Raw genomic sequence first — 57,671 nt, 5'->3', positions numbered from 1 at the left:
GCGTGGTCGGCGGCGGTCACCCACACCTTGTGGCCGTCGAGGCGCAGGGTGTCGCCCGTCATGGTGACGGTGGTGGTCATCGCCGACAGATCACTGCCCGCCTGCGGTTCGCTGAAGGCCACCGCGGCCGTGTCCGTGGCGGCCAGGCGGGGCAGCAGCGACCTGGCCTGGGCCCGGTCGGCCAACCGTTCGATGGTCCAGGCCGCCATTGCCTGGGAGGTCATGACGCTGCGCAGGGAGCTGCACAGGCTGCCCACCTGGGCGGTGAACTCGCCGCTGTCCAGGCTGCTCCATCCCGCTCCGCCGTACCCGGTCGGGATCTGGGGGGCGAGCAGGCCTGCGGTGTTGAGTGCGCGCACCACGTCCACGGGTAGCCGGCCCGCCCGGTCCCAGTCGCCCGCCCGGTCGCCGACCAGGCGGGCGGCGAGCGTGGCGGCCTGGGCGGGCGTGACGGTGGGCGCGGTGGCGGCGACGGTCTCAGGCACCGTGGTCGCCGGGTTCGCTGTTGCGGAGCCGGTCGACCAGGGCCACCATCCGGCGCACCGTGCGGAAGTTGTCCAACCGCAGGTCGGTGCCGCGCACGGAGACCCCGTACGTCTGCTCCAGGTGCACCACCAACTCCATCGCGAACAGGGACGACAGCCCACCGGTGGCGAAGAGGTCCGTGTCCGGCGGCCAGGTCCGCCCGGTACGCGCCGTCAGGAAGCGCACCAGTTCCGGCGCGGCGGTGTCGACCCGGTCACCGGTGTCCGACACCTCCTGGTCGGATGGCACAGTCATCACAGGTCTCCCTCGTAGTGGTAGAAACCCCGACCGCTCTTGCGGCCGAGGTGGCCGGCCCGGACCTTGGTCAGCAGCAGCTCACAGGGGCGGCAGCTCTCGTCGCCGGTGCGTTCGTGCAGCACCCACAGGGAGTCGACCAGGTTGTCCAGGCCGATCAGGTCGGCGGTGCGCAGCGGACCGGTCGGATGTCCCAGACATCCCTGCAGGAGTTTGTCGACGGACTCGACGCTTGCCGTACCGGCGGCCACCACCCGGACCGCGCTGTTGATCATCGGGTGCAGGATCCGGCTGGTGACGAAGCCCGGGGCGTCCTCGACCACCACCGATTCCCGGCCCAGGGTGGTGAGTAGCCCGCGTACCGCGTCCAGGGTGCGCGGACCGGTACGTGGGCCGCGGATCACCTCGACGGTCCGGATCAGGTAGGGCGGGTTCATGAAGTGGCTGCCGATCAGGTCTTCCGGTCGTGCCACCGACCGGGCCAGTTCGCCGATGGGGATCGAGGAGGTGTTGGACACCACCGGGGTGCCTGGTGCCACCAGGGCGGAGACGTCCGCCAGCACCTTCGCCTTGGCGTCGGGGTCCTCGGTGACCGCCTCGACCACCGCGGTGAGGGTGCCGGTCCGCCCTGTCGAGACGTCCGCGAGGGACACTCCGACGTCGAGCAGGCCGGGTCGGGTGCCCTCCGGTAGGGCACCCATCAGCCGGGCCGTCCGGACCTGCCGGTCGACCCGGTCGGTGGCCTCGGCCAGGCGACGGCGGTCCACATCGATCATGGACACGGCGATCCCGTGCCCGATCGCCAGTGCGGCGATGCCCGTCCCCATCACTCCCGCGCCCAGCACCGCCAGTCGTTGCGCGGCACCCGGCGTGGTGTTCTGCCCCGTCAAGAGGGTCTCCCTTCGTTGCCGAGACGGCACCGACACGGTTCGCAGGCCACGGCGGCCACGGTCACACCTCGGAACGGCCGGCCTTCCGTTCGTCGACGGACGATCCGTTGGCGACCGGCCAACCGTTGACAACTGACGATCCGTTGACAGCCGGCACACCGTTGGCGGCCGGCGAACCGTTGGTGATGGACGTCCCGGTGGCGGCGGCGTCGGTGGGACCGCCGGACGGGGTGGGGTCGGTGTAGAACTGCCGCGCCCACTGCCGGTACCGACCGATCGGGCCGTCTCCCCGGGCGAGCTTCGGCTGTTCGACGTGCTCCTGGTGGTGCCACATCAGCAGATCCGCGCCGGTGTCGACCGAGGCCACCCGTTGGGCGATCGCGCCGAGCAACCGGGCGACGGGCAACGCCGTCGCCCGGGCGACCCGCTCGGGCAGGAACGGCAGGCCGGCCAGCTCCAACTTGGTGCCGAACCGCAGTTGGATCCGGCCCGCAGTGGTCGGGGTCGCGTGCAGCATGACGTAGAGGTCGCCCGCGCCGTTGGGCAACCGGGTGCGGGCCGCGATGGTGGCCAGTCCGATCACGGTGAGGGTGTAGGACTGGCGGCTCTGGCGCATGACGGTGCCCCGGGCGGTCGCGGTGACCGTGCTGATCGGCTCCCCCATCACCGGTGCCCCCTCGATGACCAGGTCCCGCAGCCCGTGCAGGGCCGGGAGGTGCCCCCAGTCGAAGGCGTTCTCGATGACGTCCTGCGGGTGACCGGCGATGTCGAAGGTGTTGTGGCTGAAGGGCTGCCGCTCGTCCATGCCGAAGATCGGCACCTGCCACTGCGGTGCGAGGCCGAGCGCGTGCCGCCACACGTAGATCGACCCGTTGGCCTCGCAGACCGGGAACTGGGTCAGGGTCGCCTTGGGCGGCGGCAGGTCGTACCCGGTCCGTACGCAGGCCCCGGAGGGGTCGAAGGCGAACCGGTGGAAGGGACAGACGATCTCCTCACCGTCGAGTGTTCCACCGACGCCCAGGTGCGCCCCGAGGTGGGGGCAGCGTGGGCGGACCGCCCGCAGCAACCCGCGGGGAGTCCGGTAGACGACCACCTCGCCACCCAGGAACGGGCGGGTGGTGATGGCCCCGGGGCGGACCTCGTCGGAGAAGGCCACGCAGAACCACCCGTTCGGGTCGGGACGCGTGGGCGGGTGGAGCCGGTCGGCCGGTGCGGCGGTGTGCCGCCGGATCTCACGGTTACGGAGCAGCTGTTTGACCAGCGACCTCATGGTTGTTCTCCTAGTGGGCGACCGGGCAGGCGTCAGGGCCCGGTCCGGGGGTCGACGGCACGGGTAGGGGCTGCGACGTGGCGACCGGCGGCGCGTCGGTCCCGGAGGTCTCCGTCCGACGCCGCAGCCGCAGGCGCAGCCCGCGGGAGCTGAGGCTGGTTTCCACCTTGGGTCGGAAGGGTTCCTCGCCGACCGGGGACAACTCCCAGCGGGCCGCCACCGCGGTCAGGGCCAGGATCGCCTCGGTGAGCGCGAACTGGTCCCCGATGCACTTGCGTGCGCCGGCGCCGAACGGGACGTAGCCCGTCCGGTCGGGTGAGGTGCCGCGCCAGCGGTCCGGGTCGAAGCGGTCCGGGTCGGCGTACAGGTCGGGCCGCCGGTGGATCAGGTACGGGCTGAGCACGAGGGTGTCGCCGCGCCGTAGCCGTACCCCGTCGAGTTCGGCTTCCTGGGCGACGGTGCGGGTCATCATCCAGGCCGGCGGGTAGAGCCGGAGGGTCTCGGTGACCACCCGGGTCGCCAGGTCGAGTCGGGGCAGGTGTTCGGGGCCGGGGAGCGCGCCTGCCAGGACGGTGTCGGTTTCGGCCTGCAGTGCATGTTGGATCTCCGGGTGGGTGGCCATCAGGTGCAGTGCCCAGGCCAGGGTGATGGCGGTGGTTTCCATGCCGCCGAGGAAGAAGGTGAGGGCCTGGTCGGCCAGTTCGGCGTCGCTGAGCCGCTGCTCGTGGTCACGGCTTTCCACGTCGACGGCCGCGACCAGTGCGGAGAGCAGGTCGGCGTGGTCGGTGGGGTCGGCCCGGCGGGCGGCGACGATCTCGGTGATGGTGGCGAAGAGCCGGGCCCGGGCCTGGTCGTAGCGTCGCTTGGCGGGGGTAGGTAGCCGGCGCAGCAGGGCCGGGGTCATCATCCGGCGGAAGAAGGCGCTCACCACGGTGTTGGTGTCGGCCAGGGCCCGGCGGAGGGTGTCCGCGGGGAGGGACCCGCTGAACATCGTCTCCATGGTGGCCTGGGTGGTCAGCGTCATCATCTCCCGGGTGACGTCGAGCACCTGACCGTCGTGCCAGGAGCCGGCGGTGGCGTGGGAGGCCCGGCCGAACACCGCCGCGTACCCGTGTAGGCGCTGTGGGTGGAACGACGGTTGGCACAGTCGTCGTTGTCGCCGGTGCAGCGGGTACGGGCAGGTGGACAGCCCGTCGCCGATGACCTCCCGGATCCGGTCGTAGATCGGACCGCCCTTGTCGAAGGTCCGGTCGTTGACGAAGATGTGCCGGGTCAGGGTCGGGTCGCAGATCAGCACTGCGGAGGTCGGGCCCAACCGGACCCGCACCATCCTGGGGTAGCCGGCCAGGGAGCGGATGAAGGCCAGCGGATCCCGCAACAGGGGCAACGCGTGTCCGAGCAGCGGTAGTGCACCCGGTGCCAGGGGAATCGACGCGGTGGTCGTCGTGGTCGTCTCGGTCATGGGTTACCTCGTTCTCCGGTCTGCCGTCGTCGCACCGGGCGGTGGGCGGGTGATCTCGAGCAGGGCGGTGGTCCAGCGGAAGCCGAGGCCGAAGCTCACGACGAGGACGTGGTCCCCGACCCGCAGTGCGCCGGTGCGGAACATCCGGTCCAGGGCGAGCAGCACGTCGCAGGGGCCGGCGTGGCCGAGGTGGCGGCCGAAGGTCCAACTGCTGTCGGTGGCGCGGCGGTGCAGCGGGGGTCCGGAGAGCACCAGGTCGAGCACGGCCGACCCGATCGCGATGGCCACCACGTGCGAGACGTCCGCCGCTGCCAGGCCGGTCTCGCCGAGGACGGTGTCGACACAGTGCCGGGTGCGGCGTTGAAGTGCCCCGATGTGCGGCAGGAGTCCGGTCTGTTCGGCGAGGAACCGTCGGCCGCCGCCGGCGGCGGCGCCCCGCTCACCGGCGCGGGTCAGCACCTCCAGCTCCGGTTCGGTGGCCTGGGCGGTAGCCAGCAGCCGGGCGAAGCCGGTGCCCCGGGTGAGCACCGCGGCGGCGCCGGCGTCACCGGCGACGTAGCCGATGTCGCGGACGTGGCCCCACCGCTGGTGGGGGAAGCGGGCTCCGGCGGTGACCAGGGCCGCCGGGGCGGTGGGTTGGGCGGTGAGGTGTTCGGCCGCGGTGACCAGGGCGGCCGCGCCGCCGTCACTGGCCGCGCCGACCTCGATCCCGGTGGTACGGGTGGCTCCGAGGACCCGCAGCAGGTACGGCGCGGGCGTGTAGTGGTCCTCGTCCTGGAAGGTGGCGTGGGCCAACAGGCTCACGTCGGCGCTGGGGACCTCGGCGTGGCGCAGTGCCAGCAGGGCGGCCCGGGCCGCCATCTGGGTGGCGGTCTCCCCGGTCGAGACTGCCGCCGAGGTGAACCCGTTGGCCGCGGCCATGGATGATGCGCCGGCCCGGGTTGCGTCCCACGGGTCCTGTTCGGGTCGGATCGGGGGTATCCAGGAACCGGTTCCGGCGATCGTGATGTCGTGCCACAACACCGCTGTCTCCTCGGCTGTCAGGGAAGGGCCGGTTGGGGGGTGTCGGCGTGCGGCCGGATCAACCTCCCGCTGTGGTCGGTGGCGTGGGCGCTGACCCCGGTCATGCGGGCCAGGACGTGGCCGTGGGGGGTCGAGGCGGTCAGTGCGCCGTCGGCGAAGCGGCAGTGCAGCCGGATCGTCGGGTGCGCGGCGCTGAGCTGGCAGTCGTTGCCCGGCCCGCCGAGGTCCACCGCCTCGATGCCGGCCATCGGGCCGACCAGGGGTGGCCGGTCGCCGGGTGGCGGCAGGAGCAGCAGGTGCACCATCGCGTCCAGCAGGATCGCCGGTACGGTCATCCCGGCCAGGGCCGGCTTCCACGCCTCGTGGTCCAGGCGGAACGTGGCGCTCGTGCCGTCCGGTCCCCGGGCGTACCCGCCGGTTCCGGCGAACGGACCGCTGAGGGTGATCGGCAGGTCGGCGGAGTAGACCGGCATGGTGAAGTCCGGTTCGGGGCGGTGTGTCATCTGGTCGGTCGGCGCGGGCAGTGCGGGGTGCCGGTCGGCCAGCACGACTGTCGTCTCGCAGAGCAGGTCGTTGAAGCGCAGGACCTTGCCGTTGCGGCCGACCCGGTTGGTGGTGATCCGGACCGCCACCACGGCCCGGTCCGGGGACCGGTCGGTGAGTTGGGCCTCCACGGTGATGGTGCGGGGTGGTCCGGCGGACCTGACCGTCACCGACGTCCGGCAGACCAGGTCACGGAATCCGGTGACGACGAGGTCGGGGCAGAGGTGTCCGGCTGCGCCGGCGGCGGCCTCGAGGGCGAAGGTGCCGGGGAGGACGTACTCCCCGTTGACCCGGTGGTGGCGCATCCACCGGCCGTCCTGCTCCGCGAGGGTGTGTGGCTCCCAGGTCTTGGTGAACACCGCCCAGCTGCGGCCGCGCAGCAGCACGCCGTCGAGCAGCGGCGTGGCCAGGGACGGGTCCGGTGGGGTGGGTGGTGGTGCGTCGGGTACGGGCAGTGGCAGCCGGCCGCTGGTGGTGTCGGTGCTGATCCCCCGCTGCCCCAGCAGTACGCGTTCCTCCGCCCGGATGTAGAAGACCGCCGCCCCGCTGCCGGGCCGGGTCACCGCGTCGAGGAACTGGACGGCACCCTGCCTGCTGCTGATGTAGGCGTCCATCCGGTTGCGGCGCAGGGTTTCCTGCATGGCGGCGCTGCTGGCGACGCCGACTTCCCGCCAGCCGCTCCAGAGGATGGCGAGTTCGCGGTGTCCCTCGGGTGCGTGCCGGTCAGCCCAGGTGCTCGCGTACGCCAGGTATTCGTTGACGGCGCAGTAGTCGACGTCTCCGGGGGCGGGGGCGAGGGTGGCCAGGGTGCTGAAGTTGCACCAGGTCCGGGGCGGCCGGCCGGCCAGGGCGCGTTTGAGGTTGCGGTAGCCGGTGGCTTTGGTGGCCCGTACCGCCCGGAAGTCGACCAGGGTCTTCGCGTGCAGTGCCCGGGAGCGCAGGTCGAGGACGGTGTTGATGAGCAGGTCGATGCGCCCGTGCCGGTCCATGACCTCGTCGAGGACCGCCCTGGTGCGGTCCGCGTCCAGCACGTCGCACACCCGGTGGTGGACCCGGTCCGGCCCGCACAGTTCGGCGAGCCGGTGCACGGTCCGGCGTACCTCCAGGCGGGCCTGGGCACGTTCGTAGGCGGTCTTGAGTTCCCGCACCGACGCGTCGGGGTGTTCCCGGCGTCCGGCGGCGATGAACTCGGCCTGGGGTGGCAGTTCGTCGTCGGTCTCCGGTAGCGGGGTACGGCCGACGACGTACAGGTGGGGTCGGTCGGTGGTGCGGGCCACGGCGTCGAGGAGTTCGGGGGTGATGCCCCGGGCGCCGCCGAAGGCGACCACCACCGCGTCCGGTGGCAGGGTGGGCTCCCCCGCCGGGTGCGGTCCGGTCTCGTCGTCGGCGACGGCCAGCTCGGACCAGGTCTGCCCGCGGCAGGCCAGGGTGTGCGTCGGCACTCGGGTGGTCGCCGCCCGGGCCAACTGCGCCAGCGCGGTCGGGGCGTCCGACGCGTCGGTGACCAGGGCGTTCCCGCTGCACTGCGGCACCTCGGCCCGCACCGAGCGGACGAGACCGGTGAACAGACCGGCGAGCGGGTGCGTCGTTCCCTGCGGTAGCGCGGCGAGCAGCAGCGCGGCGAGCGACCCGCCGGCCCGCAGCGCGGGCAGCGCGGCCTGGATGGTGGTGAACGCCAGGTCCTGGAGGTCCTCCAACCGGGCGGCCTCGGTGTCGTCGGCACCGCCGTCGGGGGTTTCCAGCCGGGTGAGGACCCGGATGTGGCGTGGAACGAACGGCAGGTCGGCCAGCGCGTCGGCGGCGGCGTCGGGCGGTACGTGGGTGGCGGCGTCGACTCCTGGCTGCGGTGACCAGACGGCGATGTCCGGTCCGGTGACCGCAGCGGCGAGGTCCGCGGCGTCGGTGAGCACGATGCTCCCGGCCGGGATCGCCGGCCCGTCCGGATCCGGTGGGGTCAGCGGACGCGGCTGGAGGGTCTGCCGGCGGCCGATCGGCTGTTCGGCCGGTTCCGGGACGACCCCTCCCGGGTCGGGGTCGGGACCGGTCGGCCTGGTGAACCGGATCGACGGTGATCCGGGGGCGGCCGGTGACACGACGGTGTCGGTGCCGGTGACGACGGCCCGGAGCACCGCCAGCAGGGCGTCCAGGGCCAGGTAGGTGCGGTCGGTGCCGGCCGGTGCCGGCAGGGTGTGTGCCGGGTCGTCGGCGGTGCCCTCGGGTGCGGTGCCGAGGGTGCCCAGGATGGGCAGGCCGTACTCCCGGGCGGTGGAGCGGCGGGCGACGGCGACGACGGCGGCGCCCTCGGCGACCGACCGACCCGCCGGTACGAGGGTGTCCAGGTGACGGTCCCATCCGCTGATCGGTCGCAGGCTCACCGCGCCGACGAGGGCCAGGTCGCAGGCCCGGTGGCGGAGTTGGCGCAGGGCCAGATCGAGGGCGCTGTGGGTGGAGTCGCGGTGGGCGTAAACGCTGGTGCCGAAGCCCCGCAGGTCGTAGTAGTTGGCGGCCCGGCCGGACAGGATGCAGGAGACGGCACCGGTGAAGTCGTCCTCGTTGAGCTCGTCGGGTATGACGTCGCCGGCGTCGGCGAGCGCTTTGGCGAGGTACTCCCGCAGTGTCTGGGCCTGCCCGGGGTCGGGTAGCAGGTCGAACGTCGAGGCGCACTCCTGCGCGTGCACCCGTAGGGCGGCGCGGGCGTTGTGCGTGGTCGGCAGGCTCGCCCCCACCAGGATCGCGGTGGTGGGTCGCAGCGCGGTTCCCGGCTCGCCGAGGTCGGCCAGGAGCGGCCCGAGGGCTTGGAGCATCATCAGGTGGGCGGGGTCCATGTGCCGCATCGTCCGGGGCGGGATCCGCACGTCGAGGGGGGACGGCAGCGGGTACGGGCTGCCGAAGCTCAGCTGCGGGGCCGGGCCGTCGCCGACGAGCCAGCCGGGCACCCGGTCACGGTCCAGGCCGGGCAGGTGGGTGCTCCAGCCCACCACGACCAGGTCCTCGGTGTCCGGGGTGCGGTCGGGCACCGACGGTCGGGGCGCGGGTCGGGTCGACGGCACCCGGTCGGCGAGCACCACGTGGGCGTCGGCTCCCCCGAGGCCGAACGAGGACACCCCGACCATCCGGGGGCGGGCCTCGTCGACCGGCCAGGGCGCATCGGTGACCGGCACCGTCAGTCGGGTGCCGTCGCCCAGCAGCGGGTGGGGATCGGTGACCACGGTGTGGCCGGGAATCGTGCGGTGGGCGAGGGCGACCAGTGCGTGCGCCACCGACACCAGCCCGGCCAGGACACCGGTGTGGCCGAAGACCTGTTTGTTCGACGTCAGCAGGCACGGCCGGTCCCGCTCGCCCAGTCGTGACAGCAGGGAACGTAGTTCCACCTCGTCACCGACGGGGGTGCCGGTGCCGTGGGCCACCACCCAGTCCACGTCGGAGGCGTCGACGCCGGCGTCGGCCCAGGCCCGGCCGATCGCCAGTTCCTGTCCCCGGGTGGCCGGGGCGTGGATGCCCTTGCCGCGGCCGTCGGCGGCCAGTCCGGTGCCGAGGACGACGCCGTGGATGTGGTCCCCGTCGGCCACCGCGCGGGCGTACGGTTTCAGCGCGAGCATGACGGCGCCCTCACCGATCAGTGTCCCGTCGGCCGCCTGGTCGAAGGGGCGGATCCGGCCGCTGACGGTGATTCCCTGGGCCCGGCAGAACAGCGTGAAGCCGATCGGTTCGATCACCGACGTGCCGCCGACCAGTGCCACGTCGCAGCTTCCCTCGCGGAGGGCCTTGACGGCGGCGTCGAGACAGAACAGACCGGTGGCGCAGGCCGCGTCGAGGGTCAGGTGTTGGGCGTCGCCCGGGATCAGCCCGCGTAGCGCGTTGCGGGAGACCGAGGCGGGCAGGTAGGCCAGCGGGTTGCCGCCGTCGCCGCCGTAGTGGGCGCTGATGGCGTGGTCGGCGAGTTCGGCCAGCCAGTCGTCGCCGCCGCTGCGCTGGATGGCGTCGCGGATCAGGCGTTGGTACTCGTCGCCGAGGACGACGCCCTGGGTGCCGAGCCCGGTCTGGTCGTGGATGCCGGTGGTCGCCGCCAGCCACCGGTCGCCGGGCCGGCGGTGTACTCCGGCCAGGGCCTGGACGGTGCAGTGCCGCAGCCACCGGGTGGTGCGTGGCCAGCCGGGGTGTCCCAGGAACCCGTCGGGTTCGGTGATCGAGGCGGGGTCGGGGACGAACCCCTGCACGTAGCCGGCTTCCCGGATGTAGAAGCTGTCGGTCTCCGCCGCGCTGGCCGACCAGAAGTGCCGCAGGTCGAACGCGGACGGCTCGCTGGCCAGCAGGACGCCCTCCCGGAGCCGGTCGTAGAGTTCGGCGGGGTTGTTGGTGCCGGGCAGGACCACCCCGAGGCCGACCACCGCGATGGCATCCGGGTCGTGCTCGGCGGGGCCGGTCTCCGGTCGGCGCGGCAGCGGGTCGCGCACCGGGCGTGGTGTCGCGGCGGCGGGGGCCGGTTCGGGTACGGCGACGACCTCGGGTACGGCGACGACCTCGGGTACGGCGACGACCTCGGTGGTCGAGGGGTGCACCTCGGGTGTCCTGGCTGCTGCGGTGGGGCGGACCGGTGGGGTTCGGGTGGGCACACCGACCTGCGCGGCGAGTTTGCTGTGCAGTCGCAGACTCTGCATTCCGCCGATGCTGATGCCGCCGTCGGCGACGAGGGTCTGCCCGGTGATGAATCCGGTGTCCGGGTGCAGGAGGTGGACGAGCAGCCGGGCCGCTTCGGGGGTGGAGATGGTGCGGCGCATCAGGTCGCTGGTGCGCGGCGAGTCTCCGAGCGCGGCGGCCGGGTCGTCGAGGTTGACGACGATTTCGCTGGCCACGGAGCCCAGCAGCACGGTGTTGACCCGGATGTCCTGGTCGGCCAGCTCCAGCGCCAGGTACCGGACCAGGGACTCCAGGGCGGCCTTGGTGACGCCGCCGGGGCCGTACCCGGGGACCGGCTGGTGGGCGCCGACGCTGGACAGACAGAGGATGCCTGCGCCCGGGCGGCCCACCATCAGCTCGGCCGCCCGGCGGGAGCAGTGGTACGCCCCCATGACGTTGGTGGACCAGGCCCGCTGCCAGTACGTGTCGTCGACGTCGAACAGGGGCAGGAACGCGCCGCCGGCCGCGTTGTTGACGAGGAAGTCGAGGCCGCCGTGCCGCTGCCGGACCAGGTCGAACATCCGGTCGATCTCGGTGCGTTTGGCCACCGAGGCCCGGATGAACTCCGCGCTGAGGCCGGCCTCCGCCAGCTCGGTGCGCAGCAGTTCGGCCTGCTCGACGGAGTGGAAGTAGTTGACGACGACGTGTGCGCCGCAGGTGGCCAGTCGACGGACGATGTCCGCGCCGAGGCTCTTGGCCGCGCCGGTCACCAACGCGATCCGACCGTGCAGGCGTGGCGTGTCGGTCATCGGGCGGTCGCCTCCCCCCGGGCCTGGACGACGGCTTGCGCGATCCGCCCCAGGGTGCCGACGGTCAGTAGGGAGGTGTTGGCCCGCAGGTCCGGCAGGCCGTACCGGTCGGCGACCCGGCCGAGGAGGGCGACCTGCTTGAGTGACTCCACGCCCAGGTCGGATTCCAGGCCGTCGTCGTCGCCGAGCAGCTCCGGCGGATAGCCCAGGTAGTCGCCGTACAGGGCCCGGATCTCGGTCAGCACCACCGCGTACTGCCCGTCCGCGTCCGATGCGGACGACACGTGGTCCACGGTGGCCGGGGAGGCCGGTGTCACCGGTGCCTGCGGGGTCGGCGGCGCCAGGACGGACGGGACAGGCGGCGTCGGGGCGATGGGGGCCGGCGGGGCGGGCGGGACCGCCGGGGCGATTGGGGCAGCCGGGACCGCCGCCGCCGGGACGGTGGGGACCGCCGGGACAGTGGGGACCGCCGGGGCGGGTATGGTCGCCACGGGTGGCGGCAGCACGAGGGTGGGAGCCGGTCGAGCCGGGACAGGTGGCGCAGCCGCGACGGGTGGCGGGGTCGCCGGGAAAGGTGGCGACGCCGGCGTCCGTACCTGCGGTGACACCGTTTCGGTGCGGCCGGCGACCAGCGCCCGGACCGCCGCGACCGGGTCGTGTTCGCTCAGCGGTACGACCGACTGGATGCCCGGGACCGACGCCTCGACGAACCGGGTGACGACCGGCCACTCCCCGCATTCGATGAACGTGTCCGCGCCGGCGGCGTGCAGGGCGCGCACCGTGTGCAGCATCCGGACCTGGGCGGTGAGCGCGCCGGCCACCAGCTCGACCGGGTCCTCGTCGCCGATGTCCCGGCCCAGCCACGGTGAGGACACCCGCCACCGTCCGCCGCCGTAGGACACCCGGGGGGCGGTGGCCAGCAGGTCCCGGGCGGCCTGCGCGACCGCCGGGGTGTGGGTGGGGTGCGGAACGTCGAGGCGGACACTCGGCCAGCCGAGCGCCTCGGCCACCCGCTCCGCCTCGTCGATCTGCCGTCGTGGACCACTGAGGACACTCTGCCGGGGTGTGTTCTCGCAGGCCAGCACCAGGTGCGGGTGGCCGATCAGCCCGGCGAGTGACTCCGCGCGGCGGCCGTCCACCCCGACGGCGAGCATCGTGCCCGGCCACGCCTGCCGGGTCAGTGCACGGGACCGGGCCACCGCCAGGCGCGCGGCGTCGCCCACCGACACGTGCCCGGCGGCGGCCAGGGCCCAGAGTTCCCCGATGCTCTGTCCCACGATCGCCACCGGTTCGACGCCCTCGGCGACGAGCAGGTGGTACGTCGAGAGGCTGACCGCGAAGATCTCCAGGTACTGCACCTCGGGGCTGTAGGGGCGCTCGCCGGCCACATCCTCGATCAGACGGGTGCTGATGTCGGGCAACCCCAACTCCCGGGCCGCCTTGTCGATGCGGGTCAGTGCCTCACGTACCGTCTCGTAGCGGCTGTGCAGGTCACGCAGGATGCCCGTACGGGGAGCAGCCACTGTGCCGGGCATGACGAAGACAGAATCCACCATGTGCGTCACCCTCGTTTCCGTCCCGGTGAACGGGCTCTGGCGCGCCGTGCCGGCGCAGGGACAATCGACGACGTGCGGCCTGCGGGTCCGGATGGACCCTGCGGTCACCCCGGCCCGGACCGCCCGGCCGGGGCAGGTTCCCGGCCGGCTATTCCGCGATCCGCGACCGGTACGCCCAGCGGAAGACGAGCGGCTCACCGTCGCCGTCGTCGGGGCGTTCGAAGTGCTCGTAGCCACCGTGGTGCGGGACCTTCACCTTCGGTGCGTCCGGCGAGATCCGTTGACTGCGAAGCTCGGGCGGAAGGCTCGCCGGGCCGCCTTCGAGTGCGATCAGAACGGTGGTGTGGGGGGTCGTGGTGTCGTCCGGCTGGGGGGACACGGTCATGCGGATAGCCTCCCCGGGGAGGACGAACGAGACATGCGTCAGCTGACCCACAAAACCGACCCGGGGTCGCCGAGTCATCCGTCATCGGGAACCCGCGTTGCGGAGCGCCTCCCGGGCGATCTGGTTACGGCTGCGCAGCCCGAGCTTGTGCAGGGCGCGGGAGATGTGCGTCTGGACCGTCCGGCGGGTCAGGAGCATCGCGGCGGCGATCTCGGGCGTCGAACGGCCCTCGGCGACGAGGACGGCGACGCGCCGTTCTGTGGCGGTGAGCGCCGCCCAGCCAGACACCGGCCGGGCTGCGCGGGGGCCGCTGACCCCTCGGCGTACGCCCCTGCCCCGCAGCCGCGCCTCGGTGCGACGGACGTCCCAGGTCGCGCCCACCCGGGTATACAGGTCGATCGCCTCGGTGGCGGCCGCTCGGCATTCGTCGGTCGCACCGCGGCCGGCCAGCACCACCGCGAGGTCCTCAAGGGTCGCTGCCAGCTCGGTCCTGGGGCCGGCCGACCGGTAGTGCTGCGCGGCCGTGCGCAGCGGTTCGGGGTCCTCGGTGGCGAGGCCCACGCAGCGCTGACGCATGGTCGCGGCCCGCCCCGGTGTTTCCTCGGCCTCGGCCCAGACGCGCGTCAGTTCGAGGGCAGCCGTCACGGTCGAGGAGTCCGTGCCGGCCGACGCCATCCGGATGAGGTCGGCGAGCCACGGGTGGTGGGGCCCTGCGCCGGAGTCGGGGCGGTGCTGCAGCATCGTGGCGAGCAGGGCGGCGCCCCGTTCCGGTTCGCCCTGCTGTTCGGCGTGCACGGCCCGGGCGGCGAGGAGGAAACCCTCGCTGTCCTCGTCGGTGCTGCGGTCGGCAGGCACGTCCGGATCGGAGCGCAGGTGCGCCTCGGCGAGCGCGCGGTCGTCGCGCCGGACGGCGATCAGCGCGGTGACGCCCCGCCGCAGCAGCGCGGGTCCACCCCGGTGCAGACCCGGATAGCACGGGCCACAGGGGTCGTCCGCGACCGGGCTCAGTGCCGTCAACGCCTCATCCCAGCGGCCGAGCCAGTAGTACAGCATCGCCTCGGTGACGCCGATGGACCCGGCGGCGACGTCGTGTGCCCGGCGACGGATCTCCCGGGACAGCCGCAGCACCCTGTCGGCTTCCCTCCACCGGGCCATGTTCTGCAGGCTCACGACGCGGCAGTGCAGGGCGAACATCTCCAGTTCCGGGTGGTCGGGGTGACCGACGAGGGCGGTGAGCGCCTGTTCGGCGTACCGGAGCGCGGCCGGGTGGTCACGCCGGTCCGAGCGGGTCAGGGACAGCACGACGCTGGCGCCCGCGATCGCGCAGTCGTCGCCCGAGCGGCGGCCGGCGTCGAGGGCCTCGCCGGCCAGGATCTCCGCTTCGTTCGACCCGCCGGCGCCGGCCCGGCTGATCAGGGCCAGGGTGCCCAGGAGGCGTCCGCGCCACGGTTCGGGTATCGCCTGCCGGGTGAGCACCTGCCGCAGGATCAGTTCGGCCTCGTCGGTCTTCCCGCTGTTGTTGAGCGCACGGATCAGCAGCCAGTGCAGCTCGCCGTACGCGTCCAGCCCGGTCGACGACGCGAGGGCCTCGCGGGCCCGGTCGGCAGCCTCCTCCCACCGGCCCAGCAGCTGTAGTGAGCGGGCCAGCGCGACGCTCAGCGAGGCCTGGTGCGGGTCCTGTGCCGGAAGCTGTCCGAGCTGTGCGCGCAGCAGCCGGACCGTGAGTCCCGGGTCGGCGTCTGCCAACGCGTGGGCGGACCTCTGGAGCCAGTCGGGCACCCACCGGTTCTCGACGCCGCCCGCCGCCACCAGTTGGTGTGCCACGGTGAGCGGTTCGGCGGCGGCGGCGGCCAACTCCCGGGCCAGGTCGAGATGCAGCGCCCGGCGCAACGGCAGCGCGACGGCGTCGTACAGGGCTTGGCGGATCAGCGGATGGCAGAAGGTCATGCGCTCACCGGAGCCGGCGAGGATCCGGGCCGTGACGGCCCGCTGCACCACGTCGGCGAGGACCCGCACCGGCCGCCCCAGCACGACACTCAGGTCGGTGACGGTGAACTCGGTGCCGAGCAGTGCGGCGGTCCGCAACACGTCCCCGGCGTCCGGCACCAGCCCGAGCCGGCTGGTCAACGCGGCGGTGAGGGCCGGAGGTATCCGGTCGTCGTCGTCACGCAGGTCCGCGTGTCCCGCCACGACCTGGACCAGGTCCTCCCGCACCAGGACGTCGGCCAACTCACGCAGGTAGAGCGGGTTACCCACCGCCGCGCCCGACCACCGGCTGAGGGTCGGGCCGGGCGGTGCTCCGAGCAGCCCGGCCAGCAGTTGCGACACCTCCGCTTCGTCCAGCGGCACGAGGCTCAGCAGGTGTTCGTGGCCCCGGCCGGCGTTGGCCGGGGTACGGGCCGGACGGGACGGGTCCTGACTGTGTGCGGCGACCAGGAGTAGGGGCAGATGCTCGACGCTCGCGGCCAGGCGCCGCCAGACCACGGTCGACGCCTCGTCCATCCAGTGCGCGTCGTCGACGATCAGGACGGTGGGGCCCGCCGCGCACAGGTCGCCGACGAGCGAGACCAGCATCTCGGCCACGGCAGCCAGGGCCGACCCGGTGGCGGGGAAGGCCGGCGGTTGGCCAACCAGGGTCTGGGTGATCTCCGCCCGGGACGGATCATCCGGCCGTTGGCGGACGCCGAGACAGGCGAGCAGGACGCTCAGTGGTAACTGGTGGGAAAGTTGGTCGGCGACGGCGTGGAACACCTGGTAGCCGCGGCCGGCCGCGGCCCGGGCGGTGATGGTGAGCAGCGAAGTCTTGCCGATGCCCGGCTCACCGGCCAACCGGAGCACCGAGCCGGTTCCCCGCGCCAGCCGGGTCAACGCGGTCTGCGCGAGGCTCAGCTCACGCTCTCGCCCGACCCATACCTCGGACCCGGACTCCGGGCCTATTCTCAGCATTCCCATCGAAGATGAATCGCCGCCGGAAACATATCCGACGACGCAGATCCCTCTTCCGGCCAAACCGAATCCCAGCACACCGCGCCGGCCGGAAATCAACATCTATGACGGCCGCTGGACCGGCCCACAATACTCCGGCAGGCGGCCTTGATCGACCGCCGCCAGGTCACCGAAATCCCTGAGTTTATTCGCTCGGACACCCTACGATGAGCCATCCTGATAGGAAGTTGTCGAAAAATCAAGGGAAGCTCCTCGAGTGCGCAGAGAGTCACTTTCCAGTCGAGCCGCCAGGGCAGTTATCGGATCGCGAAACACGTGTCGGTCAGGTTAATTTATGATGGAGCAGCCACCACCGAATGTGAGGAAGGGCCGTTAACTTGGCGCTCCCGGCAGGGGTCCGGGCATAATCAGACTCACTCGCGCGAGGATTCGCCAGTTCTTGGGGTGTCCGATGGTGCGCCCGGCACGGATGCGCGGTGAGGAGTGCCAATCGCGTGCCGCGATGACACTCGGCGGCAGGAAAGCAGCACGTCTGGTCAGCGAGCACGACGTCGTCGCCGCCCGACAGGGCAACGTCCGGCCTGCACCGGCAGACGGCGCAAGCGGACGCTACCTGCTCAGCCTGGTTGTCTCGATCCTGGGATGAATCGGGACGACTGGGATGGAAACCAGGTTAGGGTAATTTGGTGAGATACCGAGGTCCCGGCCGTCGACCGGTCGGTGCGCGCCTGCCGGTGCTGATGTACCACTCCGTCTCCGGGCTGCCGACCGGCCCGCTCCGCACCCTGGCGGTGCCGCCCCGGCGGCTGGCCGAACAGCTCGGCACGCTGGTGGGGGCGGGATACCGGCTGGTCGGGCTCACCGAGGCCCTCGACCTGCTCGACGCGGCCGACGAGGTGCCACCGGTGGTGGCGTTGACCTTCGACGACGGCTACGCGAACTTCCTGACCGAGGCGGTGCCGCTGCTGGCCGAGGCGGACGCCTCGGCGACCCTGTATCCCGCGGTGGGGCATCTGGGCAACGGTCCGGCATCCTGGCTGGGTCGCTGGGCAACCGCCTTCGGACCGTTGCTCACCTGGCCGCAACTGCGCGAGGTGGCCGCCGCCGGGCGGGTCGAGATCGGTAACCACGGCCTCCGCCACCACCCGCTCGACGTGCTGCCGGCCCGGTCACTCACCGACGAGGTCGCGGCCAGCCGCGACCGGCTCGAACAGGAGCTGGGCACCGGGACCCGCTCCTTCTGCTACCCGCACGGCTATCACGACCGGCAGGTCCGCACCCTGGTGCGGCGGGCCGGATACCAGAACGCCTGCGAGGTCGGCCGGCGCAGCTACCGACCGACAACCGACGACCGCCTGGCCATCCCCCGCCTACAGCCCACCCCCGACCACTCGGGAGCGGATCTCCTGGCCCTGGTCCGGGGCGGCGGGCCACGACTCGTGCCGCAGGCCAAACGACTGGCCCAGCCGGCCTGGCGGATCACCCGCCGGGTCGCCCGTCGGTACGGGCGGCAACTGACCTGAGCAGCGGTACCGACGAGAACCGGAGACCACACTGCCCCCGCACCGGCCGGCCGGCACCGGATGGCGGACCCCGCGCTGGGGTCGGGCCGGTGCCGTCCTGCTCGTCGTGGCGCTGGTCGTGACGGGCGCCTGGCTGGCGTGGGGTCCACCACTGGCCCACCTCGACAGCGGCATCGAACGGCACGAGCCGCACCGGGCCCCGGCTCCCGGGCCGACCGGGCCGACGAGGAGCCCGCCGCCCCCGCCCGCCCCCGTCACCCCCTCCGGAGCACGCCTGCCCCAGGGTGATCTGCCCGGCTGGCGGCAGATCTTCACCGACGACTTCAGCGGCCCGGTCCTCGACGACCGGTGGTTCGCCTACCAGGGCCAACCCGACGGGGACCCGGGCGGGTACTTCGATCCCGCCCACGTCTCGGTCACCGGTGGCGCGCTGGTCATCGGCGGCTGGCCCGAGCCCGGCCGTGGTGGCCGGTACGTCACCGGTGGCGTCTCCAACCGGCAGGTGGTCAGCCGGACCTACGGCCGGTTCGACATCCGGTTCCGCATGGACCGGGGCACCGGGATCGCCTACGCGTTGTTGCTCTGGCCGGCCTCGAACGACTACCCGCCGGAGATCGACATCGCCGAGGACAACGGCCGGGACCGAAGCCGGATGTACGGCGTGCTGCACCCGGTCCGGGGCCGGCCGGTCGAGCAGAACGTGCCGGGCGACTTCACCCGGTGGCACACCGCCGGCCTGGAGTGGACGCCGGACCGATTGGTCTTCACCCTCGACGGGCAGCCCTGGGCCACCCTCTCCGGCGACCAGGTGCCGGACGAACCGATGGCGCTCGCCCTCCAGAGCCAGGCGTGGTACTGCGGGCACACCTGGGAGGCGTGCCCGGACGAGACGACCCCACCCCGGGTCGACCTCCAGGTCGACTGGGTGGCTATCTACGAGCCGGCCTGACCTGAGCCGAGCCGGCCCGCCGGACGTCATCCGGTGAGCTGGTAGACGTTCACCCCGGCCCCGTGTTGGAACAGCACCCATCGGCTGCTGGCCCGCAGCGCCGCCTCCAGCCGGTCGAGCGCCCCGTCGGGCAGGTATCCGAAGTAGGCTGCCTGCCGGCGCATCCCGTCGCTGATCACCAGGTAGGTCGCCGTCCCGCCGAAGCCGCGCAGATAACTCTCGATCGCCGGCAGCTGCGCGGGACCGAGCGCCACACCGCGTAGTTGCGCCCCCTTGACCAGGTCGGGCTCGCCGACCGGAACGCTCCGGTTGAAGTCGGGATAGTCGGCGGTGAGCCGGCTGGGGAAGTTCGACGTGGCGAGCGCGATCGTCGCCCCGGGTGCGGCCTCGGCGTAGAGCTGCCTCGCCGCCGCGACCCCGGCGGCGTCCTGCCGATCCACCACAAGTTGGCCGTGCCGCCCCTGCACCGTGCCGAACACCGCCACGGTGAGCGCCAGCCCCAGCAGCACCGGCCGAAGCCAGGACGGGGATCGCCGGCCGGCGGTGCCGGTGTCCCGGCCGGCCGGGGCCGGGTCGTCGCCGGGAGCCTCGGCCTCGACCGCACCGGTCGGGCGTGGCGCGAAGAAGGCCATCGCGATCAGCAGGACGCACCAGGGGGCGGAGAAGAGGAAGACCCGGTAGATCGCCTCCCCGCCGTAGCTCTGCCCGGCCAGGAGCAGGAAGGGCGTACCGGCGAGGACCGCCGGCACGAGGACCGTCGAGTGCCGGCGCCGGGACCACAGCACCGCCAGGGCGGCCAGCCCCCAGACGCTCAGCGCGAGGCACCGGACCACGATGGCGGAGACGGCCTGCCCGGTCGATCCCCAACCGTCGGCGTTGCCGGACGCGTTGGCGAAGATGTTGATCCCCTCGAAGAGGCCGAACGAGCCGGCGACGAGGTGGTAGCGGGGCAGCAGGTAGCCCAGCAGGATGACGCCCATCGCCACGACGGTCCACCACGGACGGATCTGGCGTAGCAGGGTGAGGGCTCCGACCTGGGCCAGGACGAGGTACGGCGAGAGCTGGTGGGTGGCGGTGAGCACCGCGAAGATCACCAGCAGGGCGGCGAGGGACAGCGCCCGCCCCCGGCGGGTGCTCCGGTCGACGCCCTCGGCGGGGTCGGGCCGCCGCAGCCGGTGCAGCAGCACCAGGAGGACACCGAGGCTGAGCAGGAAGGCCAGCGCCTGCGGTGCCAGGTAGTCCTCCTCCACCCAGTTGACGGCGACGAAGCCGAAGGCGGTCAGTGCGGCGACCCGCCGGTCCGGGGAGAGGGTCCGGGCGATCGCGGCGAGCAGCAGCACACCGGCCAGGTTGAAGAAGACCGCCGACCAGTCGGCCAGTACGACGGCCGGCTGCCCCGAGAGGTCGGCGAGCTGCGCGACGCTGGCGAAGAGGGTGGGCCACTGCTGGTAGATGTCGGTCGACGCGCCGACCGAGCCGGTGGCCTGGATCAGCTCGACCACCCCGAGGTGCTTGTACGTCCAGGCGTACTGGGGCTCGTCGAGCAGGAGCGGCACCGTGCCGTGCACCAGCAGCACCAGCAGCACCAGGTACACCGGCTGCACACCGGGTGCCCGGCCGGCCCGGGTGAGGCCGAGGACGAAGCCAACCGTGCAGAGCGCCACCGCGGCGAAGAAGGCGGGATGGATGCTGGCCAGCAGCCCGTACCCGGTCACCCCGTCGAGATCGGAGCGGGCCAGCGCGACCAGCCAGAGCAGCGTCGCCGCGGCCAGGATCACCGCGTGGCCGACGAGCCGACCGCGCCCGGTCGCCGGCACCCGGTGCGGGCCCGGCCCGGCCCGCCAGCCCGACCGACGCAGCGCCAGCACGCAGGAGAGCACGACCAGCACCGCTGCGACCAGCACGACCGCGCGCGGCTGCCACCAGCCGAGCCAGACCTGGACGGTCGCCGTCGCCGCATAGCCGGTGACGCTGACCAGCAGCGCCGCCGCCCAGCCGAGCACCGGCTGCCGGACCCGGAGCTGCGCCAGCACTGCCAGGCCGGGGCCGAAGCCGGCGAAGGCGACCGCGACCGGGGCGGCCAGCGGCCCACCGGTGGCCAGGGTGAGCAGGGTGGCCAGGGCGATGCCGAGCCCGGTCCAGGCCATCAACCGCCGGGTCATGGCCCCGGGCGAGGTCTCGCCGGTCGAGGTCTCGCCGGTCGAGGTCTCGCCGGTCGACGCGGCGGCGCGGTGCGGGCGGTCGGCGGCCGGGCGGTCGACGGGGTCAGGCACCCGTCACCTCCGCTTCGAGGCGACCGCCCGCCGTGCCGCTGCCCGGATCGACGGCGGTGGCCCGGTAGCGGCGCACCAGGCCGGGCACCAGCACGGCGGCGGTGACCGCCTGGCCGACCAGGAGCGCGAGCGCCGGGGCGGCGATGCCGAAGCGGGGCAGCCCGAGCACGGTGCCACCGAGGCAGATCACCGCACCGAACGCCTGGACCAGAACCATCCGCCACATCCGCTTCTCCATCATCGCGAAGGCCGCATAGAGCAGCACCACACCGGTGAACGGCAGGGACAGGCCGACCAGGCGCAGCGCGCCCGCGCCATGGGCGGCGTAGTCCGACCCGAGTAGCCCGAGCAGTGGCGTGGCCGCGGCGACCAGCGTCAGCATCGCCAGGCCGGCCACCAGGGCGACCAGGAGCACGGCCCGGTCGATGTGCGCCCGCATCCGGCCCCCGTCGTCGCTGCTGGCCTGCACCACGAAGGAGGTGACCACGTTCCAGAGCACCGTCGTACCGGCGACGCCGATTACCCAGGGCAGGTGGAAGTAGGCGCTCGGCACCGGACCGAGCAGGTTGACCACCAGCACCGGTGGCAGGAAGGCCAGGGTGTTGTTGATGGTGCCGTTGACGTACTCGGCGGAGGCGAAGCTGAACACCTCCCGGGAGGTCGGGCGGGGGGTCGACGCGGTCCGCCGCTGGGCGGGGGCCAGCCGGGTCAGGATCCACCAGTTGACCGCCAACATCGTCACCAGCATCGGCACCGTCCAGGCCAGCAGCAGCCCGTAGCCGGCGGCGGTGCCGGCCAGCAGCGGCAGCAGCGCCAGCTTGCCGGCCGAGGCCAGCACGTTCTTCACCGGCACCAGGCCCGGCCGGCGCAGCGCGGCGAGCACGCCGTCCTGGATGAAGAAGATCGCCGAGGCGACCACGGCGGCGACGAAGGCCAGCACCTCGACCGGCTGCGAGCCGAGCACCCCGGAGAGCAGCCCGAGGCCGAGGAAACCGGCGGTGAGCAGCACCGCCATCGCGGCGGACGCCGCATACCCGGCGAGGATCAGCCGCCGGGACCGGGTGCCGGCGGTGGGCAGGAACCGGGCGAAGAGGCTGGTCAGGTTGAGCTGGGCCAGGCCGGCCAGCAGCGCCATCGAGGAGATCGCCGCCGCGGCCCAGCCGACCCGCTCCGGCGGGAACCAGCGGGCCGCCACCAGCCAGAACACGAAACCGAGCGCGGCGCTGGCGACCGTCGAGGACATCAGGGCGAACGCGGTCCGCAGCAGCAGCGACGGCTGCGCCGTACCGCCGGTCGGGTTCGCCGGGTCGGTCGGGGCGTGCCGCAGCGGGGTGGCGGACCCGACGGCGGACCCGACGGCGGGCCCGGCGGTCACGCCGCCACCTGCTGCGGCTGGCGGGCCCGGCGGCGCCCGCGCAGGTAGGCCGCCGGGCCACGGAGCATGCCGCGCCGGTTGGCGGCGAGCAGTTCGGGCGGGAACTCGGCACCGATCCCGGCGAGCCGGGGCCCTTCCGGCCGGTGCAGGTCGCGCAGCGCGGTCGGCGCGAGCCGCAGCAGCGGCAGCAGCCGGGCCGGATCGGTCAGCACCAGCCCGGTGTACGCGGCGGTCAGCCCGGTGCCGTAGCCGACGAGCTGCTTGCGCAGGCCGGCCAGGTCGCGGCGGTGGTAGTGCCGGACCACGGCGGCGGGGTGGTACACCACCGTGCCCCCGGCCAGCAGCACCCGGGTGAAGGCGAGGGTGTCCTCGGAACCCATCGCCGGGGTGCCCGCGCCGAGGGCGGTGTCGAACCCGCCGATCCGCTCGATCACGCCGGGCCGGAAGGTCATGTTCGCGCCGGTGCCGAAGGGCGGCAGCGGATAGAGCGGGCTCTGTCGCGCGGCGGTGGCCGGGGAGAACACGTCCGGGGTGTACCCGCGTCCCTTGCTGTGCCCGCCGAAGCTCTCGAACCACAGTTGCGGGTCGGTCTCCAGCTCGGCCGGCACGATCACGCCCGACACCACGTCGGCCTCGGGGTGGTCGGCGAGCGCCCGCGCCACCTCGCTGAGCCAGTACGGATCGGCCACCTCGTCGTCGTCGATCCAGGCGAGGGTCTCCCCCGGTGCCGCCGCGACGGCCCGGTTGCGGGCGAACGACAGACCGGCCCGGGGCTCGACGATCCGCTCCACCGGCCCACGGCTCGCCGCTGCGGCGGCCACCGCCCGGGTCGCGTCGGTGACGGGTGCGTTGTCCACGACCAGGACCCGGAAGTTCGGGTACGGCTGGGCCAGGAGGCTGTCCAGGCAGCGGGCCAACTCCTCGGGGCGTTCCCTGGTGCAGACCACCACGGTGATGGGCGGCGGGTCGCGCAGCACCTCGGCCCGGCGGCGTAGCTGCGCCGAGGCGGCAGCGGGCGGCAGTCCGGCCGGCAGGTCGCCAGGTGCCGGGGTGGGCCAGCCGGCCGGCAGCCGCCGCCGCAGCTCGGTGCCGAGGCCGGTGTCGATCGCGGTGGCGAGTTCGGCCGGGTCGAGTCCGGCGTCGGGCACCTCCAGCAGGACCGAGCCGATCGGCTCGGTGTGCAGGCGGACCAGCAGCCAGGCCCGCTCGATCCGACGCCCGTCGGCGGCGACGGCGGGGATCCGGGGCAGCGGCTCGGTCAGCTCGACATCGCGGACCAGGGCCGGCAACCGGCCTCGGGTCGGGGCCGGACCGACTTCGGCCGGCGGGGCGGCAGGGTGGCGGGTGAGCAGTTCCAGCACCGCACCGAGCGCGGCGGCGAGCAGACCGGCCAGCATCGCGCCGGCCCGCAGCGCCGGACGTGGGCCGGCGCCGCGCAACGGACCGGTGACGCCGTGCCACACCGCCCGGGGCAGGACCGAGCGCAGGTGAGCCTGCTCGGCGGTGAGCGCGCCACCGGTGCCCAGCAGCCGGGCCATCAGGATCTTGCCGCGCCCCTCGTTGACACAGCGGACCAGGAAGTAGCGGAAGGTGGCGCGGTCGGCCTGCACCGGGTGCGAGATGACGGCGTCCGGGACGTACACCCAGTGGCCGCCGCTGTGCCGGGCCAGCCGCAGGCACAGCTCGGTGTCCTCGGGCCGGGAGCGGTTGCCGACCTTGCCGAAGTCGGTGCGGAAGCCACCGGCGGCCAGGAACGGGTCGCGCCGTACGGCCATGCTCGCCGACCAGACGTTACGGACCCGCGCGGTGCTGGTCGGCAGTCCTCGGTAGGAGGCACCGACCGCCCAGAGGAACTCGTCCGGCAGCCACCGGGGTTGCCGGGTCTCCCAGCGGGCGACGGTGCCGGCGCCGGCACCCACCACGCCGGGGTCGGCCAGCGGCGCGATCAGGCGCGACAGCCAGTCGGGGGCGGGCCGGACGTCGTCGTCGAGGAAGACGAGCAGTGGACCGGCGGCCTGCGCGGCCCCGGTGTTGCGGGTGCCGGAGACCCCGGGCCGGAAGCGGTTCTCCAGCACGGTCACGCCGGTCAACTCCCGGCTGGCCCGCTCGAACAGGGCCGGGTTGTGGTCCACCACCACGATGATCTCGGCCGGGGCGGGCGACTGGGCACGCAGCACGGCGATCGCCTCGACGAGGTATCCGAAGCGTCGCTCGGCGTGGCTGGGAATGACGACACTGATCTGCGGCACAGGCGTGGTCATACTGCCTCCAGTCGGTACTCGGTGCGGGCGGCTCCGCCGGCGGCCCAGGCCAGTTGGCTGAGCGGCAGGACCGGGACGACCACCACGGCCCTGGCCCGGCGATCCGCCCGCAGGTGGCGTCGGCCGAACTCGCTGGCGATGGTCCGCAGCACCCGCAGGCCGTCCCGCACGGCGTCGAGGTTGCTCTCGCCGTGGATGCGCGGGTACTCGGTGCTGGGCACCTCCCTGATCCGGCGGCCGTCGGCGGCGATCCGGATGTTGATCAGGGTCTCGATCTCGAAGCCGTCACCCCAGAGCTTGCTGCCGTCGGCCGGCTGGGGCAGCGCCGGATCGGGCAGGTCCAGCACCGGCAGCAGCCGACGCCAGAAGGCGTTGTAGCCGTAGCAGAGATCGGTGAAGCGGGTGCCGAAGAGCACGTTGACGATGCCGTTGAGGCCACCGTTGCCCAGCCGGCGCAGCGGGGTGATGTCGAAGCTGGCACCACCGGCGCGGAACCGCGATCCCTTGGCGAAGTCACCGTCGTCGAGCAGCGCCTCGACGAACCGGGGGATCTCCGCCGGGTCGGTCGAGCCGTCGGCGTCGATCATCGCGATGATGTCGCCGGTGGCGACCGCGAATCCGCAGGCCAGTGCGTTGCCCTTGCCGGTACGGGTCTGCTGCACGACCCGGACGCTGGGCCACAGCTCGCGGGCGACCTCGACGGTGCCGTCGACCGAACCACCGTCGACCAGGATCACCTCGTCGATGTCGCGGGGCAGCCGCGCGAAGACGTGCGGCAGGTTGCGGGCCTCGTTGCGGGTCGGGATGACCACGGTGAGCGAGGGGCGTCGGAGCGCACGGGGGGCGTCGGGCTGGCGCGCCAGGGTGTCCATGGGCATGCGGAGGCATCCCTTCTCGGGCAGATCGCTGTCGGGGGATTCGGCAGGCGCCACAACGTTGTCCGGCCGCCGTAGAAGGCTGATGAACCGCCACCGGATACCAACGACCTGGCGAGCCGGATATTTCCCGACATAGCCCGGTGGCGTCGCGGCCCTCGGGCAGCCCCCACACCCCGCCCGACCAGCGACCCGGTGTCCGGTTCGAGTCGGTCAGTCAGCCACGAAACGGGCTCCGGGGTATCGCCGGACAGGGCCGCCCACCAGGTGACGACAACCCCGTTGCCGCCAGCTTCGGCTCGCCCGGCGGCCTGCCGCGGAGCCGGGCCGACACCCACCCGGGTGGCAGCTGACCATGGTGATCTTCCGGCTGTTCCTGACTGGCGTTGGCGACACCCTCGCAGGTGCCGCCGTCGCCGCCGGTCGGGGCGCCCCTCCCGAGGACCAACGCGCTCCCGAGCGCCGTCAAGCCGATCATGAAAAGCCCTGGCGCGGCCGGCCCGGCGATGCGGTGGTCCGCCGACCGGAGCCGCCAGGGGATCCACCGGTGTCGACCGCCGGCACTACGTCTCAACCGCCGGCTGAGCGGTGCAGCACGGCGAGCGCCACGCCGAGGCCACCGGCGGCGGTGGCGAGCGCCACCGCCGCCAGCCACGGGCCGGGGGCACGGGCCGGGCCCCCGGCCGGACCGGCGGCGCGGGTGAGGAGCCGTCGCCGTGCCGCCAGCGCGACGACGACGACCGTCGTCGCGCTGGCGACGGCGACGAGGAAGAACCAGCCACCGAGGTACGACAGGAGCAGTCGGCCGACCACGGCCACCGCGACGACGAAGGCCGTTCCGGTACGCCGCCAGGCCAGCACCGTGCGTTCCACCTGCAACCCGCAGTCGTTCGACGAGCCGGGGTCCACGGGGTCGCGCCGGCCATCGGGTGAGCGGCCGTGGTCGGTCACCGGATCAGACCGAGGAGGACCAGCACGCCGACGAGCAGCAGACCGACGCCGAGCGGGACGGCCAGCAACGGTGGCGGGAGGCTGCGGCCCAGTCTCAGGGCGAGTTCAGTGCGGGCCCAACCGCACCAGGCCTGGGCCGGTGCGGCGGTGCCGAGCAGGATCAACACGATCGCCGCCGCCCGACGGTAGCCGGGCACGATCGGCAGGGTCACCGCCTCCAGTGCCACACCGGCGGCGAACAACGCCAGCGAGGTGCGGACCCACGCCAAGAAGGTCCGCTCGTTGGCGAGACTGAACCGCGGATCGGGGTCACTGCCCCGACCGAAGACGCGCCGCGGCCATCGGGTCGACGGGGGCGGGCTGGCGGCGGGTCTCACCACGATGCCAGTCCCTTGACGATCGCTATGGTGCTTCCTGCGAGGGCGAGAGCGAGCATCCCGCGCCGGGCGGCGCCCTCCGGCAGCCACCGTTGCAGGTATTGCCCGCCGCCGATTCCCGCCAGCATCGCCACCCCGCAGGCCAGCAGCAGTTTCCAGGACAACACCGGGGTGCCCTTCGCGGCGAGGGACAGCACGTTGGTCACCAGGCCGACGAGTTGCACGGTCGGCACGAAGCTCCGGTGGTCCCAGCCGGTGCTGGCGGCGTAGACCGCCAGTGGGGGGCCACCCGTTCCCGCCGTGGTGTTGAAGAAGCCGGACGCGAACCCGGACGCCGCCGCCCCGCCCCGACGCCGGAGCAACGGCATGCTCTGGCCGACCGCCACCCAGGCCACCGAGGCCGCGGTGATCAGGCCGATGCCGACGAGCAGGGCCGGGCCGGGCAGTTCCCGGACCACCCAGACGCCCAACGGGAGGGCCAGGACCACCCCGGCGATCATCTGGACGGCCACCCGGCGGCGCAGCGCCCGGACGGTCATGCACAGCACGATCAGATTGATCACCGCGGAGAGCAGGTTGGCCAGTGTCACGCCCGAGAACGGGCCGAGGATCACCACCAGGAACGGGGCGGCGACCAGGGCGAAGCCCAGACCGGTCGCTCTCTGCATGACAGCGCCGAGGGCGACCGCGCCGACCGCGAGCACGTCGCCGACGGGCACCATGTCAGTGCGACACGGCGTCGTCAACCACGTCGGCGAGGCGGCGCAGCCGGTCGACCGAGACCGTGCGCAGGTCGTCCGCCATGGTCGCGCTGCCGACCACCGAGGCCCAGACCGCGCGGCCGGCGAGGAAGCCGGAGGCGCCGGCGCGGCAGGCGAGCCGCACGGCGTCCGGGAAGACCTCTGCGGGTACGCCGGAGGACAGCACCACCCAGGGGCTGCCGATGGCCGACGACAGGGCGGCGCAGCCGGCGGTGATCTCGTCCGGGGTGCCCTTGCCGTGGGTCGGCACCTCCGACTTGTAGAGGTCGGCACCGAGGCCACCCAACTCGCGGGCCGCCGCGTGGATGCCCGCCTCGTGGTCGTAGGCGCCGCCGTCGCGTGGCCCCCGGGACACCGGTTCGATGATGCTGACCAGCCCGGCCTCCCGGCAGCGGGCGACGAAGTCGGTGACCATGGCGATCCGTGACTGCGGTGCCTCGTCGGGCCGGTAGAGGACGAGCAGTTTGAGCGCCTTGGCGCCCTCCTTGCGGACGGTCGCGGGGTCGACGTCCGGGTCGATCGTCACGTCGGCGACGAACTCGGTGGCGCTCGGGATGAACGCGTCGGCCGCGGCGATCAGTGCGCAGGACGGGTCCACGGCCTGCTCCGCGAGCACGGCGTCCCAGCCGAACTGCTTGTCGACCAGGATCGCCGACGCGTACGGGCTGAGCGCGCGCGCCGCGTCGACCTTGAAGGCGGTCAGCTGCGCGTCGGTCACGGGCGTCGACCCGGTGGCGGCGAACATGGCCCGCAGCGCCTCGCGCTGGTCGACGGCGAGCATGGCGTAGCCGCCCGACGGGCGGGCGAGGATCGAGGGGTCGACGGTCATGGTTCCTCCGGCGGGTGAGCGGCCGCCGCCGAGAGCGGCGACGTCGAGACGCTGAGATCAAAGGTTGGTTGAAAACTACCATCTGCTGGTAGCAGCAGAACAAGGGCTAGACTGTCCGACGTGTCAGGGGAAGCGATGCGCTACGACGGCGCCCCGCTGCGGCGGACGCACATCATGGCCGCGCTACGTCGGGCCGGCTTCCTTTCGGTCGCCGACCTCAGCGCCCAACTCGGCGTGTCGCCGATGACGATCCGCCGTGACCTGCGGCGACTCGCTGACAACGGTGAGGTTCTGCTGGTGCACGGCGGGGCCAGCCTGCCGCCGGGCGGCGCCGGGGGCCCCGGCTACACCTCCCGCGCGCTCAGCCATGCCGACGCCAAGCGGAAGATCGGCGTCGCCGCGGCCCGCCTGGTCCAGCCGGGTGACACCATCGGCGTCGACAGCGGCACGACCGCCGCCGAGGCGGCCCATGCGCTGCCCGAGGACTTCGACGGCTGCGTGATCACCCATTCCGTTCCGGTGCTGGCCCACATGCTCTCCCGGCCCAAGTCACGGGTCATCGGGATCGGCGGCGAACTACTGCACGACAACCAGGCGCTGGTGGGGTTCGCCGCCCTGGACCTGGTCCGGCGGATGCGGGTGCGCCTGCTGTTCCTCGGCGCGAGCGCCGTGGACGAACGGGGTGCCTACGTACGCTCCGAGGTCGAGTTGAGCGCCAAGCACGCCCTGATGGACATCGCGGACGAGGTCGTGCTGCTCGCCGACACGAGCAAGCTGACGGCCTCCGCACCGGTGCTGGTCTGCGGCTTCGATCGCATCGACACCCTGGTCGTGGACGGTCCGCTGCCCGACGCGGCGGCGACGGCGGCCCGCCGCACCGGCACCCGCGTCCTGACCGCCTAGCTCGACCGGCCCACGTCCGACGCCGGCGCGGCGCCCCGCCGCCGGAGCACCGGGTCACCGAACTCCCCGGCTGCGACAGTTCGTCCTTTTCGCCGGGAACCATCGCGCACCTTTTCTTGCCGCTGGTCTTGACGTCTCGATAAGAGACGTTCAACACTGCATGCACATCTGATCGAAGTGAGAGAAGGCGCATGGACCTCGGAGCCGCATCCTCAGCCACGCAGACCCACCGGGTCACGTTGCCGGCTGCCGCGGTGGCAGACGTGCGCTGTCGGGTCTTCCGGGCACGCGCCACCGAGTCCATCGCCATGTCCTTCGCGCCGCTGACCCACCGCGTGATGGTCCTGGTCGAGGTCGAACTGGCCGACGGTTCGGTGGGCGTCGGCGAGAGCTGGGCGAACTACCCCTCCTGGGCGTGGCGCGAACGGATCGCCACGATCCACGAGGGCATCGCACCCCGCATGAGGGGCCGCCACTTTCCCGATCCGGCCACCGCCCAACGGGCGCTGCTCGCCGAGTTGGTGCCGCTGGGCCGGCAGTGGGGCGCACCCGGCCCGATCCACCAGGCGGTCAGCGGCGTCGACATGGCGCTGTGGGACCTCGCCGCCCGGCACCGCGGCGTCGCGCTGGCCCAGTTGCTCACCCCGCATCCCCGCACCGAACTGCCGGCATACGGTTCCAGCCTCGGACCCACCGGGGTCGCCGAGGTCGCCCACCGCTGCGCCGCGCTCGGGCTCACCGCGGTCAAGGTCAAGGTCGGCTTCGACGCCGACACCGACCTGGCCAACGTCCGCACCGCCCGCCGGATCCTCGGCGACGGAGTGCAGGTCTTCGCCGACGCCAACCAGGCGTGGGGGCCGACCGAGGCGCTGAGGATGGTGCCCGCCCTGGCCGACCTCGGTGTGACCTGGGTCGAGGAGCCGTTGGCCGGCGACGATCCCCGGGCGCTGGCCGAGTTGGGCCGCCGTACCGGCATGCCGCTGGCGACCGGCGAGAACCTCTACGGCGCTGCGGCGTTCCTGCCCTACCTGGAGGCGGTCGAGATCCTCCAGCCCGACCTCGGCAAGGTCGGCGGTGTCACCGAATACCTGGACATCCTCGCGGCTGCGCAGGCGGCGGGACGGACCGTGAACCCGCACCTCTACAACGGTGCGGTCGCCACCGCCGCGACCGTCCAGGCCGGCGCGATCTCGCCCGCGACCCGGCTCATCGAGTGGGACGTCCGCGCCAACCCGCTGCGGCAGGCCGCCGACGGCCTGCTCACCACCCACGGCACGGTCCGCGTGCCGGACCGGCCGGGATTCGGCATCGATCTCGACCAGGACCAGCTCGACGCCTACGAGGAGCAGCTACCGTGACCGACCCCGTCGTCAACGACATCCGCTCGGCCGCCACCGCCGTACGGGTGGCCGGCCGCAACGCCGGTGGGCCACCGCTGGCCGTGCTCGACCCGGCCACCGGTGACCCGTTCACCGAGGTCGCCACCGGTGACCGCGCTGACGCGGCGGCGGCCCTCACACTGGCTCGGCAGGCGCTGCCGGTCTGGGCGGGGACGCCGCAGCCGGCCCGGTCGGCGGCGCTGCGGGCCATCGCCGCCGACGTCGAGACGCTCGCCGCCCAGCCCGAGTGGGCCGCGCTGATCACCCGGGAGACCGGCAAGCGGCTCGCCGAGTCGACGGCCGAGTTGGGGCTGACGGTCGGCTACTTCCGGATCATGGCCGATCTGCTGGACCGGCAGCAGGCCGAGCAGCTGTCCGTCGTACCCGGGATCACCCACCGGGTGAGCACCCGGGCCGCCGGAGTCGCCGTCGTCCTGACACCCTGGAACTTCCCGGTCTCCATTCCCGCTCGCAAGATCGCCCCGGCGTTGGCGGCGGGGTGCCCGGTGCTGTTCAAACCCTCCGAGCTGACGCCGCTGTCGTCGATGGTGCTGGCCGCGGTCGTCGAACGGCACCTGCCTGCGGGGGTCCTGTCGACGGTGCTCGGCACCCCGACGGACGTCGTCGACCCGTGGCTCGCCGACCCCGCCGTCGGTGTCGTGTCCTTCACCGGGTCGACCCGGGTGGGGCGGCTGGTCGCCTCGGCCACCGCGCCCCGCTTCCTGCCCACGGTGCTGGAACTTGGCGGTTGCGCACCCTTCCTGGTGCTGCCCGACGCCGATCCGCAGGCGGCGGCGCAGACGCTGCTGGTGGCGAAGTTCCGCAACAACGGCCAGTCCTGTATCGCCGCCAACCAGGTCCTCGTGGCCCGCGCGGTAGCGGCCGAGTTCACCGAGGCGTTCGTCGCGGCGGTCGAGAAGATGGTCGTCGGCCGGCCCACAGATGCGGCCACCGACCTCGGCCCGCTGGCTCCGGCGGCGGACCCGGCCCGGATGGCCGCCCTCGTCGACGAGGCGGTGGGCCGGGGCGCGCGGAAGGTCACCAGCGGCGTCGTTCCCGGCCGGGGCCACTTCGCCCCGGCGACCGTGCTGCTGGACGTGCCCGTCGACAGCCGGGTGATGACCGACGAGATCTTCGGACCGATCGCGCCGATCCACGTCTACGACGACCTCGACGACGCGCTGGCCCTGCACCACGCCACCGGCTACGGCCTGGCCGGCTACGTCTGCGGCACCGACCTCGATCGCGCCCACGCCGTCGCCGAGCGCCTGCACGCCGGGATCGTCGGCATCAACACCGCCACCCCGAACACGCCGTGGATCCCGTTCGGCGGCCTGCGGGACTCGGGGCTCGGATACGAGGGCGGCCGGCCGGGCCTGGCCGCGTTCCAGACCTACCTGTCCGTGGGCACGAAGGCGCAGGGATGACGATGCGCCTGCTCATCGGTCAGACCGGCGCACCGACCAGTGTCGTCAACGCCAGCCTGCGGGGCTTCCTCGACGCGGCGGCGGAGCACGACGTACTGGCACTGCGGGGTGGCCCGGACGGCCTGGTCGAGGGCCGGTTCACCCCGGTCACCGCCGCCGACGTGCCGGTCGCCGCGACCCGCCAGGGCGGGTCCTGGCTCGGTGCCGGGCGGCGGGCGGTCACCGAGGCGGACCTCGACGTCGCACTCGACGTGCTGGCTGCCAACGGGATCGACGGCGTGGCCCTGATCGGCGGAAACGGGACGATGGCGCTGTTGCACGCGCTGGCGGGCCGGGCTGCCGCGCGCGGGCACGAGCTGACCGTGGTCGGCATCCCGAAGACCGTGGACAACGACCTGGTCGGCATCGACCACAGCCCCGGATACGGCTCGGCCGCGCGCTACCTGACGACCATCGTCCCGGATCTGGCGCGGGACCACGCGGCGATGGCCGGCGTCGAACCGGTACGGATCGTGGAGACCCTCGGCCGCTCGGTGGGCTGGTTGGCCCTCGCCGCGACCTGGCACCGCGACGACCCGGCCCACGCGCCGCACCTGGTCCTGATCCCGGAACTGCGCTTCGACCGGCCGGCGTTCCTCGCCTCGGTGCAGGCTGCCCTGCACACGCACGGGCGGGCGTTCGTGGTGGTCAGTGAGGGCGCGGTGCCCGAGCTGACCGACGAGCCGTTCGAGGCCGTCAACCACTCCCGGATCATCCTCGGGGGCGTCTCCCGGGCGCTCGCCAGCCTGGTGCGCACCGAACTGGCGGTCGCCGCCCGCGGCGAGGTGCTCGGCATGGCCCAGCGCAGCGCCGGCGCGCTCGCCAGTGACGTCGACCGGACGGAGGCGACGGAGGCCGGACGCCACGCGGCGAAGCTGCTGGCCGACCGCGCCACCGGGTTGATGGTCGGCCTGCACCGCAGGCCCGGCGGGACCGGCTACGACCCGGTGCCACTCGCGGAGGTGGCCGGTCGGACCCGGCCCGTGCCACCGCGATGGCGCACCACCCAGCCCGCCGACCTCGGCGACTTCCACGACTGGCTCTCCCCACTCCTCGGCAAGAACTGAAAGGCACACCGATGCGACAGAAGATGTTGAGCGCCGGATTCGCCCTGGCCCTCGTCGGCGGGCTCGCCGTCGGCTGCGGCGACGGTGGCGGCTCGGGCGGTGACGCCAACGAGATTTCCATCGTCATGTCCAACCACCCGTGGCAGAAGGCCATCGAACCGCTGATCGGCGAGTTCGAGAAGTCCTCGGGCGTCAAGGTCAACGTGCAGACCTTCGCCGAGCAGCAGGCCCGCGACAAGATCTCGCTGACCCTGCAGTCCCGCAGTTCGTCCATGGACGTGTTCATGACGTTGCCGTCGCGGGAGGGCCTCCAGTTCGCCAAGGCCGGCTACTACGCCCCGCTCGACGACTACATGAGCAAGTCCGGCAGCTACGACGTCGCCGACTTTCCGGCCGCGGTCAAGACCGGCATGACGGTCCAGGACAAGACGATCGCCGCGCCGGTGAACGTCGAGGGCGTCGTCCTGTTCTACAACAAGGACCTGTTCGCCCAGTACGGCGTCACACCGCCGAAGACCCTCGACGAGCTGCCCACGGTCGCCGCCGAGATCAAGCGGAAGTCCGCCGGCAAGGTCACCCCGATCGCGTTGCGCGGGCAGTCCGCCGCGCTGCCGTTCACCTTCGGCCCGTTCCTGCACTCCCAGGGCCTGGAGTGGACCAAGCCGGACGGCACGCCGAACTTCGACACGCCCGCCGCCGCCGACGTGATCAACCGTTACGCGACCCTCGCCCGGGACTTCGGTCCGCCCGGCGTCGCCAACAACACGTTCACCCAGTCCTCGGCGCTGTTCGCGGCGGGCAACGCGGCGATGGAACTGGAGTCGAGCAACGAGATCGGCAGCGTCAACGACCCGAAGACCTCGAAGGTCAGCGGCAAGATCGGCGTGTTGGACTTCCCGGCCGGTTCGGCGGGTTCGAAGTCGACCGTCCTGAACTGGGGCATCGCGATGTCCTCGTACTCGAAGAACAAGGACGCGGCCTGGAAGTTCATCGAGTGGGCGACCGGCAAGGCCACCCAGCTCAAGCTGACCGAGGGCGGCATCGCTCCGCCACGGACCTCCGTCGCGCAGGACAAGTCGTACACCGACACGCTGAACACCGACACGCTGAAGGAGTGGGCCGCGGCGCTGGCCAACGTGCAGACCAGCGGCTCCACCGAGGTCGGTCCGGTCGGCGTCGCCGCCCCCGAGATGCGCAAGGTCGTCGGGGAGGCGGTCGGCAAGGTGATCCTCGGCCAGTCCGACGCCGACACCGCAGCCAAGGAGATCCAGACCGGCCTGACCCCGCTGCTGGCGAAGAACGCCGGGTAACGGCGATGGGCGACCTGATGACGAAGCCGTCCGCCACCCCCGGACCCGTCGGCGCGGGTCCGGCGGTGGGGACGCCGCCCCGGCGGCGTCGCCGCCGGGTGGACCCGACGGCCCGGGGTGTGTTGCCGTTCGCGCTGCCGGCCGTGCTGGCCACGGCGGTGCTGGTGCTGGTGCCGATCGGCTACACGATCTGGCTGTCGGTCAGTGACCGGCAGGCCGACGGGACGAACTCGGGGTTCCTCGGGCTCGCCAACTACGCCGAGATGTTCGACAGTCCGCAGTTCTGGAGCTCGCTGAAGATCACCCTGTTCCTCTTCGTGGTCTGCCTGCTGCTGGAGACCGTCCTCGGGTTGGCGCTGGGCTACGTGATGAGTCTCGACGTGCCCGGCCAGCGGATCTTCCAGGGGATGATGCTGATCCCGGCGATCACGGCCTCGGTCGCGGTCGGCCTGGTCTGGTTGCTGATCATGGACCCGACGCTCGGTGCGGCCAACCAGATCCTCGGCGCGGTCGGCATCGACCCGGTGGTGTGGCTCGGCGACCCGGACGTCGCACCCTGGGCCATCGCCCTGGTCGACATCTGGCAGTGGACGCCGTTCATGGCGCTGATCATCTCGGCCGGTATCCGGTCGCTGCCGGAGGAGCCGTTCGAGGCCGCCGCGCTGGACGGGGCGAGCGGCTGGCGGCTGGCCTGGAACGTCGGCCTCCCGCTGCTGCGCCCGGTGCTCACCGTGGCGATGCTGCTGCGCACGGTCGACCTGGTGCGCTTCTTCGACACGATCTACATCATGACCCAGGGGGGTCCGGTGAACTCCACGAACACCCTCAACGTCTACGGTTACAACGCCGGTTTCGTCGACAACCAGCCGAGCTACGCGGCCACCCTGCAGATCGCCCTGCTCGCCCTGGTCATCATGATCGCCGGCCTGTTCACCTGGTTCCGTCAGCGGGCCGCACGATGACCCGGCGGCTCAGCGGTGTCTACGCCGCGTACCTCGTGTTCACGATCGTCTTCTTCGGCCCGGTGCTGTTCATGCTCTGGTCGTCGTTGCGCGACAACGTCGACATCACCGGCTCGCTGTTCGACCTCGGGTCGCCACTGACGCTGGACAACTTCACCAACCTGTTCGAGCGCTTCGCGTTCGGCCGGCACATCGCCAACAGCTTCATCGTGGCCGGCGGGTCGACGATCCTCGGGCTCGCCCTCGGCGCACCGGCGGCGTACGTGATCGTGCGCCGCAAGCTGGCCGCGCTGGGCTTCGTCACGCTGCTGGCCCGGATGGCGCCCGGCGTGCTGTTCGTGCTGCCGCTGTTCGTGCTCTCGATCCGCATCGGTGGCCCGGACAGCGTGGCGCTCAACTACGCCCTGCTGATCGTCGCGCATCTGATCATCACGCTGCCGCTGTGCATCTGGCTGCTGGTGCCGTTCTTCGAGGAGATCCCGATCAGCATCGAGGAGTCGACGCTGATCGACGGCGCGAACGCCTGGCAGCGGTTCCACAAGATCGCGCTGCCGCTGGCCCTGCCCGGCCTGTCGGTCGCGTTGACGCTCAGCTTCGTCTTCAGCTGGAACTACTTCCTCTTCGCGCTGGCGCTGGCCAACGAGCGGACGATGCCGCTGACCGTCATCGCGTTCAACTTCATCGGCCAGGGGTCCAACGACTTCGGCGGCCTGATGGCCGCGAGCGCGCTCATCTCCGCGCCCGCCCTGCTGCTGACCATCTTCGCGCAGCGCTGGCTGGTGCGCGGCATCACCGGAGGAGCCGTCAAGTGACATCCACCCGGGCCCGTTTCCAGGGCAACGGCGAGATCACCTTCGAGCAGGTCACGCTCGGCGACGTGGCCGAGGGCGAGGTGCGGCTGCGGGTCGACGTCTGCGCGCTGTGCGGGTCGGACAAGCGGCTGCTGCACAGCGGTGCGACCGTCGTGCCGGGCCACGAGATCGGCGGCACGGTCGTCGGCGGCGCGCTGCCCGCCGGCACCCGAGGCATCGTCTACATCCCGGTCTTCTGCGGTACGTGTGTCCGCTGCGCCGCCGGCCGCACCAACCAGTGCCTGCACCTGTCGCAGCTGATCGGCTGGCAGCGTGACGGCGGTTTCGCCGAGCACGTGGACGTACCGGCGCGGTGTGTCCTACCGGTGCCGGACGACATCCCGCTCTCGGTGGCGGTCCTCGGGCTCGACACGGTCGGCACCGCCGCGCACGCGCTGCGGCTGGCGTTGCGGACCCAGGACACGGTGGACCGGCTGCTGGTCGTCGGTGCCGGGCCGCTCGGCCTCGGTGTCGTCGCGGTCGCCCGTGCCATGGGCATCGCCGTGGACGCCGTCGACCCCAATCCCGCCCGGCTGGAGACCGCGACGGCACTCGGCGCGACACCCGCCGGTGACCTGTCCGCCGAGAACCAGTACGACGTGGTAGTCGAGGTCAGCGGCGCGGACGCGGCCCGGGCGACGGCCCAGCGGGTGATCCGCCCCGGGGGCACGGTCGTCGCGTTGGGCGAGTCGAACGAGCCGTACACCATGCCGGCGACGCCACGCTGGCGGCGGACCGACTGCTACACCGTGCGGTCCTTCTATTTCCCGGTCGACGAGATGGCGGCCAACTGGGACCTGTTGCGGGTCATGGGCGGGCCGCTGCGTGACCTCATCGTCAGACCACTCACCCTGCCCGAGCTGCCCGAGGCGTTCGCCCGCTTCGTGGCCGGCGACCATGTCAAGCCCTGCATCGTCTCGGCGGACGCCGATGTCGTGTCGGAGGTGACCCGATGAGCCTGTTGATCCTCGCCGTCGACCAGCGTCCCTGGCTCACCCAGGCCCTGTACGGCCACACCGGCACCGCGCTGCCCGCGCAACGTGCGGCGATCACCGACGGCAAGCACCTGGTCCTCGACGGGCTGCTCGCCGCCCTCGACGCCGAGCCGCGCCTGGCCGCGCACGCCGGCATCCTGGTCGACGACCAGCTCGGCGCGGGGGTGCCCGAACGGGCCCGGGCCCGTCAGGTGACGCTGAGCATGCCGGTCGAGCGCGGCGGTTGCGACCTGTACGAGACCGAGCCGGCCGACCTGCCGGGCTACCTCGCCCACTTCCGTCCCGAACTGCCCAAGGTGCTGGTCCGCTACAACCCCGACGGGTCGGCGGCCGACAACCGCGAGCAGCGGACCCGACTGGCCGGGGTCTCGCAGGCCGTCCGGGATTCCGGCGGCCGGTTCCTCTTCGAGCTGCTCGTGCCGCCGACGGCGCAGCAGCGGACCATCCCCGGTGAGGTCTTCGACACCGAGGTACGACCGGGGCTCATCCACCGGGCGATGGCCGAGATCATGCCCGAGGTGCCCGTCGACGTGTGGAAGGTGGAGCACCTCGGCGCGCCGGAGCACTACCGGAGGGCCGCCGACCTCGCCGCCGAGACCGGCGGTGAGTGCATCCTGCTGGGCGCGAACGCCCCACGGGCCACAGTCGACGGTTGGCTGACCGATGCCGCCGCCAACGGGTTCACGGGGTTCGCCATCGGCCGTAGCATCTGGTGGGACTCGCTGCGCGGACTTCTGGCCGGTGAACTGACGCGGCCCGAGGCGATCGCGGCGGTCGCCGCCAACTACCGCCACTTCGCAGGGACGTTCCTCCAGTGACAAGTTCTCTCCAGGCCGACCCGCAGCGCGTCGGCGAGGTGCTCTACCGGACCCTCCGCGACCGGATCATCTCCGGCGCCCTGCGGCCGGGGGCCCGGCTGAGTGTGCCGGCCCTCGCCGAGGAGTTCCACGTCAGCCGCAGCCCGGTCCGGGACGCGGTGATCCGCCTCGTGCAGGAGAACCTGGTCGTCGAGACGATGAACCGGGGCGCCGAGGTCGCCCGGGTGTCCCGCGCCGAGTTGGTCAGCCTCTACGAGGCCCGCGAGGTCCTGGAGGGGGCGGTGGCCCGGCTGGCGACGGAGAGGTACGACGCGGCGCTGCGGCGTACCCTGCTCGCGCTGCTCGCCGAGCACCGTGCGGTCGCCGAGCAGGGCGACTTCGGCCGCCACCTCGAACTCGACGCGGCGTTCCACCGGGCGATCCGGCAGGCGGCGCAGAGCCCGGTGCTGGCCCGGATGCTCGACAGCGTGCAGAGCCGGGTGCTGGTGGCGATGCGCTCCACCAGCCTGACCGGCGGCATGGTCCAGGCCGTGCACGAGCACCAGGCCATCTTCGAGGCCATCGGCGCGGGTGACCCGGAAGCCGCCGAGGAGATCGCGCGGGCCCACATCCGCCGGTTGAAGGAGCTGCTCCGTGCCGCTGACTGAGGCCCGTTTCTTCGGCGCCGGAGACGTCCGGTTGCTCACGGCCGAGCCGGCGTCGCCCGGCCCGGCCGAGGTGGCGATCGCACCCCTGGCGGTCGGCGTCTGCGGCACCGACAGCCACATCGTCGCCGGCAGCTTCGCCGCCGCGCCGCAGGTCGTCCTGGGTCACGAGGTGTGCGGCCGGATCATCGAGGTGGGCCCGGCCGTCGACGGGCTCGCCGTCGGCGACCTGGTCACCGTCGAACCGCACGACTACTGCACCCGGTGTACGTACTGCCGGCTCGGTCAGGAACACCTCTGCGACGACAAGCGCGGGTACGGCGTGAAGCTCGACGGCGGCATGACCGAACGCATGGTCGTGCCGGCGCGGATCGCCTACCGGCTGCCCGACGGCACGCCGCCGTGGATCGGCGCGCTGACCGAGCCGCTGGCCTGTTGCCTGCACGGAATGGACCAACTCGACCCGCGCTCGGGGTTGCCGATCCTCATCTTCGGCGCCGGACCGGCCGGGGCGATGATGGTCGCCCTCGCCAGGGCCCGTGGGCTCGCGCCGGTGGTGGTGCTCGATCCACGCGACGACCGGCGGGCAGCCGCGCTGCGGATGGGCGCGGACGCCGCCTTCGACCCGGCGTCGCTGGACGAGGCCACCGCGCTGACCGACGGGCTCGGCTTTCCGCACGTCGTCGACGCGGTCGGCGCCGGCCGAATCCTGGAGTCGGCGATCGCGGTGTCCTCGCGTGGCGGCCGGGTCCTCGTCTTCGGCGTGGCCCGACCCGACGACGAGGCCCGGGTCCGCCCCCACGACATCTTCGCCCGGGAACTGACCCTGGTCGGAGCAGTGATCAACCCGTACACGCACCACCGGGCGGTGCGGTTGTTGCCGACTCTGGGCCTGGATCGGTTGCGCCCGGCCTTCTACGGCCTCCACCAGCTACCGGAGGCACTGGCGGCGCAGCGCGCCGGCACCGCCGACAAGGTGTTCATCGCCCCGCACGGCATCGCCGCAGCTCGGGGCTGACGCGAAGGAACGTCCCTCTCCCCCGCTCAGGGGTGCTCCAGCATGCTCAGGATGAGCCCGAGCACTTTCGGCCCCATCCCGCGCAGCGTGGCCAGCACGGCGCGCGGCACCCCGGGCCAGCCGCCGACGAGCAGCAGTTCGCCCGAGGGGGCGCTGTTCACGAGCTGGTGTTGTCGCCCGGGCGGACCAGACCGGTCTCGTACGCCAGCACCACCAGTTGCGCCCGATCGCGGACCGCCAGCTTGATGAGGATCCGGCTGACGTGGGTCTTCGCCGTCAACGGACTGATCCGCAGCGCCAGGCCGATCTCCGCGTTGTTCATCCCGGCCGCGATCATCGTCACCACCTCACGTTCTCGGGCGGTCAGGACGGAGAGGCGTTCGGGGGAGGTTTGCGGCGGATCGGGGCGGCGGCTGAACTCGGCGATGACCCGTCGGGTGACGCTCGGGCTGAGCAGGGCCTCACCGTCCGCAACGACCCGGACCGCCCGGCACAACTCGTCACGGCTGACGGTCTTGGACAGGAAGCCGCTCGCGCCGGCCTTGAGCGCCTCGAAGATGTACGCGTCGAGCTCGAATGTGGTCACGACGATGATCCGCACCTCGGCTGTCGCCGGGTCGGTGGTGAGTTGCCGGGTAACGGCCAGACCATCCGGATGCGGCATCCGGATGTCGAGCATGGCCACGTCGGGCCGGGTCAGCCGGGTCAGCCGCAGCGCCTCGGCGCCATCGGCGGCCTCCGCGACGACCTCGATGTCGCCGTCGCGTTCGAGCAGACCACGCAGGCCCGCCCGGACGAGTGGCTGATCATCAGCGAGGAGCACTCGGACGGTCATCGGGCCGGCCGTCCCGGCTCCGCGGTGGCGGGACGGAGCGGCAACCATGCTCGTACGCGGCAGCCGCCGGGCCCCGGTCCGACGTCCAGGACGCCGCCCAGGCTGGCCGCCCGCTCCCGCATCCCGGCGAGGCCGTGCCCCGCGGCGATCGGGCCGGGCGTGGACGTACCGTCATCGACGATCTCGAGGCCGACGTCGTCCGCGGCATAGCGCAGCGTCACCGCGATCGACGTGGCGTTCGCGTGCCGCAGCACGTTGGTCAGCGACTCCTGCGCGATGCGGTACAGCGTCAACCCGACGGCGGGAGGGAGGGGTCGCGCCTCGCCGACGCTGTCGAACGCCACCCGCAGGCCGGCGTCGGCGACCCGGCCGAGCAGGTCCTCGATCTGGGTCTCGTCGGGCAGCGGATGCCGGTCCGGGTCCGTCGGCGCGTCCGGCTCGCGCAACAGACGTACAGCCGCTTCCAACTCGCCGATCGCGTCCGCATTGATCTGCCTGGTGGTGTCGAGCATCGCGCGGGCGGCGTCGGGGTCGTCGACGACCAGTTCCCGCGCGAGGTTCATCTGGATGCCGACGACCGCGATGGTGTGGGCGGTGACGTCGTGCAACTCCCGGGCGATGCGCAGCCGCTCGGCGAGCAGCCGCCGGGCCGACTCGCGCTCCTGCTGGCCACGCTCCGCGGCGAGCCGGGCCGCGAACTCGTGCGTGAGCAGCTCCTGGGTGCGCACGGCGGTGCCGGCGACGAGGGCGAGGGCGAGCATCGCGGCCTCCCGTAGCGCGCCGTCGAGCAGTTCGAGCGGTGGGGCACCGGCGTGCAGCACCCAGCCGGTGGAGACCAGCAGGGTCGAGGTGCCGACCGCCGCCCCGATGAGCGGCTGGCCGCAGCGGGCCACCGTGTACAACGGCACGAGCAGCGGCCAGATGGGCGAGACACCGGAGAAGTCCGTCAGGTTGTAGCCCATGACGGCGATCAGTGACAGCACGAGCACGAGCACCGGCCGTTCGCGTCGCACGAGCAGCAGAACACCCATGACGATGCCGAGCGAACACGCCGCCGCGGTGGACGACTCGCTCGACGGCTCGGCGGCCACTGCGGTCGCGACCGTGATCACGCCGGCACTGACCACCGCGAGGAGGATGTCGACCGGGCCCATCCGACCTCAATTCCCGTGACCGTCGTGGACCGCGCCCGGACCGGCCGGCACGAGCGGCGCGTCCTGCGGCGACACGGTGAGGAATTGTCCCATCATGCCGGCGTCCTCGTGCGCGAGGAGGTGGCAGTGGAACATGTACGGCCACCGGATGTCGGAGTGGTCGAGGAACCGTACGGCCAACCGTACGGTGGCGCCCGGCCGGACGTACACCGTGTCCTTGTCCCCGCGCAGGTACTCCGGCGGCGCCGACCCGTCGATGTCGAGAATGTGGAATGCCGAGCCGTGCACATGGAAATTGTGCGGGATCGACTGCCCGTTGACGATCTGCCACAACTCCACCGAGCCGGTCCGGACCACCCGGTCCACGCGGGTGACGTCCATGGTCCGGTCATTGAGGTGAAAGTCGCCCATCTCCAGCCGGAACGGCTCCGGGCGCGTCGGCGTCGGCACCGGCACCTCGCGGCCCAACCGGGCGGGCAGGGGCGCGGACGGCCGCAGGGTCGCTGCGGCGACCATCTTGATCAGGTCGTGGGTGTCCCCGCCGCCGGCTAGCCGCTGGTAGGCGAAGTTCGCGCCGAGCGGTGGCGGGAAGCCGCGCAGGACCACTTCCTCGCCGGGCCGGAACGCCACCACGATCTCGGCGCGCTCGCCGGGCGAGAGCATCAGCCGGTTCAGGCTCAGCGGCGTCCCGCGTACCCCCGCGTCGGTCGCGACGAGGGAGAAATCCCGGTCGTCGGTGAAACCGACGTGGAAGATCCGGGCGTTGGCGCCGTTGAGCAGCCGGAGCCTGACCAGGGTGGTGCTCACCTCGACGTACGGGTCGTAGGTCCCGTTGACGAGGATCTTGTCGCCGAGCAGCCCCGTGATCGTGAGCCCACTGAACGCCAGATCCGACAGGTCCAACGTGCCATCGTCGTCGATTCTGCGGTCCTGCAGGATCAACGGGATGTCGTCCACGCCGTAGTGGTTCGGCAGCGACGCCGCGTCGTGGTCGCCGTCGTCGACGATGACGAGTCCGCCGATGCCGCGGTAGACGTGCGCTGCGGTGGCGTGGTGCAGGTGCGGGTGGTACCAGAGCGTGGCGGCCCGCTGTTGCACGGTCCAGGACGGCTGCCACGTACGCCCGGGGTGGATCGGCTGGTGCGGGCCGCCGTCCATCACGGCCGGTAGATGCATCCCGTGCCAGTGCAGCGTGGTGGTCTCGGGCAGATGGTTGCTGACGTCCATCGCCACCCGGTCGCCGCGCCGGACGCGCAGGGTCGGCCCGAGGATCGGCCCGTTGACCCCCCACGTGGCGGTGGTGGTGCCGGGCAGCAGTTCGGTGCGGCCCTCCCCGAGTGCCAGCCGGAAACGCCGGCGGCCGTCGGCGTCGATCGTCGGCTCCAGCACGGGCGGGATCCGCAGCCGGTTGCGGAACGACAGGGTCCCGACGTTGCTTCGTCCCGAGTCGGCGTAGAGGTAGCCGACGAACCCGGCGGCCGGCGCGACCACGAGCCCGCCGATCGCGGCCAACCCGCCCAGGACGGTCCGGCGGCTGGTCAACGCCGTGCCCCACGGTGCAGGCTCCACACCATCAGCACGACCCCGATGAGGATCACCCACCAGCCCAGCAGCGCTTCGGGCATCGGGACGAATCCGGGATCGTCGAACCATACGTCCGGCGGAACGAAGAACCAGCCGAGGTTGAACACGAGACCCACCAGGGCCACCACCAGTCCGGCCCACAGCAGCCGGTTGACACTTCGCTGTCCGCTCATACGGAAACGGTAGGAACCGGCGGTACCGGCCCACATCCGCCGGCAGGAGTCGAAACCCGTACTCTACCGGGCGTACGGCCCTGAGACCGTCGGTCAGGGGAGGACGGTAACGGCGGATCGACGATCAACGTCCACCCGCTCAGCTCGACGATGGGCAGTCGAGCAGCCTCGGCGGCCGATCACCACTGGTCGCAACCGGCGGCCTCCCTTCGCCTTCGCCGGCGTCCGGGTCGGGCGCTTCTCCGGGGCCCGATCCACAACCACACGGGCGATCGGGTGGAGCTTCTCGTACCCGACTGGGGTGGCAGGTCGCGCGCGTCCCGGCCAGGGCCCGGTCGGGCCCTGGCCGGGACTGTCCGGTCAGCCGATCCGGCCGGCGCGCTGCCGGCGGGTCAGCAGGACGAGGACGATGCCGAGGAGAGCGAGCACCGCCCCGACGGCCAGCGGCGTGGTGGCGGCGTCACCGGTCACCGGCAGTATCCGCGAGACGTAGCGGAAGGTGAGTCCGTTGGAGGTGCCACCGTCGGTGCTCACCACGACCGTGGTGTTTCCGGCTGGGCAGGGCGGCGTGCGGAAGGTCAACGAGCGACCGTCCGTTGCCACGGTGACCTGGCTGGCCGGGATGGTCCTGCCGCAGACGGTGACCGTGGTGCTGCCCGGCACGAACCCGGAGCCACCGACCGTCACGGTCGTGCCGCCATCGGTCGGCCCCTGCCCGGGGGTGACGGTGTCGATGCGCGGTGGGGCGGGTTCGTAGCTGAACCCGTCTGGTTCGGTGACGTCGTCACCGGGCAACTGGACGGTGACGTCCACCGGGCCGGGCAGGCCGGGTGGGGTGACCACGGTCAGTGAGGTGCCGTCGGGATTCACGACGAGGTTGGTGCCCGGCGTGTTGCCGAAGTTCACGCCGGTGACGCCGGTCAGGCCGGTGCCGGTGATGGTCACCGTGGTGCCGCCGGTGGTCGGTCCGGTGTCCGGCACGATGGAGGTGATCGTCGGCGCGAGGTACGTGAAGGGTGGCGCAGCGGCGGTGCCCGCGGGGAACACCAGTCGCACGTCTGCGGGTCCGGCGGTGTTCGGCGGTGTCACCACGGTGATCGTGGTGCCGGCCGGGTTGACGGTGAAGCCGGTCCCGGGCACGCCGTCGAAGGTCACTCCGGTTGCTCCGGTGAGACCGGTTCCGGTGATGGTGACCGTGGTGCCACCCGAGGTCGGCCCGCTCGTCGGGGTCAGCCCGGTCGCGTTGGCGGCGCTGCCGTCGGCGAGGTACGTGTAGGTCAGCGGCGCGGCCGTGCCGCTGCCGGTGCTCACGACGACCACCGCCGGGCCGACCGCGCCGGGCGGGGTGACCGCCGTCAGCGACGTGCCGCCCGGGTTGACCGTGACGTTGGTGGCCGGCACCCCGTCGAAGGTGACGCCGGTGTCCCCGGGGACGAGGCCGGTGCCGGTGATCGTCACCGTCTGGCCGCCCGACTGCGGGCCCACGTCAGGCGTTATCGACGAGGCGGTGGGAGACGCTGCCACGTACGTGAACCCGTTTGGTGTGGTCACGTTCGCGCCGGGGACGAGCACGGTGACGTCCACCGGACCGACCTGCCCGGGCGGCGTGACCACGGTCAGCGAGGTGCCGCTCGGGTCGACGACGACATTGGTGCCCGGCGTGTCGTCGAAGGTCACTCCGGTCGCCCCGGTGAAGCCGGTGCCGGTGATCGTCACCGTCGTGCCGCCGGTGGTCGGGCCGGTGTCCGGCACGATCGAGGTGATCGTCGGCGCGACGTAGGTGAACGTCGGCGCGGTCACCCGACCGCCCGGGAAGACCAGCTCGACCACGGCCGGTCCCGCCGGGTTCGGTGGGGTGACGACGGTGATCGTGGTGCCGGCCGGGTTGACGGTGAACCCGGTGCCGGGCAGGCCGTTGAAGTCCACGCCGGCCGCCCCGGTGAAGCCGGTGCCGGTGATCGTCACCGTGGTGCCACCGACGGTCGGCCCGGAGGTGGGCGTGAGGTTGGTGATCGTGGCCGCGCTGCCGTCGGCCAGGTACGTGTAGCCCAGCGGAGCAGCCGTGCCGTTCACCGTGCTGACCACGACCTCCGCGGGACCGATCGCGCCGGGTGGGGTGACCGCCGTCAGAGAGGCACCCCCCGGTGCCACGGTGACACCGGTCGCGGGCACGCCGTCGAAGGTGACCGTGGTGCCGTCCGGGATGAAGCCCGTGCCGGTGATGGTGACCGTCTGGCCGCCCGACTGCGGGCCCTCGTCGGGGGTGATCGTCGCGGTGGTCGGTGCCGCCTGTGGACGCTCGCAGATGGCCTCGGCCACGATCACGGTGCCGACGGGAATGGTGGTCGGGACACCGAGGATGGTGCCCGACAGGGTGAGGGCGGCCCGCACGGTGATCGCGGTGGCACCGGTGGCGGTGGTCGTCTCGACGCGGGTCAACGAGGCGTTCAGGCTCGCACCTACCAAGCCCGGCACCACCACTGCTGCGCTGCCCACGACGGCGGGGGTGTTCGCCGTCAGCGTCACCGCCGAGCCGAACAGCTCCAGCCCGACGAGCGTGGTGTCCGCACTGGTGGCGCCGACCTGCGGGCAGATCGCGGTGGCGGTGGCCTCCGCAACGTCCAGCACGTCGATGCCGAGCACGGTCAGGTTGAGACCGTTGACAGTGGCGGACGCCGACGACGCGCCGGCCGCCCGGGTGGCGGTGACCTCCCCGACGGTGCCGCTGGCGGTCACTCCGAGCGCCCCCGGCACCGACACGGCCAGCAGCGTCTCGGTGTCGGTGCCACCGGCGGCCGGCGCGGTGGCGGTACCGATGGTGGCGTCGGCGGTGATCACCGCTATACCGGCCACCTCGGCGGACAGGTCGACGACGACACCGCGCGCGCTCGCGTCGCCCGGTGCCGCCCGTGCCGGCGTCCCCAATCCCAGGGTTGCCAGGCTGGCGACCAGCATCGCCGTGGACGCGCTTGTGGTTCTTCGCAGGACAGACCTCACCAATTTCCCCCGTTCAGACGGAATGACGGATCCCGCTCCGTAGGGCAGCAGCCGTCATCAACTGAACGAGGATGAATCGGACAAGTTACTCAAAAAGGAATTTACCCCCGTCGGCGGTGGGGCTGATCCTCGGCCGCCCGCAGCCTGGGCCGATCCGTCCTCGGTCACCGTGCGACGGAGGTGACGGGCGGGCCGCCGGTTGCCCGCCGAGGTACACCGTGCCGGTGGTCCGCTGCCGGCCGAGCCGTGCGCGCTGGCCCGGCAGTTCTGGGGCATGCCGGGCGAGCGCGAGGGGGTGACCGTCGGCGCGACACAGATCGGCGTGGTGGTCCGGCCCGGAGCCGACGACCGGTGCGACAGTGGGCGACGGCGGCGTCCGGACTTCGGAATTGGGCGGATTCAACCGGTCGGTGTGCAGCACGCAGCCGGCCACGTCACCACGGCGGGCTACAGGGTTGTGCAGGACGTTGACGGCCAGCCTCGACTTCATGCGTGCGTCGATACCATCGCCGCATACCGCCAACGAATTGACGACTCAGCACACTAACGACCTCGTGCAGCTCCATCTCCGTCACGGGCTGACCCACGACGTGATCGCGGCCTGGCTCGGGGTGCACCGCTCGACGATCAGCCGCAGCATCACCGAGATCCGGCCGCTACTGGCCGAACGCGGCTGCGGGATACACGACGGCATCCGATCCGGACCCTCTCCGACGTGGTGGCCCACCTCGGACACCACCCGCAGGCGTTGATGGACGCCACCGAAGTGCGGGTACGCCGTCCGATCGCGGGCCGAGCAGGCTAGAACCGTGTCCGGCAAGGCCCGACTGAACACGATGAAGGCCCTGGTGATCGGTGATCCGCTCGGCCGCCTGCTGTTCTGCGGCGAGACACGCCCCGGGTCGATGCACGACATCACCCAGGCCCGCACCGCCGGTCTGGTCGACCTTCTCCTGAACGCGCCGTTGGACGTACAGATCCTCGCCGACGCCGGCTACCAGGGCCTCGGCACCGACACCGGCGGCGCGGTCATCTCCCCCAGAGCCAAGCCCCGCAAACGCCCTACCTCCCTGCCACCGAGTGTCATCGCCCCCCACGAGGCGGCCCGCAAACGGCACTCCTCCCCGCGCATCCGCGTCGAGCACGCCATCGGCCACCTCAAGAACCGGCGAATCCTCGGCCGCTGCCCAGTGGTGTGGAGGCCACGGCAGGATCCGTGCGGCCAGCGGTGGCTCTGTCGGCTGCGGGGGCGGCTGTTCAGTCCATCCTGGACGGTTTTGCAGGGTCACTTCGTGCCTCGCTGGCTTCGTTCGGTGCTCCCGGAGGCGGGCGGTCTCGGGTTGTGGGTGTTGTGTGGTGCAAAGTGGGTCCATGGACGCCGTCGCGAGGTGGACCATCGTCCGCCACGGGCAGAACGTCGCCTTCGCCGACGCCCATGCCCGCGGTGTCGCCGCACACGGGCTCACCGGCCGTGACGTCGACGTCGAGCTGTCGCCGCTGGGCTGGCGGCAGGCCGCCCGACTCGGCCACTGGCTCGCGGCCCAGTCCGCCGACGAGCGTCCCGACCGTGTCCTCTGCTCCCCCTACCTACGGGCCCGGCAGACCTGGGCCCAGGTGGTCGAAAGCGCCGGCTCGCTCGGCGTCCGCTGCCCGCCGGCCGAGGTCGACGTCCGGCTGGGTGACCGGCACATGGGCGATCTGGAGCTGTTGACCCCGCTGATGATCGCCGATCGGCATCCCGCCGAGACGGCCCGGCTCGCCGCCGACGGCCCCTACGCCTACCGGCCGCCGGACGGTGAGACGTACGACGACGTCGCCGGCCGGGTCCGCGCGGTCCTGGCCGACCTGAACAGCCACCACGCCGGCCGCCGGGTGTGGGTGGTGGCCCATGACGCCGTGCTCGTCGCCGTCCGTCGCGTCCTCGAAGGGCTGTCGTTCGCCGACCTCGACGCGACCCTCGCCACCACCCCGGTCACCAACACCTCCCTCACCCGCTACACCCGTACCCGGGGCCATCTCGACCTCGTCAGGTTCGCCGCCACCCCTCACCTGACCACGGAACAGCACCGCCACGGACGGGAGCGCCATCGCGGGGCGACCTCAACAGCCCGTGCCCAGCGCGGAGAGCGAGCCTCCCCGGTCGACCTGGATCAGGGCGCGGCCTGCTCGGACGCTCAAACCCCACGCCCGAGCAGGTGCCACGATGGCCGACTACCCGTCGGCGAGGGTGAGGTGGCGGTGCCAGCCGGTCCAGGAGCGTCGCGCAGTCGTCGAGCCCGGGGGCGGTCTCGGGTTCGCTGTGGTCGTGCTCGACGCGCCAGCGGCTCTTGGCCAGGCAGCCCAACTCGGTCAGGGGCGCGCTTCACGCACCCGCTCGAGGCCGAGTTGCGGGCTGGTGACGAGGCGGTAGTCAGCCGACTCCGCATCGGAGAGGGGGTTGCCCCGCACCGGGGTGAAGTCGGGCCCGACGGAGTCCGGTGCACGCACTGACCGCATCTGCGCTCTCACCGCCTCCACCCGCAGTTGGTCCGTGATGACACGGGTGGACGAGTGGGCCGCCTCACGCAGATCGGACAAACCACCGATGATCTCGGCGAAGGAACGGGAGGAAACGCCTTCCTCCGCCTTCCCCGATTGCTCGTCTCCGATCAACCGATCGGAGGTGAGAAAGAAACCGTCCTTCCCGAGATAGCGCTCGTACATGATACTCACCAACGCGAATAGGCGCATGTACGCGCGACGGTAGGCGAATTCGAAGAACCTCAGGGCCTCCGTTTCGCTGACCTCGCCACGGTCCATCGAAGCAACACACGCGGCTGCGGTCAACGCACTGTAGAGCGCGAGGTGCACGCCGGTGGACAGGAGCGGATCCAGAAAACACGCCGCGTCGCCCACGATCGCGTAGCCTGGGCCACAGAACTGGTCTGCGATGTACGAGTAATCGGTCTCGACCCTCGTACCACCAAGGAACTCTGCCCCCGCGGTCAGGCCCGCCACGGTCGGCGAGACCGCGACAAGGTGCCGGTACAGTTCATCCGACGACGGGTGCTCGCGACGGTCACGCGCGAAGGCGTCCTTGGTGGTGACGTAACCGATACTCATTCGCCCACCGGCCATCGGGATAACCCAGTACCAACCCTCCGGCGAAGAGATGATATTGATACCTCCGGTCGGCGTTTCGGGCAGCAACCTGGCGCCGGTCCAGTAGCCCCAGACGCCGACATTCCGTAGGTTACTCAGGGGTTCACGGTTGCCGAAGTGCCGGGCGCTGAGAAGCCCGTTACGCCCGGTGGCATCGATCAGAAAGTCGAAATCATCGACAGTGGACGACTCACCGTCGTCCCGGAAGCACTCCACGGCCACCGGCCTGCCGTCGGCGAACTGAACCGACCGACCGGTGACGCCGGTGGTGACGCTGACGCCGTTCTGGCGGGCGTGCTCCAGCAGCAGCGTGTCGAACTCGCTCCGATCCACCTGCCATGACTGCACGCCGGACTGCATGTGCCAATCAAACGTCCACTGGTCGTCATCCCAGTGGATGACACCTCCGTTCTTTTTCACGAAACCATAGTCATCGAGGATTTTCGACACACCGATCACGTCCAGCACCACCCGGCACGACGGCGTGAGCGACTCACCCACGTGGTATCGCGGAAAATGGGCGCTCTCGATGAGCTGCACGTCGAGCCCGGCCTGGGCCATCGCCGTTGCCGCAGTGCTCCCGGCCGGACCACCGCCGATGACGAGAACCTTCATGTCGTTGCCACCTTGCCGTTCCGGCCGTAGCCAAGGGGATGGGTCCGCCGACGATGTGACGACGACTTTCCTGAAGTCGAGCCGCGGCTCGACCAGCCGTACCAGTCCAGAGCTGCCGCTCGCGCAGATGACGGCGAGGACGCAGGCGCAGGCCGTCCGCCCTGGCGGCAAACCCGTACCGACGGATGTGCGCCAGATGTGGCGCACTCGATGACGAACGAAGCAGCACAGGCGACCCCCGTCCTCGTACGGCAACGATAGACGATCGTACATGAAAGAGGTATCGATCACCGCTTCGCTTCACCCACCATCCGAGATTCGCAAGGCGTCCCAGGCCCGCCTGCTCGCCCGATCCCGCAGGGACGGAATGTGTCGGCCTTACCAAATTCGGCAAACGGGGGTCAAGATATTGAACGGGCGGCGACAACCGCTTATCCGAGCACCCGGCCGCACACCCTGGCGGATGGACACCACATCTCGTCCGTCGGCCGGAGCCGGTTGGATGTCCCGCAGCACGACCTGGCCGGTGCTGAGGACCGAGTTCGAGGATCTGGTGACAACAGCCTGGACTGGGTCGACCGCCCCGGCCATCCGGATGCTGCCCACCACGACCGGATACGCCGAGGTTGCCACCGGGCTGCCCCACGACGAAGGATCTCCTGGTACAGGTCCTGGCCGTCTGCGGCGTGGACGCCCCGGACACGCTCGCGCCCGGGCTCCCCGGGTGGCGCCGGGCCCGCGCGACAGCGGCCCGACGGTCGACCGGGCCGGAGCCCTACCGAGGGCTGGTCCGGTCGTGCCGCACCGACTTCCCGGTAGTAAGCGCCCGGCCGCCCGGGAACGGTACCGACCCGCTGCCAGCCCCACCCCTCATAGAGCGCATGAGGAGCGGTCGCGGCAGGGTTGGCCGACAGCGTGGCGCGTTCCTCGCGTCGTCCTCTCAGGAACGAATCGTGCAGGCCGCGCCCGATCCCCCGTCCCTGCCATGCCTTGCGTACCTCGATCTCGGCCAGGACCACCGCGCGTTCACCACCCCGCTCGTCGGTGAACTCCTCCGGAGCCGGCTGAAGCCCGGCGACCCAGTCCCGGTCCTGCCGCAGGCTGTACCCGAAGACGAACCCCACCAGCTCATCCCCCGCCCGCGCGGTGACCAGCTCGTAGTTCCGCGCACCCAACGCCGCCGAGGCCCGGCCCCGAAACGCCCCACCCTTCCCCGTGCCACGGGGAACTACGCTGAGCAAGCACCGATGACTCTCGCCGGTCTTTAGCGCCGTGCCGGGCTATTCAGGACCTTTCCTGAAGGCAACCGTCACCCTGGTCCGTGCCGCCGCCGTAGCCTCGTCGAGCTGCCGGCGCAGTTCTGCGGCCTCGTCGACCCGGCCCAGTCCGTCGAGGACATTGGCGAGAGTCTGGTAGGCGGCGAAAAGCCGCTCGGCGAACACGGCCGGCAGCTGTTCGGTCAGACGCTCGTAGATGTTGACCGCCTCAGTGACCGCTTCCAGGGCCTCGGTGAAGTTGGTCTGCATGTTCACACACATTCGCCCGTACGCCAACGACGACGATGCGAGGTCGGGCAGGTAGGCGGCGGGGTTAGCCTGGACCAATCGGCGGTAGATACCGGTAGCTTCCTCGTTGAAGGCCAGCGCCTCCTCCCGCCGACCCAACTCGGACTTTCCGGTTACGCGACGCTCGTAGCCTGCGATGAGCGCCTTGCGCCCCCGCTCGCTGAGCAATGTGTGTGGATGGCCAGCCGTGAGCCGTCGCCGGACCGGGCAAGTCTGCATACCCACGGGAACAGCGTCGATTTCGCTAAGGATTGGGGTGGGGGTTGTCGCGGCCGAGCACCCTATTGCGCCCACAGGATGCCGGATCGCGTGTCCCACACCGTGACCTGCTCTTGCATGGCGGTGGCGACCAGATCACCGTGTGGCGAAAATGCGATCGACATGCAGCCGGCGTCTCCGAGTCTTAGCGGCGGAATTGCTTCTTCCGCTTCTCCCCGGCGTGGTGAGTGGTGTGGAATTCCGGCTACCGGTTCGGTACGTTCACCCATCGCTGCCATCGCCCAGGCATGATCGGTGCCGCGAAGAGCCTCGCTCATTCCCGGTGACGAGGTCGTGCCGTGCTACGCCTGATCACCAGCTCAGGAACGAGCAGTTGCCGCCGAGATGTCGGAGGGTCTCCGGCCGGGTCCAGTTGGGACAGCAGGAGCCCCAGGCTGAGCCGACCCAGCTCGGCGAAGTCTTGGCGCACGGTGGTCAGCGGCGGAAGATAGTGCGCGCCGTCGAGCACCCCGTCGAAACCCACCACGCTGACATCCTCGGGGACCCGTCGACCGGCCTCGTGCAGGGCCCGCAGCACGCCGAGGGCCAACTGGTCGCTGGCGCAGAAGACGGCCGTCACGCACGGGTCGGCTGCCAGCCGCCCACCCTGCTCGTACCCCGCCCGCGCACTCCAGTTCCCCGACATGACGGGAGGAATCGGCCGGCCGGCGTCCTGCAACGTCTCGCGCCAGCCCCGGAGCCGCTCACCGGCCTCAGGCCAGTCGTCCGGCCCGGCCACGTGGTGGACGGTGCGGTGTCCCAGCTCGATCAGGTGCCGGCTGGCCAGGCGCGCGCCCGCGACGTTGTCGATCCGGGTACTCGGCACCGCGTCGCTGCTGCCCCCGCCCACGGTCACGCAGGCCACCGTGGGCGGGGCCTCAGTCAGCGCGTCGGACATCGCCGTCTTGGGCGCGATGGTGATGATCCCCTCGACCGACTGCTGGCAGAGCCGGTCCACCGCGTCGAGCACCGACCGGCGGTCCAAGTGGCGGGCGCTGGCGACGCTCACCGAGTAACCCGCCGCCCGTGCCGCGCTCTCGATCGCGAACAGCATCGAGATCGGCCCGAACAACGAACTCTCGCAGCCGATGATCCCCACCGTGCCGGACCGCCGTGTGACCAGCGCGCGGGCAAGGAGATTCCGGCGGTAGTGCAACTTCTGCATCGCCTCCAGCACCCGCTGCCGGGTTGCGGCCGCGACATGCGGACGCCGGTTGATCACCCGGGAAACCGTCTGGTAGGACACTCCCGCCAGCTCGGCGACGTCACGCATGCTGGGGCCCCTGGGCCACCCGGCCGGTCGGATCGAGGCTTCCGACCACGGGGCGCCCCCCACCCGGGGGCCGTTCACCTCGACCACGACCCACCCTCCTCGATCTCGGTCCACCCACGGTCCAGCTCCGGATGATGACCGCCGAGAAGGTGTCGGCGGAGCGCCCGTCGCCCCCGTACCGGCGCGGGCCGGCACCGGGCGACGGGCTCCGGGTCAGACGGGTCGGCGGGTGAAACGTTGGTTCGGGTTGCCGGAGTACGCGTACTGGGAAATGCGGACGCCGTCGGTGGTGGAGTTCTCCCACACGTCCATGGCCAGGCCGGACTGACGGTTGACGAGGCTGATCACGCCGCCGCCGTGGTCGGTGATGCGCCACTGCTGGCTGGCCGCGTTGGAGTCGGGCTGCTGGGTGATGTCGGCGCCGCTGGCGTTGTTGGCCACCTGGAGCACCAGGCCGCTGTGGCGGGCCCTGATGCGGAAGTAGCCGCCGCCGGCGTCGAGGAACTCGAACTGCTGGTTCGACCCACCGTTGCTCGGCCACTGGACGAGGGCGGCCCCGGCTGTGGTGGAGGCGCCGGTGATCTCAGCGACCTTGCCGCTGTGCTGGGCTATCAGGTGGTAGAAGGTGGAGGTGGGCGGCGGCACGGTCGAGCCCGGGACGAACTCCCACCTGGTGGTGGACGACGTCGCGTCGGCGGTGAGGCGGTCACGGGCGGTGGTGTCGCCGTACAGGCTCCACCGCATCCAGTCGATGAAGGTCCGCATGGACAGGGCGTTGCCGAAGAAGTTGCCGTGGTCGCCGCCGAGGAAGGTGAGGAACGCCTTGGGGGCAGGCAGCTCCGCATACGCCTGGCGGGCCGAGGAGTACGGGCAGGTGGGGTCCCGATCGCCGTGGATGAACAGCACGTTGGCACGGACACTGCCGCCCGGGTTGCCCATGTCCACACAGGACATCGGGATCGCGGCCTTGATCCGGGGGTCGGGGAAGGCGGTGAGCATCGCATGGGTGGTCATGCCGCCCATCGAGTGCCCTGACATGCCGACCCCGACAGTGGTGTCGATGTGGCCGGCCAACGGGTCACCCGCAGTGTTGAGGGCAAGGGTCCGGGTGATGGCTTCGGAGTTGTCCCTGGGCAGTTCGCCGTTGTACGTGTCGCCGATGCCGACGCTGGGCACGCTGACGGCGGGCACGATGAAGCCGGCGGCAGCCAGCGGACGGATGACCGACAGGGCACCCTGTGGGGTGCCGCCGAGGCCGTGCTGGTAGGCGCAGACGGGGAAGACGCCCGGGGCGACCGGGGCGTTGGTGACGGGATTACCGCCGGGGGCACCGGTGGCGGGGTAGTACACGAAGGTGGTGATCCGGCGGCTGCCGCGCATCCAGTTGTACTGGCGCACGCCCACGGCGAACGGCGTGGTCGGCGCGGCCCGGAGCGGACGGACCGGGCCGGCGTGCGCCTGCCAGGGACCGAACACGGACCCCGCGCCCACGGTGGCCACTCCGGCGACGCCCAGCCTGAGGAAGTTACGTCTGTACATGGGATTCACTCCTTGCGATGGAGGTGATCAGGGTCGGTGTGTCCTGCTTCCCGGCACCCGTGAACGGACCCACGTGGCGAGCCCCGTCCGGGCACGGATCGGGTGCCGCGCCCCCGGCAGGTCGCCGGGTCCGTGTCCGGCTATCGCCGTCCGGCAGTCGCGGCCGGGTGCCGTCGGCCGTGGCGGCACCGTCGACGTCCGGGCACCTGCCGGCGTCGACCGCGGTCTCCGTGCCGTCGGCGTTGATCCGGAGCTGCTGACCGGGCTGGCCGTCGCGGTCCGGATCTCGACCGGGGTGCGCCCCCGGCCCCCTTCCGCGCCCGGCTCCGAGTGCCGGGGTGGCTGCCCGGACGGTCACCGCCGGAAGCGTGAGACGACTCGGATCGGACGCTCGTGACGCCCTTTCGCCGCACGGTGACGGCGGGAATCGTCATGCTCCTCGGTGTTACCAGTTACTTCTGCAACTTAACAAATAGATAGATTATCGTCAATGTTTATGCTCTACAGCAATTGCCGTCACCCAGCTTATGGCCACCTTGAACCATTCGCCGCAGGCCGAGCGGAGTCCCGGGCGCGTCATATCCGACGTCCCGTGCAGGCAGATCCTGTTCAGCGACGACACGAATGACGACGGGCTGCGCCACCGATACCCGTAGTTGAGCGAGGTGGTCGCCACCCGCGCCCGGAGGGACTGCTGGGCGCGGGTGGCGACCGGGACCTGCGCGTACTATTCGCCGGAGGGTGCGGTCAGCGTCGTGCCCAGCCGTACCGGGGTCCCGAAGTTGGGCGTGCCGTCGGCGTTCCAGGTGAACTTCTGGGCGCGGGTGGAGCGGTTCATGTCGCATCCGCCGGAGGCGGAGTCGTTGGCGTGGTAGACGATCCAGTCCTCGGTGCCGTCCGGTGACTTGAAGAACCCGTTGTGGCCGGGCGCGAACACACCGTTCGCGTCGCTGCGCTGGAACACCGGGGTGGACTTCTTCGTCCAGTGCGCCGGGTTCATCGGGTCGGTGCCGGTGAGGGTGAGCAGCCCGAGCTTGTAGTCCGGACCCCAGCAGGCGGAGGCCGAATAGACGACCATCACCTTGCCGTTGTGGTAGAGCGGCTCGGGTCCCTCATTGACCGCCCCGGTCTGCCGTTCCCAGGACAGCGTCGGCGAGGAGAGCCGCGCACGGGAGCCCTGCAGGGTCCAGGGGTTGGACAGCCGCTGGATGGAGTTGCTCTGCCCGGCACCGTCGCCGCCATAGGTTGCCATCAGGTAGAGGCTGCTGCCCACCTTCAGCACGCTGGCGTCGAGGGACCAGTCGCTGCCGAGGTCGGCCTTGAAGGTGTACGGGCCCATCGGGTCGGTGCCCGCCGATTCGAGGACGTGCAGCCGTTGGGTGGGGTTGTAGTCGGGGACGTTCCGGCCGGCGGTGTAGTAGAAGTACCAGCGGTTGCCGTTCGGGCCGTTGATCAGGTGGAACTCCGGCGCCCACATGTTGCAGCAGCCGTTGGGCCGGCTCGACAGGTTGAAGATGACCTGGTCGGGCGCGGTGGCCAACCCGGCCAGGGTGGTCGACCGGCGCATGGTGATGGTGGAGTTCCAGGTCGTGGTGGCCAGGTAGTAGTAGCCGTTGTGGTACTGCAGCCACGGGTCCGGGCCGTTGCGCTTGATCGGGTTGGTGAAGGTTCGGGTGCCGGGGCCGAGGGCGACGAGCTGCCACTGCTGGTTCGCGCCGTCGAGGTCCTGGTACTGCGAGACCTTGGCACCGTCGGCGGTGGACCACTCCCAGACCTCGAGGGCCTTGCCGCTGATGCGGTTGATCAGCCGGACCTGACCGCCGGCCGAGTCGGCGAGCCGGAACTGCTGGCGGGCGTCGTTGCGGTCGGCGTTCTGCACCAGCTGGACGCCGTCAGCGGTGGTGGGCAGGTCGAGCACCTTGCCGCTGTGCACCGACTGCAGCCGGTACCAGCCACTGCCGGAGTCGAGGAACCGCCACTGCTGCCAGGCACCGTCGTTGCGGGTGTACTGGTTGATGGCGGCACCGTCGGTGGTTGCCAGGTTGTAGACATCGAGGGCCTTGCCGCTGTTGCGGTTGACCAGCACGTAGGACACGTTCGGCTGCACCGTGGCGGCCTCGGCGGCCGGGGTGGCGACCGCCGTGCCCGCCGCGGCGAGCATCGCCACCGCCCCGGTGACCAGGATTCTGCGCATCATCGGATCCCCTTCCCGGTCAGTAGACGAACGGCCAGCCGGCGGTGTCGTAGCCGAGCAGGTTGATGCCCAGCAACGAGGCGCCGTTGTTCGCGTAGTAGTGGTAGGCGAGGACCTCGGCGTCGGTGTCGGTGAACACCGCCTGGTGCCCGGGTCCGTGGATGCTGCCGTGTCCGGCGAGCACCTGGGTGCCGCCGCCTGAGGTCATCGCCACCCCGTTGCGGTCGACGTACGGGCCGGTGATCGAGGTCGACCTGCCCACCATGACCCGGTACGTGCTCGCCGCACCCTGGCAGCACCGGTCGAACGACACCCACAGGTAGTAGTAGTTGCCGTGCCGCACGATCACCGGCGCCTCGATCGCGCCTCCGTTACGTCCCGCGATGCTGCGCACCGTCGTATCCGAGCGTTTCCCGGTGGCCGGGTTGAGCGCCACCATCTTGATGCCCGACCAGAACGACCCGAAACTGAGCCA

The 57,671-nt window shown here is 71.8% G+C and carries 45 protein-coding genes and 3 pseudogenes (1 of these 48 running past the window's edge); 17 read left to right on the top strand and 31 right to left on the bottom strand.

The window, feature by feature from the left end:
* The 10 genes from GA0070216_RS29895 to GA0070216_RS29850 form a co-directional block, all read right to left on the bottom strand.
* Positions 1-485, bottom strand: partial view of an acyl-CoA dehydrogenase family protein gene (locus tag GA0070216_RS29895; protein WP_091253105.1) — the 5' end (the start) only. The gene continues 649 nt to the left of window position 1, outside the view; only the first 485 of its 1,134 coding nucleotides appear in the window; it begins with the start codon at positions 483-485; its stop codon lies off the left edge, out of view.
* Positions 478-780, bottom strand: coding sequence for an acyl carrier protein (locus GA0070216_RS29890; protein WP_091253103.1), 303 nt, complete (start codon positions 778-780; stop codon positions 478-480). Before GA0070216_RS29890 ends, GA0070216_RS29895 begins: the two co-directional genes overlap by 8 nt.
* Positions 780-1,670, bottom strand: coding sequence for a 3-hydroxyacyl-CoA dehydrogenase family protein (locus tag GA0070216_RS29885; protein WP_245722827.1), 891 nt, complete (start codon positions 1,668-1,670; stop codon positions 780-782). Before GA0070216_RS29885 ends, GA0070216_RS29890 begins: the two co-directional genes overlap by 1 nt.
* 61 nt (positions 1,671-1,731) lie before the next feature.
* Positions 1,732-2,940: a Rieske 2Fe-2S domain-containing protein gene (locus GA0070216_RS29880; protein ID WP_091253098.1), complete on the bottom strand. Its 1,209-nt coding sequence runs from the start codon at positions 2,938-2,940 to the stop codon at positions 1,732-1,734.
* Positions 2,941-2,950: 10 nt separating this feature from the next.
* On the bottom strand, positions 2,951-4,402 hold the full coding sequence (locus GA0070216_RS29875) for a cytochrome P450 (RefSeq protein WP_091253096.1): 1,452 nt from the start codon (positions 4,400-4,402) through the stop codon (positions 2,951-2,953).
* A gap of 3 nt (positions 4,403-4,405) precedes the next feature.
* The gene (locus tag GA0070216_RS29870) at positions 4,406-5,425 is read right to left on the bottom strand and encodes a 3-oxoacyl-[acyl-carrier-protein] synthase III C-terminal domain-containing protein (protein ID WP_091253094.1); all 1,020 of its coding nucleotides are present in this window, start codon (positions 5,423-5,425) and stop codon (positions 4,406-4,408) included.
* 17 nt (positions 5,426-5,442) lie between these two features.
* Positions 5,443-11,394, bottom strand: a complete 5,952-nt coding sequence (locus tag GA0070216_RS29865; RefSeq protein WP_091253092.1) for an SDR family oxidoreductase — start codon at positions 11,392-11,394, stop codon at positions 5,443-5,445.
* The gene (locus tag GA0070216_RS29860; RefSeq protein ID WP_091253090.1) at positions 11,391-12,950 is read right to left on the bottom strand and encodes an acyltransferase domain-containing protein; all 1,560 of its coding nucleotides are present in this window, start codon (positions 12,948-12,950) and stop codon (positions 11,391-11,393) included. Before GA0070216_RS29860 ends, GA0070216_RS29865 begins: the two co-directional genes overlap by 4 nt.
* A gap of 148 nt (positions 12,951-13,098) precedes the next feature.
* On the bottom strand, positions 13,099-13,335 hold the full coding sequence (locus GA0070216_RS29855; RefSeq protein WP_091253088.1) for a DUF5988 family protein: 237 nt from the start codon (positions 13,333-13,335) through the stop codon (positions 13,099-13,101).
* 81 nt (positions 13,336-13,416) lie between these two features.
* Positions 13,417-16,281, bottom strand: a complete 2,865-nt coding sequence (locus GA0070216_RS29850) for an ATP-binding protein (RefSeq protein ID WP_176739209.1) — start codon at positions 16,279-16,281, stop codon at positions 13,417-13,419.
* 469 nt (positions 16,282-16,750) lie between these two features.
* Here GA0070216_RS29850 and GA0070216_RS34840 point away from each other — a divergent pair, with 469 nt between their 5' ends.
* The 3 genes from GA0070216_RS34840 (at position 16,751) to GA0070216_RS29840 (ending at position 18,753) form a co-directional block, all read left to right on the top strand.
* On the top strand, positions 16,751-16,927 hold the full coding sequence (locus tag GA0070216_RS34840) for a hypothetical protein (protein ID WP_176739208.1): 177 nt from the start codon (positions 16,751-16,753) through the stop codon (positions 16,925-16,927).
* Between the two features lie 40 nt (positions 16,928-16,967).
* Positions 16,968-17,804, top strand: a complete 837-nt coding sequence (locus GA0070216_RS29845; RefSeq protein ID WP_141723241.1) for a polysaccharide deacetylase family protein — start codon at positions 16,968-16,970, stop codon at positions 17,802-17,804.
* Between the two features lie 106 nt (positions 17,805-17,910).
* Positions 17,911-18,753 (top strand): glycoside hydrolase family 16 protein, encoded by an 843-nt coding sequence (locus tag GA0070216_RS29840; RefSeq protein WP_091253083.1) that lies wholly within the window; start codon positions 17,911-17,913, stop codon positions 18,751-18,753.
* A 26-nt stretch (positions 18,754-18,779) separates the two neighbouring features.
* On the opposite strand, the gene GA0070216_RS29835 is transcribed toward GA0070216_RS29840, so the two are convergent.
* From GA0070216_RS29835 to GA0070216_RS29800, 8 genes are all read right to left on the bottom strand, one after another.
* Positions 18,780-21,026, bottom strand: a complete 2,247-nt coding sequence (locus GA0070216_RS29835; protein ID WP_091253081.1) for a hypothetical protein — start codon at positions 21,024-21,026, stop codon at positions 18,780-18,782.
* Entirely contained in the window at positions 21,019-22,401 is a 1,383-nt protein-coding gene (locus tag GA0070216_RS29830; RefSeq protein WP_091253079.1) for a lipopolysaccharide biosynthesis protein, read from the bottom strand. The genes GA0070216_RS29835 and GA0070216_RS29830 overlap by 8 nt, the downstream gene beginning before the upstream one ends.
* The gene (locus GA0070216_RS29825) at positions 22,398-24,662 is read right to left on the bottom strand and encodes a glycosyltransferase family 2 protein (RefSeq protein ID WP_091253077.1); all 2,265 of its coding nucleotides are present in this window, start codon (positions 24,660-24,662) and stop codon (positions 22,398-22,400) included. Before GA0070216_RS29825 ends, GA0070216_RS29830 begins: the two co-directional genes overlap by 4 nt.
* Positions 24,659-25,540 carry a glycosyltransferase family 2 protein gene (locus GA0070216_RS29820; protein ID WP_091253075.1) on the bottom strand — a complete coding sequence of 294 codons (882 nt, stop codon included), beginning with the start codon at positions 25,538-25,540 and terminating at the stop codon, positions 24,659-24,661. Before GA0070216_RS29820 ends, GA0070216_RS29825 begins: the two co-directional genes overlap by 4 nt.
* A 567-nt stretch (positions 25,541-26,107) precedes the next feature.
* Positions 26,108-26,410, bottom strand: coding sequence for a hypothetical protein (locus GA0070216_RS29815; protein WP_141723240.1), 303 nt, complete (start codon positions 26,408-26,410; stop codon positions 26,108-26,110).
* A 74-nt stretch (positions 26,411-26,484) separates the two neighbouring features.
* Positions 26,485-26,865, bottom strand: coding sequence for a YidH family protein (locus tag GA0070216_RS29810; protein WP_176739210.1), 381 nt, complete (start codon positions 26,863-26,865; stop codon positions 26,485-26,487).
* A complete protein-coding gene (locus GA0070216_RS29805; RefSeq protein WP_091253071.1) occupies positions 26,862-27,587 on the bottom strand; it encodes a sulfite exporter TauE/SafE family protein in 726 nt (241 codons plus the stop codon). Before GA0070216_RS29805 ends, GA0070216_RS29810 begins: the two co-directional genes overlap by 4 nt.
* A gap of 1 nt (position 27,588) precedes the next feature.
* The gene (locus tag GA0070216_RS29800) at positions 27,589-28,455 is read right to left on the bottom strand and encodes an aldolase (protein WP_091253069.1); all 867 of its coding nucleotides are present in this window, start codon (positions 28,453-28,455) and stop codon (positions 27,589-27,591) included.
* 120 nt (positions 28,456-28,575) lie between these two features.
* On the opposite strand from GA0070216_RS29800, the gene GA0070216_RS29795 reads away from it, so the two are divergent.
* The 11 genes from GA0070216_RS29795 to GA0070216_RS29745 all read left to right on the top strand — a co-directional run bounded on the left by GA0070216_RS29795 (position 28,576) and on the right by GA0070216_RS29745 (position 39,868).
* On the top strand, positions 28,576-29,358 hold the full coding sequence (locus GA0070216_RS29795) for a DeoR/GlpR family DNA-binding transcription regulator (protein ID WP_141723239.1): 783 nt from the start codon (positions 28,576-28,578) through the stop codon (positions 29,356-29,358).
* Between the two features lie 263 nt (positions 29,359-29,621).
* A complete protein-coding gene (locus tag GA0070216_RS29790; RefSeq protein ID WP_176739207.1) occupies positions 29,622-30,716 on the top strand; it encodes a mandelate racemase/muconate lactonizing enzyme family protein in 1,095 nt (364 codons plus the stop codon).
* Positions 30,713-32,164: an aldehyde dehydrogenase family protein gene (locus GA0070216_RS29785; RefSeq protein ID WP_176739206.1), complete on the top strand. Its 1,452-nt coding sequence runs from the start codon at positions 30,713-30,715 to the stop codon at positions 32,162-32,164. The genes GA0070216_RS29790 and GA0070216_RS29785 overlap by 4 nt, the downstream gene beginning before the upstream one ends.
* A complete protein-coding gene (locus tag GA0070216_RS29780; protein WP_091253060.1) occupies positions 32,161-33,270 on the top strand; it encodes a 6-phosphofructokinase in 1,110 nt (369 codons plus the stop codon). Before GA0070216_RS29785 ends, GA0070216_RS29780 begins: the two co-directional genes overlap by 4 nt.
* Before the next feature lie 11 nt (positions 33,271-33,281).
* Positions 33,282-34,580: an ABC transporter substrate-binding protein gene (locus GA0070216_RS29775; protein ID WP_176739205.1), complete on the top strand. Its 1,299-nt coding sequence runs from the start codon at positions 33,282-33,284 to the stop codon at positions 34,578-34,580.
* A gap of 17 nt (positions 34,581-34,597) precedes the next feature.
* Positions 34,598-35,542, top strand: a complete 945-nt coding sequence (locus GA0070216_RS29770; protein WP_176739204.1) for a carbohydrate ABC transporter permease — start codon at positions 34,598-34,600, stop codon at positions 35,540-35,542.
* The gene (locus GA0070216_RS29765; protein ID WP_091253051.1) at positions 35,539-36,354 is read left to right on the top strand and encodes a carbohydrate ABC transporter permease; all 816 of its coding nucleotides are present in this window, start codon (positions 35,539-35,541) and stop codon (positions 36,352-36,354) included. Before GA0070216_RS29770 ends, GA0070216_RS29765 begins: the two co-directional genes overlap by 4 nt.
* Positions 36,351-37,349, top strand: a complete 999-nt coding sequence (locus tag GA0070216_RS29760; protein WP_176739203.1) for an alcohol dehydrogenase catalytic domain-containing protein — start codon at positions 36,351-36,353, stop codon at positions 37,347-37,349. Before GA0070216_RS29765 ends, GA0070216_RS29760 begins: the two co-directional genes overlap by 4 nt.
* On the top strand, positions 37,346-38,206 hold the full coding sequence (locus GA0070216_RS29755) for a 2-deoxy-5-keto-D-gluconate 6-phosphate aldolase domain-containing protein (RefSeq protein ID WP_245722825.1): 861 nt from the start codon (positions 37,346-37,348) through the stop codon (positions 38,204-38,206). Before GA0070216_RS29760 ends, GA0070216_RS29755 begins: the two co-directional genes overlap by 4 nt.
* Positions 38,203-38,853 carry a GntR family transcriptional regulator gene (locus GA0070216_RS29750; protein WP_091253045.1) on the top strand — a complete coding sequence of 217 codons (651 nt, stop codon included), beginning with the start codon at positions 38,203-38,205 and terminating at the stop codon, positions 38,851-38,853. The genes GA0070216_RS29755 and GA0070216_RS29750 overlap by 4 nt, the downstream gene beginning before the upstream one ends.
* The gene (locus GA0070216_RS29745; RefSeq protein ID WP_091253043.1) at positions 38,840-39,868 is read left to right on the top strand and encodes an alcohol dehydrogenase catalytic domain-containing protein; all 1,029 of its coding nucleotides are present in this window, start codon (positions 38,840-38,842) and stop codon (positions 39,866-39,868) included. The genes GA0070216_RS29750 and GA0070216_RS29745 overlap by 14 nt, the downstream gene beginning before the upstream one ends.
* A gap of 26 nt (positions 39,869-39,894) precedes the next feature.
* Here the strand turns inward: GA0070216_RS29745 and GA0070216_RS36280 are convergent, their stop codons facing one another.
* The 6 genes from GA0070216_RS36280 to GA0070216_RS29725 all read right to left on the bottom strand — a co-directional run bounded on the left by GA0070216_RS36280 (position 39,895) and on the right by GA0070216_RS29725 (position 46,569).
* Positions 39,895-40,029 (bottom strand): hypothetical protein, encoded by a 135-nt coding sequence (locus GA0070216_RS36280; RefSeq protein WP_281190478.1) that lies wholly within the window; start codon positions 40,027-40,029, stop codon positions 39,895-39,897.
* Positions 40,026-40,703, bottom strand: coding sequence for a response regulator transcription factor (locus GA0070216_RS29740; protein WP_091253131.1), 678 nt, complete (start codon positions 40,701-40,703; stop codon positions 40,026-40,028). The genes GA0070216_RS36280 and GA0070216_RS29740 overlap by 4 nt, the downstream gene beginning before the upstream one ends.
* Positions 40,700-41,857, bottom strand: a complete 1,158-nt coding sequence (locus GA0070216_RS29735) for a sensor histidine kinase (protein ID WP_091253041.1) — start codon at positions 41,855-41,857, stop codon at positions 40,700-40,702. Before GA0070216_RS29735 ends, GA0070216_RS29740 begins: the two co-directional genes overlap by 4 nt.
* A gap of 6 nt (positions 41,858-41,863) precedes the next feature.
* Positions 41,864-43,426, bottom strand: coding sequence for a multicopper oxidase family protein (locus GA0070216_RS29730; RefSeq protein ID WP_176739202.1), 1,563 nt, complete (start codon positions 43,424-43,426; stop codon positions 41,864-41,866).
* Positions 43,396-43,614, bottom strand: a complete 219-nt coding sequence (locus tag GA0070216_RS34835) for a hypothetical protein (protein WP_176739201.1) — start codon at positions 43,612-43,614, stop codon at positions 43,396-43,398. Before GA0070216_RS34835 ends, GA0070216_RS29730 begins: the two co-directional genes overlap by 31 nt.
* Before the next feature lie 360 nt (positions 43,615-43,974).
* Positions 43,975-46,569: a beta strand repeat-containing protein gene (locus GA0070216_RS29725; RefSeq protein WP_091253037.1), complete on the bottom strand. Its 2,595-nt coding sequence runs from the start codon at positions 46,567-46,569 to the stop codon at positions 43,975-43,977.
* Between the two features lie 596 nt (positions 46,570-47,165).
* Here GA0070216_RS29725 and GA0070216_RS35885 point away from each other — a divergent pair.
* From GA0070216_RS35885 to GA0070216_RS29710, 3 genes and pseudogenes are all read left to right on the top strand, one after another.
* The gene (locus tag GA0070216_RS35885; protein ID WP_245722824.1) at positions 47,166-47,363 is read left to right on the top strand and encodes a helix-turn-helix domain-containing protein; all 198 of its coding nucleotides are present in this window, start codon (positions 47,166-47,168) and stop codon (positions 47,361-47,363) included.
* Positions 47,364-47,408: 45 nt separating this feature from the next.
* A pseudogene (locus tag GA0070216_RS35880) lies at positions 47,409-48,086 on the top strand (transposase family protein); the annotation flags it as partial.
* Positions 47,983-48,588: pseudogene (locus GA0070216_RS29710) on the top strand (histidine phosphatase family protein); the annotation flags it as partial. The pseudogenes GA0070216_RS35880 and GA0070216_RS29710, both read left to right, overlap by 104 nt.
* A gap of 234 nt (positions 48,589-48,822) precedes the next feature.
* Here the strand turns inward: GA0070216_RS29710 and GA0070216_RS35875 are convergent.
* From GA0070216_RS35875 to GA0070216_RS29675, 7 genes and pseudogenes are all read right to left on the bottom strand, one after another.
* A pseudogene (locus tag GA0070216_RS35875) lies at positions 48,823-48,967 on the bottom strand (IS701 family transposase); the annotation flags it as partial.
* Positions 48,961-50,367 carry an NAD(P)/FAD-dependent oxidoreductase gene (locus tag GA0070216_RS29705; protein WP_091253033.1) on the bottom strand — a complete coding sequence of 469 codons (1,407 nt, stop codon included), beginning with the start codon at positions 50,365-50,367 and terminating at the stop codon, positions 48,961-48,963. The pseudogene GA0070216_RS35875 and the gene GA0070216_RS29705, both read right to left, overlap by 7 nt.
* Before the next feature lie 1,280 nt (positions 50,368-51,647).
* Entirely contained in the window at positions 51,648-52,100 is a 453-nt protein-coding gene (locus GA0070216_RS29695) for a tetratricopeptide repeat protein (protein ID WP_245722822.1), read from the bottom strand.
* 364 nt (positions 52,101-52,464) lie between these two features.
* Positions 52,465-53,463: a LacI family DNA-binding transcriptional regulator gene (locus tag GA0070216_RS29690; RefSeq protein WP_091253129.1), complete on the bottom strand. Its 999-nt coding sequence runs from the start codon at positions 53,461-53,463 to the stop codon at positions 52,465-52,467.
* A 213-nt stretch (positions 53,464-53,676) separates the two neighbouring features.
* Positions 53,677-55,002 carry an RICIN domain-containing protein gene (locus tag GA0070216_RS35870; protein WP_091253029.1) on the bottom strand — a complete coding sequence of 442 codons (1,326 nt, stop codon included), beginning with the start codon at positions 55,000-55,002 and terminating at the stop codon, positions 53,677-53,679.
* Between the two features lie 727 nt (positions 55,003-55,729).
* Entirely contained in the window at positions 55,730-57,199 is a 1,470-nt protein-coding gene (locus tag GA0070216_RS29680) for a family 43 glycosylhydrolase (protein ID WP_425413208.1), read from the bottom strand.
* A 16-nt stretch (positions 57,200-57,215) separates the two neighbouring features.
* Positions 57,216-57,671 (bottom strand): arabinan endo-1,5-alpha-L-arabinosidase (locus GA0070216_RS29675; RefSeq protein ID WP_141723237.1); only part of this gene is annotated, 456 nt, incomplete at its 5' end.

Source organism: Micromonospora matsumotoense (genome assembly GCF_900091525.1).
Taxonomy (GTDB): domain Bacteria; phylum Actinomycetota; class Actinomycetes; order Mycobacteriales; family Micromonosporaceae; genus Micromonospora; species Micromonospora matsumotoensis.
Note: the sequence above shows the minus strand (reverse complement) of the source record. Positions and strands in the feature narration are given on the sequence as shown.

Bases quoted from the DNA above. Each gene is read 5' to 3' on its own strand.
- GA0070216_RS29890 (WP_091253103.1), bottom strand. From the start codon at position 780: ATGACTGTGCCATCCGACCAGGAGGTGTCGGACACCGGTGACCGGGTC.
- GA0070216_RS29880 (WP_091253098.1), bottom strand. From the start codon at position 2,940: ATGAGGTCGCTGGTCAAACAGCTGCTCCGTAACCGTGAGATCCGGCGG.
- GA0070216_RS29875 (WP_091253096.1), bottom strand. From the start codon at position 4,402: ATGACCGAGACGACCACGACGACCACCGCGTCGATTCCCCTGGCACCG.
- GA0070216_RS29865 (WP_091253092.1), bottom strand. From the start codon at position 11,394: ATGACCGACACGCCACGCCTGCACGGTCGGATCGCGTTGGTGACCGGC.
- GA0070216_RS29860 (WP_091253090.1), bottom strand. From the start codon at position 12,950: ATGGTGGATTCTGTCTTCGTCATGCCCGGCACAGTGGCTGCTCCCCGT.
- GA0070216_RS29855 (WP_091253088.1), bottom strand. From the start codon at position 13,335: ATGACCGTGTCCCCCCAGCCGGACGACACCACGACCCCCCACACCACC.
- GA0070216_RS29850 (WP_176739209.1), bottom strand. From the start codon at position 16,281: ATGCTGAGAATAGGCCCGGAGTCCGGGTCCGAGGTATGGGTCGGGCGA.
- GA0070216_RS34840 (WP_176739208.1), top strand. From the start codon at position 16,751: ATGCGCGGTGAGGAGTGCCAATCGCGTGCCGCGATGACACTCGGCGGC.
- GA0070216_RS29825 (WP_091253077.1), bottom strand. From the start codon at position 24,662: ATGACCACGCCTGTGCCGCAGATCAGTGTCGTCATTCCCAGCCACGCC.
- GA0070216_RS29820 (WP_091253075.1), bottom strand. From the start codon at position 25,540: ATGCCCATGGACACCCTGGCGCGCCAGCCCGACGCCCCCCGTGCGCTC.
- GA0070216_RS29805 (WP_091253071.1), bottom strand. From the start codon at position 27,587: ATGGTGCCCGTCGGCGACGTGCTCGCGGTCGGCGCGGTCGCCCTCGGC.
- GA0070216_RS29800 (WP_091253069.1), bottom strand. From the start codon at position 28,455: ATGACCGTCGACCCCTCGATCCTCGCCCGCCCGTCGGGCGGCTACGCC.
- GA0070216_RS29780 (WP_091253060.1), top strand. From the start codon at position 32,161: ATGACGATGCGCCTGCTCATCGGTCAGACCGGCGCACCGACCAGTGTC.
- GA0070216_RS29775 (WP_176739205.1), top strand. From the start codon at position 33,282: ATGCGACAGAAGATGTTGAGCGCCGGATTCGCCCTGGCCCTCGTCGGC.
- GA0070216_RS29770 (WP_176739204.1), top strand. From the start codon at position 34,598: ATGACGAAGCCGTCCGCCACCCCCGGACCCGTCGGCGCGGGTCCGGCG.
- GA0070216_RS29765 (WP_091253051.1), top strand. From the start codon at position 35,539: ATGACCCGGCGGCTCAGCGGTGTCTACGCCGCGTACCTCGTGTTCACG.
- GA0070216_RS29755 (WP_245722825.1), top strand. From the start codon at position 37,346: ATGAGCCTGTTGATCCTCGCCGTCGACCAGCGTCCCTGGCTCACCCAG.
- GA0070216_RS29740 (WP_091253131.1), bottom strand. From the start codon at position 40,703: ATGACCGTCCGAGTGCTCCTCGCTGATGATCAGCCACTCGTCCGGGCG.
- GA0070216_RS29735 (WP_091253041.1), bottom strand. From the start codon at position 41,857: ATGGGCCCGGTCGACATCCTCCTCGCGGTGGTCAGTGCCGGCGTGATC.
- GA0070216_RS34835 (WP_176739201.1), bottom strand. From the start codon at position 43,614: ATGAGCGGACAGCGAAGTGTCAACCGGCTGCTGTGGGCCGGACTGGTG.
- GA0070216_RS29725 (WP_091253037.1), bottom strand. From the start codon at position 46,569: ATGCTGGTCGCCAGCCTGGCAACCCTGGGATTGGGGACGCCGGCACGG.
- GA0070216_RS29705 (WP_091253033.1), bottom strand. From the start codon at position 50,367: ATGAAGGTTCTCGTCATCGGCGGTGGTCCGGCCGGGAGCACTGCGGCA.
- GA0070216_RS29690 (WP_091253129.1), bottom strand. From the start codon at position 53,463: ATGCGTGACGTCGCCGAGCTGGCGGGAGTGTCCTACCAGACGGTTTCC.
- GA0070216_RS35870 (WP_091253029.1), bottom strand. From the start codon at position 55,002: ATGTACAGACGTAACTTCCTCAGGCTGGGCGTCGCCGGAGTGGCCACC.
- GA0070216_RS29680 (WP_425413208.1), bottom strand. From the start codon at position 57,199: ATGATGCGCAGAATCCTGGTCACCGGGGCGGTGGCGATGCTCGCCGCG.